This is a genomic window from Variovorax paradoxus (assembly GCF_024734665.1).
In the GTDB taxonomy this organism is placed as follows: domain Bacteria; phylum Pseudomonadota; class Gammaproteobacteria; order Burkholderiales; family Burkholderiaceae_C; genus Variovorax.
Map to the genome: position 1 here is coordinate 5,760,925 of NZ_CP102931.1, position 53,833 is coordinate 5,814,757.

General features: G+C 65.7%; 59 protein-coding genes, 1 other RNA gene and 1 pseudogene (2 of these 61 running past the window's edge). 22 read left to right on the forward strand and 39 right to left on the reverse strand.

Translation table 11 applies throughout. The annotated features are described in order from the left end of the window. The 3 genes in view from NWF24_RS27150 to NWF24_RS27160 are tightly spaced (at most 17 nt apart) and all read right to left on the reverse strand, a layout consistent with a single transcriptional unit that may run on beyond the window. Positions 1 to 694: the 5' portion of an amidohydrolase gene (locus tag NWF24_RS27150; protein WP_258351243.1), read on the reverse strand. 1,202 nt of this gene lie to the left of the window's left edge; the window shows 694 of its 1,896 coding nt (coding positions 1-694); its start codon is at positions 692 to 694; its stop codon lies beyond the left edge, outside the window. After that, positions 687 to 974 carry a XapX domain-containing protein gene (locus NWF24_RS27155; protein WP_258351244.1) on the reverse strand — a complete coding sequence of 96 codons (288 nt, stop codon included), beginning with the start codon at positions 972 to 974 and terminating at the stop codon, positions 687 to 689. The genes NWF24_RS27150 and NWF24_RS27155 overlap by 8 nt, the downstream gene beginning before the upstream one ends. Positions 975 to 991: 17 nt before the next feature. After that, positions 992 to 1,645, reverse strand: coding sequence for a hydrolase (locus NWF24_RS27160; protein WP_093056307.1), 654 nt, complete (start codon positions 1,643 to 1,645; stop codon positions 992 to 994). A 198-nt stretch (positions 1,646 to 1,843) separates the two neighbouring features. Here NWF24_RS27160 and NWF24_RS27165 point away from each other — a divergent pair, with 198 nt between their 5' ends. Beyond that, complete coding sequence (locus NWF24_RS27165) at positions 1,844 to 2,761, forward strand: LysR family transcriptional regulator (protein ID WP_258351245.1); 918 nt, start codon at positions 1,844 to 1,846, stop codon at positions 2,759 to 2,761. A gap of 9 nt (positions 2,762 to 2,770) precedes the next feature. Here NWF24_RS27165 and NWF24_RS27170 read toward each other — a convergent pair whose 3' ends face one another. Next, the gene (locus NWF24_RS27170; RefSeq protein WP_258351246.1) at positions 2,771 to 3,400 is read right to left on the reverse strand and encodes a 2-hydroxychromene-2-carboxylate isomerase; all 630 of its coding nucleotides are present in this window, start codon (positions 3,398 to 3,400) and stop codon (positions 2,771 to 2,773) included. Positions 3,401 to 3,485: 85 nt separating this feature from the next. Between NWF24_RS27170 and NWF24_RS27175 the strand changes: the two genes are divergently transcribed. Next, positions 3,486 to 4,688, forward strand: a complete 1,203-nt coding sequence (locus NWF24_RS27175) for an MFS transporter (RefSeq protein ID WP_258351247.1) — start codon at positions 3,486 to 3,488, stop codon at positions 4,686 to 4,688. 27 nt (positions 4,689 to 4,715) lie between these two features. Next, positions 4,716 to 5,654: a LysR family transcriptional regulator gene (locus NWF24_RS27180; RefSeq protein ID WP_093078584.1), complete on the forward strand. Its 939-nt coding sequence runs from the start codon at positions 4,716 to 4,718 to the stop codon at positions 5,652 to 5,654. On the opposite strand, the gene NWF24_RS27185 is transcribed toward NWF24_RS27180, so the two are convergent. The 5 genes from NWF24_RS27185 to NWF24_RS27205 form a co-directional block, all read right to left on the reverse strand. Continuing rightward, positions 5,617 to 7,755 (reverse strand): alpha/beta hydrolase domain-containing protein, encoded by a 2,139-nt coding sequence (locus NWF24_RS27185; RefSeq protein ID WP_258351248.1) that lies wholly within the window; start codon positions 7,753 to 7,755, stop codon positions 5,617 to 5,619. The genes NWF24_RS27180 and NWF24_RS27185 overlap by 38 nt on opposite strands. A gap of 132 nt (positions 7,756 to 7,887) precedes the next feature. Then, positions 7,888 to 8,604: an anti-sigma factor gene (locus NWF24_RS27190; protein WP_258351249.1), complete on the reverse strand. Its 717-nt coding sequence runs from the start codon at positions 8,602 to 8,604 to the stop codon at positions 7,888 to 7,890. Continuing rightward, a complete protein-coding gene (locus NWF24_RS27195) occupies positions 8,601 to 9,125 on the reverse strand; it encodes a sigma-70 family RNA polymerase sigma factor (protein WP_375338490.1) in 525 nt (174 codons plus the stop codon). The genes NWF24_RS27190 and NWF24_RS27195 overlap by 4 nt, the downstream gene beginning before the upstream one ends. 100 nt (positions 9,126 to 9,225) lie before the next feature. After that, positions 9,226 to 9,795, reverse strand: a complete 570-nt coding sequence (locus tag NWF24_RS27200) for a DUF3455 domain-containing protein (RefSeq protein WP_258351251.1) — start codon at positions 9,793 to 9,795, stop codon at positions 9,226 to 9,228. Positions 9,796 to 10,639: 844 nt separating this feature from the next. Then, positions 10,640 to 11,050 (reverse strand): hypothetical protein, encoded by a 411-nt coding sequence (locus tag NWF24_RS27205; RefSeq protein WP_258351252.1) that lies wholly within the window; start codon positions 11,048 to 11,050, stop codon positions 10,640 to 10,642. Between the two features lie 206 nt (positions 11,051 to 11,256). On the opposite strand from NWF24_RS27205, the gene NWF24_RS27210 reads away from it, so the two are divergent. The 4 genes from NWF24_RS27210 to NWF24_RS27225 are packed head-to-tail and all read left to right on the forward strand — an operon-like array spanning position 11,257 to position 13,533. Beyond that, the gene (locus tag NWF24_RS27210) at positions 11,257 to 12,258 is read left to right on the forward strand and encodes a M35 family metallo-endopeptidase (RefSeq protein ID WP_258351253.1); all 1,002 of its coding nucleotides are present in this window, start codon (positions 11,257 to 11,259) and stop codon (positions 12,256 to 12,258) included. Next, on the forward strand, positions 12,248 to 12,697 hold the full coding sequence (locus NWF24_RS27215) for a hypothetical protein (RefSeq protein WP_258351254.1): 450 nt from the start codon (positions 12,248 to 12,250) through the stop codon (positions 12,695 to 12,697). Before NWF24_RS27210 ends, NWF24_RS27215 begins: the two co-directional genes overlap by 11 nt. Positions 12,698 to 12,716: 19 nt before the next feature. Then, on the forward strand, positions 12,717 to 13,211 hold the full coding sequence (locus tag NWF24_RS27220; RefSeq protein WP_258351255.1) for a hypothetical protein: 495 nt from the start codon (positions 12,717 to 12,719) through the stop codon (positions 13,209 to 13,211). Continuing rightward, positions 13,198 to 13,533: a hypothetical protein gene (locus tag NWF24_RS27225; RefSeq protein WP_258351256.1), complete on the forward strand. Its 336-nt coding sequence runs from the start codon at positions 13,198 to 13,200 to the stop codon at positions 13,531 to 13,533. The genes NWF24_RS27220 and NWF24_RS27225 overlap by 14 nt, the downstream gene beginning before the upstream one ends. Before the next feature lie 19 nt (positions 13,534 to 13,552). Here NWF24_RS27225 and NWF24_RS27230 read toward each other — a convergent pair whose 3' ends face one another. Next, positions 13,553 to 14,989, reverse strand: a complete 1,437-nt coding sequence (locus tag NWF24_RS27230; protein WP_258351257.1) for an MFS transporter — start codon at positions 14,987 to 14,989, stop codon at positions 13,553 to 13,555. A gap of 143 nt (positions 14,990 to 15,132) precedes the next feature. Between NWF24_RS27230 and NWF24_RS27235 the strand changes: the two genes are divergently transcribed. Beyond that, positions 15,133 to 16,056 (forward strand): LysR substrate-binding domain-containing protein, encoded by a 924-nt coding sequence (locus NWF24_RS27235; RefSeq protein WP_258355360.1) that lies wholly within the window; start codon positions 15,133 to 15,135, stop codon positions 16,054 to 16,056. Between the two features lie 28 nt (positions 16,057 to 16,084). Here the strand turns inward: NWF24_RS27235 and NWF24_RS27240 are convergent, their stop codons facing one another. From NWF24_RS27240 to NWF24_RS27265, 7 genes are all read right to left on the reverse strand, one after another. Then, on the reverse strand, positions 16,085 to 16,375 hold the full coding sequence (locus tag NWF24_RS27240; protein WP_258351258.1) for a putative quinol monooxygenase: 291 nt from the start codon (positions 16,373 to 16,375) through the stop codon (positions 16,085 to 16,087). Positions 16,376 to 16,525: 150 nt separating this feature from the next. After that, a complete protein-coding gene (locus NWF24_RS27245; protein ID WP_258351259.1) occupies positions 16,526 to 17,461 on the reverse strand; it encodes an AraC family transcriptional regulator in 936 nt (311 codons plus the stop codon). Between the two features lie 86 nt (positions 17,462 to 17,547). Continuing rightward, the gene (locus NWF24_RS27250) at positions 17,548 to 17,874 is read right to left on the reverse strand and encodes a hypothetical protein (RefSeq protein WP_258351260.1); all 327 of its coding nucleotides are present in this window, start codon (positions 17,872 to 17,874) and stop codon (positions 17,548 to 17,550) included. A gap of 534 nt (positions 17,875 to 18,408) precedes the next feature. Beyond that, on the reverse strand, positions 18,409 to 18,600 hold the full coding sequence (locus tag NWF24_RS34300) for a DUF1508 domain-containing protein (protein WP_375338416.1): 192 nt from the start codon (positions 18,598 to 18,600) through the stop codon (positions 18,409 to 18,411). 56 nt (positions 18,601 to 18,656) lie between these two features. Continuing rightward, positions 18,657 to 19,244, reverse strand: coding sequence for a hypothetical protein (locus NWF24_RS27255; RefSeq protein WP_258351261.1), 588 nt, complete (start codon positions 19,242 to 19,244; stop codon positions 18,657 to 18,659). Then, on the reverse strand, positions 19,219 to 19,707 hold the full coding sequence (locus tag NWF24_RS27260) for a helix-turn-helix domain-containing protein (RefSeq protein ID WP_258351262.1): 489 nt from the start codon (positions 19,705 to 19,707) through the stop codon (positions 19,219 to 19,221). The genes NWF24_RS27255 and NWF24_RS27260 overlap by 26 nt, the downstream gene beginning before the upstream one ends. A gap of 2 nt (positions 19,708 to 19,709) precedes the next feature. Next, positions 19,710 to 20,252 (reverse strand): hypothetical protein, encoded by a 543-nt coding sequence (locus NWF24_RS27265; protein WP_258351263.1) that lies wholly within the window; start codon positions 20,250 to 20,252, stop codon positions 19,710 to 19,712. A 234-nt stretch (positions 20,253 to 20,486) separates the two neighbouring features. Here NWF24_RS27265 and NWF24_RS27270 point away from each other — a divergent pair, with 234 nt between their 5' ends. Next, the gene (locus NWF24_RS27270; RefSeq protein WP_258351264.1) at positions 20,487 to 21,689 is read left to right on the forward strand and encodes an MFS transporter; all 1,203 of its coding nucleotides are present in this window, start codon (positions 20,487 to 20,489) and stop codon (positions 21,687 to 21,689) included. A gap of 44 nt (positions 21,690 to 21,733) precedes the next feature. Next, the gene (gene dkgB / locus NWF24_RS27275) at positions 21,734 to 22,552 is read left to right on the forward strand and encodes a 2,5-didehydrogluconate reductase DkgB (RefSeq protein ID WP_258351265.1); all 819 of its coding nucleotides are present in this window, start codon (positions 21,734 to 21,736) and stop codon (positions 22,550 to 22,552) included. Positions 22,553 to 22,574: 22 nt separating this feature from the next. Here the strand turns inward: dkgB and NWF24_RS27280 are convergent, their stop codons facing one another. From NWF24_RS27280 to NWF24_RS27320, 9 genes are all read right to left on the reverse strand, one after another. Beyond that, positions 22,575 to 23,114 carry a hypothetical protein gene (locus NWF24_RS27280; RefSeq protein ID WP_093173108.1) on the reverse strand — a complete coding sequence of 180 codons (540 nt, stop codon included), beginning with the start codon at positions 23,112 to 23,114 and terminating at the stop codon, positions 22,575 to 22,577. Positions 23,115 to 23,168: 54 nt separating this feature from the next. Next, positions 23,169 to 24,176: a patatin-like phospholipase family protein gene (locus NWF24_RS27285; protein ID WP_258351266.1), complete on the reverse strand. Its 1,008-nt coding sequence runs from the start codon at positions 24,174 to 24,176 to the stop codon at positions 23,169 to 23,171. A 188-nt stretch (positions 24,177 to 24,364) separates the two neighbouring features. Continuing rightward, entirely contained in the window at positions 24,365 to 24,619 is a 255-nt protein-coding gene (locus NWF24_RS27290) for a hypothetical protein (RefSeq protein ID WP_258351267.1), read from the reverse strand. Positions 24,620 to 24,760: 141 nt separating this feature from the next. Beyond that, positions 24,761 to 25,045 (reverse strand): hypothetical protein, encoded by a 285-nt coding sequence (locus NWF24_RS27295; RefSeq protein WP_258351268.1) that lies wholly within the window; start codon positions 25,043 to 25,045, stop codon positions 24,761 to 24,763. 227 nt (positions 25,046 to 25,272) lie between these two features. After that, a complete protein-coding gene (locus NWF24_RS27300; protein ID WP_258351269.1) occupies positions 25,273 to 25,767 on the reverse strand; it encodes a nucleoside deaminase in 495 nt (164 codons plus the stop codon). A gap of 5 nt (positions 25,768 to 25,772) precedes the next feature. Next, complete coding sequence (locus tag NWF24_RS27305; RefSeq protein ID WP_258351270.1) at positions 25,773 to 27,050, reverse strand: cyanate transporter; 1,278 nt, start codon at positions 27,048 to 27,050, stop codon at positions 25,773 to 25,775. Next, positions 27,047 to 28,258, reverse strand: coding sequence for an amidohydrolase family protein (locus NWF24_RS27310; protein ID WP_258351271.1), 1,212 nt, complete (start codon positions 28,256 to 28,258; stop codon positions 27,047 to 27,049). Before NWF24_RS27310 ends, NWF24_RS27305 begins: the two co-directional genes overlap by 4 nt. A 25-nt stretch (positions 28,259 to 28,283) precedes the next feature. Further along, on the reverse strand, positions 28,284 to 29,759 hold the full coding sequence (locus tag NWF24_RS27315) for a sodium:solute symporter family protein (RefSeq protein WP_258351272.1): 1,476 nt from the start codon (positions 29,757 to 29,759) through the stop codon (positions 28,284 to 28,286). Next, the gene (locus NWF24_RS27320) at positions 29,756 to 29,968 is read right to left on the reverse strand and encodes a DUF3311 domain-containing protein (RefSeq protein ID WP_258351273.1); all 213 of its coding nucleotides are present in this window, start codon (positions 29,966 to 29,968) and stop codon (positions 29,756 to 29,758) included. Before NWF24_RS27320 ends, NWF24_RS27315 begins: the two co-directional genes overlap by 4 nt. Positions 29,969 to 30,135: 167 nt before the next feature. Here NWF24_RS27320 and NWF24_RS27325 point away from each other — a divergent pair, with 167 nt between their 5' ends. Both NWF24_RS27325 and NWF24_RS27330 read left to right on the forward strand, forming a co-directional pair. Then, complete coding sequence (locus NWF24_RS27325; RefSeq protein WP_258351274.1) at positions 30,136 to 30,900, forward strand: GntR family transcriptional regulator; 765 nt, start codon at positions 30,136 to 30,138, stop codon at positions 30,898 to 30,900. 63 nt (positions 30,901 to 30,963) lie between these two features. Further along, positions 30,964 to 31,875 carry a DMT family transporter gene (locus NWF24_RS27330; protein ID WP_258351275.1) on the forward strand — a complete coding sequence of 304 codons (912 nt, stop codon included), beginning with the start codon at positions 30,964 to 30,966 and terminating at the stop codon, positions 31,873 to 31,875. A 27-nt stretch (positions 31,876 to 31,902) separates the two neighbouring features. On the opposite strand, the gene NWF24_RS27335 is transcribed toward NWF24_RS27330, so the two are convergent. Continuing rightward, entirely contained in the window at positions 31,903 to 32,904 is a 1,002-nt protein-coding gene (locus tag NWF24_RS27335) for a Bug family tripartite tricarboxylate transporter substrate binding protein (RefSeq protein ID WP_258351276.1), read from the reverse strand. Positions 32,905 to 33,045: 141 nt separating this feature from the next. Between NWF24_RS27335 and NWF24_RS27340 the strand changes: the two genes are divergently transcribed. From NWF24_RS27340 to NWF24_RS27350, 3 genes are all read left to right on the forward strand, one after another. After that, positions 33,046 to 34,710 (forward strand): MBL fold metallo-hydrolase, encoded by a 1,665-nt coding sequence (locus NWF24_RS27340; RefSeq protein ID WP_258351277.1) that lies wholly within the window; start codon positions 33,046 to 33,048, stop codon positions 34,708 to 34,710. Positions 34,711 to 34,712: 2 nt separating this feature from the next. After that, positions 34,713 to 35,429, forward strand: coding sequence for an RNA pseudouridine synthase (locus NWF24_RS27345; protein WP_258351278.1), 717 nt, complete (start codon positions 34,713 to 34,715; stop codon positions 35,427 to 35,429). Between the two features lie 124 nt (positions 35,430 to 35,553). After that, entirely contained in the window at positions 35,554 to 36,096 is a 543-nt protein-coding gene (locus tag NWF24_RS27350) for a hypothetical protein (RefSeq protein ID WP_093078555.1), read from the forward strand. Here NWF24_RS27350 and NWF24_RS27355 read toward each other — a convergent pair. The 7 genes and pseudogenes from NWF24_RS27355 to rnpB all read right to left on the reverse strand — a co-directional run bounded on the left by NWF24_RS27355 (position 36,086) and on the right by rnpB (position 43,024). Continuing rightward, positions 36,086 to 37,309 (reverse strand): annotated as a pseudogene (locus NWF24_RS27355) (multidrug effflux MFS transporter). The gene NWF24_RS27350 and the pseudogene NWF24_RS27355 sit on opposite strands and share 11 nt — an antisense overlap. After that, the gene (locus NWF24_RS27360; protein ID WP_258351279.1) at positions 37,306 to 38,790 is read right to left on the reverse strand and encodes an efflux transporter outer membrane subunit; all 1,485 of its coding nucleotides are present in this window, start codon (positions 38,788 to 38,790) and stop codon (positions 37,306 to 37,308) included. The pseudogene NWF24_RS27355 and the gene NWF24_RS27360 overlap by 4 nt, the downstream one beginning before the upstream one ends. After that, positions 38,787 to 39,728, reverse strand: a complete 942-nt coding sequence (locus tag NWF24_RS27365) for an efflux RND transporter periplasmic adaptor subunit (protein WP_258351280.1) — start codon at positions 39,726 to 39,728, stop codon at positions 38,787 to 38,789. The genes NWF24_RS27360 and NWF24_RS27365 overlap by 4 nt, the downstream gene beginning before the upstream one ends. A 22-nt stretch (positions 39,729 to 39,750) precedes the next feature. Further along, positions 39,751 to 39,957, reverse strand: coding sequence for a DUF1656 domain-containing protein (locus tag NWF24_RS27370; protein WP_093056341.1), 207 nt, complete (start codon positions 39,955 to 39,957; stop codon positions 39,751 to 39,753). Further along, the gene (locus NWF24_RS27375) at positions 39,954 to 42,065 is read right to left on the reverse strand and encodes an FUSC family protein (RefSeq protein ID WP_258351281.1); all 2,112 of its coding nucleotides are present in this window, start codon (positions 42,063 to 42,065) and stop codon (positions 39,954 to 39,956) included. Before NWF24_RS27375 ends, NWF24_RS27370 begins: the two co-directional genes overlap by 4 nt. Before the next feature lie 6 nt (positions 42,066 to 42,071). Next, on the reverse strand, positions 42,072 to 42,524 hold the full coding sequence (locus NWF24_RS27380) for a MarR family winged helix-turn-helix transcriptional regulator (protein ID WP_258355361.1): 453 nt from the start codon (positions 42,522 to 42,524) through the stop codon (positions 42,072 to 42,074). A gap of 171 nt (positions 42,525 to 42,695) precedes the next feature. Beyond that, positions 42,696 to 43,024, reverse strand: an RNA gene (gene rnpB / locus NWF24_RS27385) — RNase P RNA component class A. A gap of 100 nt (positions 43,025 to 43,124) precedes the next feature. Between rnpB and cysK the strand changes: the two genes are divergently transcribed. The 5 genes from cysK (at position 43,125) to NWF24_RS27410 (ending at position 48,027) form a co-directional block, all read left to right on the forward strand. Beyond that, positions 43,125 to 44,045 carry a cysteine synthase A gene (cysK, locus tag NWF24_RS27390; RefSeq protein WP_093078546.1) on the forward strand — a complete coding sequence of 307 codons (921 nt, stop codon included), beginning with the start codon at positions 43,125 to 43,127 and terminating at the stop codon, positions 44,043 to 44,045. 76 nt (positions 44,046 to 44,121) lie between these two features. Beyond that, positions 44,122 to 45,789, forward strand: a complete 1,668-nt coding sequence (locus tag NWF24_RS27395; RefSeq protein ID WP_258351282.1) for an NAD(P)/FAD-dependent oxidoreductase — start codon at positions 44,122 to 44,124, stop codon at positions 45,787 to 45,789. Further along, positions 45,789 to 46,346 (forward strand): VUT family protein, encoded by a 558-nt coding sequence (locus tag NWF24_RS27400; RefSeq protein WP_375338417.1) that lies wholly within the window; start codon positions 45,789 to 45,791, stop codon positions 46,344 to 46,346. The genes NWF24_RS27395 and NWF24_RS27400 overlap by 1 nt, the downstream gene beginning before the upstream one ends. Before the next feature lie 8 nt (positions 46,347 to 46,354). Continuing rightward, on the forward strand, positions 46,355 to 46,978 hold the full coding sequence (locus NWF24_RS27405; protein ID WP_258351283.1) for a flavin reductase family protein: 624 nt from the start codon (positions 46,355 to 46,357) through the stop codon (positions 46,976 to 46,978). Positions 46,979 to 47,043: 65 nt separating this feature from the next. Next, positions 47,044 to 48,027 carry a ProQ/FinO family protein gene (locus NWF24_RS27410; protein ID WP_258351284.1) on the forward strand — a complete coding sequence of 328 codons (984 nt, stop codon included), beginning with the start codon at positions 47,044 to 47,046 and terminating at the stop codon, positions 48,025 to 48,027. An 81-nt stretch (positions 48,028 to 48,108) separates the two neighbouring features. Here the strand turns inward: NWF24_RS27410 and htpX are convergent, their stop codons facing one another. The 5 genes from htpX to NWF24_RS27435 form a co-directional block, all read right to left on the reverse strand. Next, positions 48,109 to 48,984, reverse strand: coding sequence for a protease HtpX (gene htpX / locus NWF24_RS27415; protein ID WP_258351285.1), 876 nt, complete (start codon positions 48,982 to 48,984; stop codon positions 48,109 to 48,111). 151 nt (positions 48,985 to 49,135) lie between these two features. Then, positions 49,136 to 49,894 (reverse strand): DUF3025 domain-containing protein, encoded by a 759-nt coding sequence (locus tag NWF24_RS27420; protein WP_375338418.1) that lies wholly within the window; start codon positions 49,892 to 49,894, stop codon positions 49,136 to 49,138. Between the two features lie 5 nt (positions 49,895 to 49,899). Then, positions 49,900 to 50,721, reverse strand: a complete 822-nt coding sequence (locus NWF24_RS27425; RefSeq protein WP_258351286.1) for an NYN domain-containing protein — start codon at positions 50,719 to 50,721, stop codon at positions 49,900 to 49,902. A gap of 31 nt (positions 50,722 to 50,752) precedes the next feature. Continuing rightward, a complete protein-coding gene (gene pyrC, locus NWF24_RS27430; protein WP_258351287.1) occupies positions 50,753 to 51,787 on the reverse strand; it encodes a dihydroorotase in 1,035 nt (344 codons plus the stop codon). Between the two features lie 45 nt (positions 51,788 to 51,832). Then, positions 51,833 to 52,561: a peptidoglycan-binding protein gene (locus tag NWF24_RS27435; protein WP_258351288.1), complete on the reverse strand. Its 729-nt coding sequence runs from the start codon at positions 52,559 to 52,561 to the stop codon at positions 51,833 to 51,835. 207 nt (positions 52,562 to 52,768) lie between these two features. On the opposite strand from NWF24_RS27435, the gene NWF24_RS27440 reads away from it, so the two are divergent. Further along, positions 52,769 to 53,713, forward strand: a complete 945-nt coding sequence (locus NWF24_RS27440; protein ID WP_258351289.1) for a LysR family transcriptional regulator — start codon at positions 52,769 to 52,771, stop codon at positions 53,711 to 53,713. A 55-nt stretch (positions 53,714 to 53,768) separates the two neighbouring features. Continuing rightward, on the forward strand, positions 53,769 to 53,833 hold the 5' portion of the coding sequence (cnbZ, locus tag NWF24_RS27445) for a 2-amino-5-chloromuconate deaminase CnbZ (protein WP_258351290.1). It continues 712 nt past the right edge of the window; the window shows 65 of its 777 coding nt (coding positions 1-65); its start codon is at positions 53,769 to 53,771; its stop codon lies off the right edge, out of view.

A 53,833-nucleotide genomic window follows, 5' to 3' on the forward strand; every position in this document is an offset into this window, starting at 1 on the left:
TCACGCCCAGCCGGTTGAGCTCGCGCATGAAGTGGCGCGTGGAATTGAGCTGGTAGTCGAAGGGCAGCTTCGGCCCCTTGGCCAGCGTGGCGTAGAGGATGGCCGCGTTGGGCTTGGCCAGCAGCAGGCCCGTGGGGTTGCCGGCGCTGTCGCGCACGATCTCGCCGCCGGGCGGCGCGGGCGTGTCCTTGGTGTAGCCCACCGCACGCAGCGCAGCGCCGTTGAGCAATGCGCGGTCGTACAGGTGCAGGATGAAGACCGGCGTGTCGGGCGCGACGGCGTTCAGCTCCTCGATGGTCGGCAGGCGCTTTTCCACGAACTGGTGTTCGGTGAAGCCGCCCACCACGCGCACCCATTGCGGCGCGGGCGTGTTCGCAACCTGCCGCTTGAGCATGCCCATGGCGTCGGCCAGGCTGCGCACGCCGTCCCAGCGCAGCTCCATGTTGAAGTTCAGGCCGCCGCGAATGATGTGCAGGTGGTTGTCGATCAGCCCCGGCAGCACGCGCTTGCCGTGCAGGTCGATCACGCGGGTGCGGCTGCCGGCCATCGGCAGGATGTCGTGCGAGCGGCCGACGTGGGTGAAGCGGCCGTCCTTGATGGCCACGGCGTCGGCCGTGGGGTTGGCGCGGTCGAGGGTGGTGAACAGCCCGCGATGAAGGATCAGGTCGGGCGGGGTCGTCATGTTCTCAGCCATGGCGGGTTTCCTTGTTGGGGGTTTCGGCGGCGGTTTGGGCGGGCAGGCATTTCGGCAACTCGCCGAACACGTGCGGCTTGACCTGATGGTTCAGCCACGAGGTGGCCACGGCGTCGGGCTTGACCCAGCTCTTGATGAGCGGCGGGATCTGCTCGCCGAGCAGGATCCCGAGAAGCCCCACCAGGGCGATGACCGGCGGCGCCGGCGAGCGCACCTGGAACAGTGCGTAGATCACGCCGACCAGCAGGCCGAGCGCAAGCGACAGGACGTAGGGCTTCATCTTGTTCACCCTGGCGCTCAGCCTTCGTGCGCGCCGAACATGGTCTTGGCGTAAGTCACGCCAAGGCCGTAGGCGCCGCCAACCTTTTTCGCGATGCCGGTGGTCAGCTCGTAGGTGTCGCCGCGGGCCCAGTCGCGCTGCAGCTCGAGCAGGTATTGCAGCGAGGTCATCGGCTGCGCGCCGGCCTGCACCATGCGCTCCATCGCGCGGTTGTGCGCCTCGGCCGATACGTCGCCGCAGGCGTCGGCAATCACGTACACCTCGAAGCCCTGGTCGAGCGCCGACAGCGCCGGGCCGACGATGCAAACGCTGGTCCACAGGCCCGCCAGCACGATGCGCGGCTTGCCGATCTGGTTCACGCGCTCGATCACGGCGGCGTCTTCCCAGGTGTTCATCGAGGTGCGGTCGAGCATCTTCTGGCCCGGAAAGGCGTCGGTGATCTCGCTGAACATCGGGCCCGAGAAGCTCTTCTCGGCCACTGTCGTGAGAATGGTCGACACACCGAAGCCGGCCGCCGCCTGCGCCACCAGCGCGGCGTTGTTGCGCAGGTTCACGGCGTCGATGGAATGCGTGGCAAAGGCCATCTGCGACTGGAAGTCGATCATCACCAGCGTGTGGTCGGTGGGGGTGAGCAGCTTGGCGCCGGCGGTGGGGGTGGCCTTGATGGACATGTGAAGCTCCTTGCGGTTGAGTGGATATTCGATTGAATTCACAATTGCTTTCGGAGGGAATCTCCTTGGCATGGACTGAATCATCGGGTCCGCATCAACTGTCATCGACGAAACTTTTCACAGGCAATGATCGAAGTTTTCGATCATTCTTTTTTCACCCCTTTCTCACTCCTTTTTTCTTCTTCAAGGAACCGCAGCGTGCTCAAACTCAGCCTGGAAGCCATCGAGGTCGTCGACGCCATCGCCCGCCACGGCTCCTTCGCCGCCGCCGCCACTCGCCTGAACAAGGTGCCCTCCACCATCTCGTACGCCGTGGGCAAGCTGGAGGAACAGCTAGGCATGTTGCTGTTCGAGCGCAACGGCCCGCGCGTGACCCTCACCGCCGCCGGCGAGGAAATGCTCAAGGAGGGCCGCTGGCTGCTCAGCGCCGCGAGCGATCTCGAATCGCGCATGCGGCTGATCGCCACCGGCTACGAGTCGGAGCTGCGCCTCGTGCATGACTCGCTCATTCCCACGCAAGCGCTCATCGACGACATCCGCGCCTTCGAAGACCTGCGCTGCGGCACGCGGCTGCGCATCGGCTGCGAGGCGCTCACCGGCAGCTGGGAGGCGCTGCGCGAGGGCCGCGCCGACATCGTCATCGCCGCGGGCGAAGGCCCGGCCGGCGGCGGCTACCAGGCCGTGACCGTGGGCAGCCTCGACTTCGCGTTCTGCGTGGCGCCTTCGCACCCGCTCACCCGGCTCGGCCGGCCGCTGCAGCGCGGCGACCTGCTGGAGTGCAACGCCATCGTGGTGGGCGACAGCGCACGCACGCTGTCGGAGCGCACTGTCGGCCTGCTGGCCGGCCAGCCGCGCATCACCGTGCCCTCGATGCCCGCGAAGATCGCCTGCCAGGTGGCCGGCCTGGGCCACGGCTTTTTGCCGCGCGCCTGCATCCTGGGCGAACTCAAGCGCGGCACGCTGGTCGAGCTGCCCACCGAGGAGCCGCGCCCACCCGAGGCCTTCTGGCTGGCGTGGAAGACCGGCGCGCAGGGGCAAGCGCTGCGCTGGTGGCGCGAGCGGATGAACCGCACGCTGGTGCCGGCGCTGCTGCCGCGCTCGGCCGGGTGGCAGTGAGGGGGAGCGTCAGCCCGCCACGCGCAGCTTGTCCAGCGCCCGGTCCAGAAACGCCAATCGGTCCTGCCCCCAGAACCGCTCACCGTTCAGAATGAAAGTCGGCGCCCCGAACACACCCGCCTCCACCGCCTCCGCGCTGTAGACCCGGTAAGCCGCCAGCGTCTCGGCCGACTGCTCCAGCGCCTGCAGCGAGGCGCCGTCGTAGCCGGTCTCGTCGGCCACCGCGATGCGCACTTCGGCCTGCGAGGTGTCGCGCTCCTCGGCCCACAGCGCGCGCAGCAGCGCATGCGACAGCGGCTGCGCGTCGAGCCCCTGCAGCTGCGCGGCAATCACCATCCAGCCCGGGTACTTGTTCCAGTTTGGATCGCTCGGCGCGCCCTTGGGGTAGTGCGCGGGCGCCAGGTTCAGCGGCATGCCGAGGTAGTCGCTCCAGCGGGCGAGCTCCAGCGCGTGGTACGTGCGGCGCGGCTCGGGCCGTGTCTTCAGCGGAATGCCGCCGGTCTGCGGCACCACCGCCTGGAAGTCGTACGGTTTGAGCGTGAGCCGCACGTGGTGGCGGCGCACGATGTCTTGAAGTTGCGGGCCGCCGAGGTAGGCCCAGGGGGAAGAGAGGCTGTAGTAGCAGTCGAGCGCGATCATGTTTCGATTATCTTCAGCGCATGCCCGCCGCCGCCGCGCTCCCCACCCTTCTCCCCTCGGGGTTTGCGCAGGCCATGCCGGCACGATGAAGTTTCCGGCTTTTCTCTTCTCGCTCTTCGTCTCCAAGCTGGCTGACCAGATCCTGCTGTTCCTGGTGCCGCTCGTGGTGTTCCAGGTGACGCAGGATGTGGCGTGGTCGGGCTACGCCTTCGCGGCCGAGACGCTGCCGCGCTTTCTCTCGTTTCCCGTTTGCGGCGCGCTGTGCGACCGCATCTCGCCGCTGAAGCTGCTGCGCGGCAGCCAGGTGTTTCGCGCGCTGGTGTGCGTGCTCGGCGTGCTGGGCAACGAGGCCATGGGCGGCATCGGCTGGCTCGTGGGGCTGTCGGCCGTGTGCGGCGTGCTCACCACGCAGGGAATGATGGCCCGCGAGGTGATGCTCCCGCAGATCGCCAGCGGAACCCGGGGCCTGGGCTTCGACAAGGTGCTGGCCTACGCACAGACCGCCGACCAGACCGGCATGGTGCTCGGCCCCCTGCTGGCGGCTGCACTGATTGCAGTGTGGCCCTGGCAGGCGGCAGTGGGCGCCGCGGCGGCGCTGTTCCTGCTGGCCGACATAGCCACTGCCTGGTGGCGGCGCGGCAACCCCGTCGAACTGCACGAGCCGCAGGGCGAGCCAGGGCAGCATCTGCTGAAACCCATCGCCACCGCACTCGGCCACCTGCTGCGCCTGCCGGGCCTGCTGCGGCTGACCATGCTCACGTCCGGCGTGAACCTGATGCTCGGCACCACGCTGGCCTCTTCCGCCGCGATGGTCACCGGGCTGCACCAGCGCTCCGCCACCTACTACGCCGGGCTGCAGACGCTCGGGGCCGTGGCCACCATCGTGATCCTGCTGGCGATCATCCGGGGATCGATCGCGCTGAAGCGCATGGGCATCACCGCCTACCTGCTGATACTGGCCGGCGGCCTGCTCACGGCCGCGAGCACCAGCCACTGGGGCTACGCGGCTGGCTTCCTGCTGGTGATCGGGTTCGACAAGATGTTCAGCATCTACATCCGCATCCACCGGCAGCGGATCATTCCGGTGAAGGACTACGGCAAGACCACCGGGGTGATCGTGCTGCTGAACAACCTGACGCAGCCGCTTGCGGGGCTGATCGTCGGTGCGTTTGCGGATGCGACGCAGACGCGTGGCGTGATCTTTTCGCTTTGCCTGCTGGTAGGGGCCATCGGCATCGTTGCCGCCGTTGCGGCCAGCAGGGGAGCCGCTGCTGCTGCAGAGCCTTGATGGCAGCGGTGGTCAAATCCAACCGCCATGCTCAACCTGAACCGTTTCGATCTCATCTCCCTGCGCCTTTTCGTCGCAGTCGTCGATGCAGGGAGCCTGACGGCGGGCGCAGATCGATTCGGCGTTTCGCTCCCGGCAGTGAGCAAGCGCATCACCGACCTCGAACGGCATTGCGGCGTCGCCCTGCTCCAGCGGGGGCAGCGCGGCGTGACCGCCACGCCGGAGGGACAGACCCTGCACCGACACGCCATCGAGGTGATCGCGCGGCTGGAGCAACTCGTGCAGGCCGTTGACGATCTTCAATCGGGTGCCACCGGCCACCTGCGGCTGTGCGCCAATCCTTCCGCTTTCGGAGGCTTCCTGCCGAGCGTGCTGGCGGCGTATGCCCGCCGCTATCCCCATGTCGTGATCGACATGGAAGACGCATTGAGCGAGGACGGTATCCGCGCCGTGCTTAAAGGCACGGCGGAGCTCGCCGTCATCGGCGACAACGTGCCGCGTGAAGGCCTGGAGACCATCGTCTGCAATATCGACCAGCTGGTCCTGCTCGTGCCGGCAGGCCATGCGCTGGAGGGCCGGCAGAACGCCTCCATCGAGGACGTGTTCGACCACGACCTCGTCACGCTGGCACGAAGCGCGTCGCTCACGCGCAAGGTGATGGCGGCGGCCGACGCGGTACAGCGCACGCCCCGCATCCGGGTTCAGGTGCGCAGCTTCGATTCGATGTGCCGCATGGTCGCATCGGGGCTGGGCCTGGCGATCCTGCCGCGCGCCGCTGCCGCGCTCTATGCCCAGGCCCTCGGCCTCGTGCAGGTTGGCCTCGAAGGCATCGAGATGGAGCGCGTGCTGCTGCTGGCCATGCGCAGCCGCTCGGAACTGTCCGTACCGGCAGCCGCCCTCGTGGAAATGATCGAGGGTACTGCCGCGTTCAGCGAAGCACAGCGCTCTCGGACGCCTGCCGGATGAGCCGGTCGCGATCGGCAGGCAGAAGAAAGCCCTCGGCAAACGCCTTCAAGGCTGCAGCGCGAACCGCGGCCTCGTAGCCCTCATGGCTGCCATAGCGCTCCTCGAGCGACAGGCGCGGGTCGCCGCGGGCGATGCGCTCGGCACGCGTTCGCGCGAACGGCACATAACCGCCCACGTAGTTGCACACCTGCCCCTGATGAAAACCCTCGGCGGTGATGTTGAAGCCCAGGTAGGTGCCCAACGGAGCCATCACGAGCACGGTGGGCACACTCCCGATCTCGTTGCCGTCGGCATCGACCTTCGGCACCTTCATCGGAATGACCTTCCTGATGACCGGCGGCACGTTGGTTGGCACGCCAGAAGCTTCCGCGTGATCGAATTGCGGGCCCCAGTCGTAGTCGAACACCGGAAACGCAAAGTTCTCCCGCTGGAAGATCGAGTCCGGAACGCCGGGCACGGCGCCCGGAAAGCCCATTGCCCCCTTGTTCGCGTCAACCAGCGTCTTGCCCGCCAGCGTGGGCCACCGGCTCGGCGGCGGCGGTGTGCCCTTCAACACCCAGTCGCGCATGGCCATGCGCAGCACGTTGGTGATCTCCGTGTGCGGCACCGGGTTCGCCGCCAGAGTGCCGCGGCCAAAGCTGTTGCCGGGGCAGATGGGGCTGGTGGCAGTCTCCGGCGGCATGTGCGCGAAGCCACCAGATCCGCCGCCGTGGCTGCTGCTCGGCACGTAGTAGCGGCGAACGTTGCGGGGCAACGGAATGTCCGCGTCGCCAGCCGTGCCGATCCACTCCGGCGTCAGCTTCAGCGCATACACCTCGGCCGACCCGAAATGCTCGATCACCTTCGGGCAGGTGCTGTTCTTGTCGCAACGCGAGAAGATGCTGCCGGTGGGCTGCTTGCGCACCGGGTCTGGCCAGTCCGCCCACCACTGCGGGCCTTCGCTGCCCTGCTGGTAGAGCTCCAGCACCCCGTCCGGCTGGGCCCAGCGCGAGTTGGCGGCCACCCGGCGGCCCGCGATGATCGGCCAGGCGCCGTCGTAGACCATGCGGTTGCGTTCGTCCTGGTTCAGGCCCATGAAGATGAACTGCCGCACCATGTTTCCGGACTGCGACACACCCCGCACGGCCGTGCCCTTGACGAAGCCTGCAACCGGATTGCGCGTGCCGGAGTCGTCGGCGGCTTCGTAGCGGAAGAAGGTGCCAACGTCGCGGAATGCCGCCATCTCCACGCCCAGGACGTAAGCGTTCTGTGCCGGGTACACCACCTGGTACAACAGCTTGGGATCGAAGCCATTGCGCAAACAGATATGCACCGGCAGGTTGCCAGGTGCGTTGGCGGGGTTGTTGTCGATCGGCGTACCGGGAAACGGGTTGCCGGCGTCGCATTTCGCGAATGCCCAGTCGCCCGGGGCGATGTCAGGCCCCTCGGTGACAACGCCGTCGACAGTCTCCTTCGTGTGCGTCTTCAGCGTCGCCTTGGTCGTGTCCAGCGTGGCCGGGAGATATGGCACAGGGTTCGTCTGCACCATCAGCGGCTTGGAGTCCGGGCCGCTCTGATTGACGATTCGCGCGAGCACATTGCCTGTGACGGCCGCGCCACCCACCTTCGCGATAGGCGCCGCCACCCAATGATTGGTGCCCGAGGCGCGGTTGACTGGAACGCCCGTGTTGCCGGCGTTGTCCGCCTGCCAGCCGCTGCGCAGGCCAATGTCGCCCAGTTCCCGCTCTTCGACGACGATGGTTCCAGCACCGCCGCGATTGGGTACGTCATGCCAGAGAAAGCCGCTCGCGCGGTTCATGTCGACCGGCTTCACCAGATTGAACGAGGTCTCGTAGCGCACCTTGCCATCGGCGTCCGCTCCCAGCTTGATGTCGGTAACGATGCTGTTGTGCGGGTCGTTCGGGTCGAGCTCGCCGAAGGCGCGACCGCGGATCTGCTCGTAGGGAATCGACTGCCCCGTGAGCGCCGAGACATCGTCGATCACGATGCGGGTGACGCGGGCCTCGACCGGTGCGGCAGCCACGATCGCCGCCACGGCCGCCGCGGCCGCCGTGAGCCAATGCAGGCGTGACTGGCGCCCGCTCAGGTTTCTGGGGTGCATGCTGTCTCCTGTTTTTATGCTGCTCCGAACGTGTCGGCGCCTTGCATCCTCACGATTCGGAGGCACGCCGACAATTCGCGTCTTGTTTAGCCGGTCTTAACCGATGGTTAAGGACAGGCGCAGCGAGCGCTGCTACATCACCTTGACGGCGCGGCCGATGAACTGGATCGGCCCCGTCGGCCGGTCGATGGGCGAGCCGTTCTCGGGCTCCAGCGTGAGCTCGAACAGCTGGTTCGGCTCCAGCGGCGGCAGCTTGTCGATGGGAATGCGCAGCGTCTGCCCCTGCTTGACCAGCCCCAGCGACACCGGGCCACGCCACTGATCGGCCTTGGTCCAGAACTGCAGCGCCTTCTGCGGCGGCACCTCGAAGGTGCCCAGCGGCACCAGGCTCAGCTGGCGCGACGAGGTGGTCTGAATCACCCAGCCAGGCGACTTGTCCTGCGGAGCAACCAGCACCACCATGTACTGCGGCTGAGGCAACGGGCGCATGACGAGCACCGCGACCATCAATGCGGCGGCGGCGAACCCGCCAGCGGCCAGGCCGCGCCACAGCTGAAGGTTGTTCCACCAGCTCGAGAAGGCCGACGGACGCGCAGGCTTCGGCTCTGCAACGTTGCCAAGGCTCTGCTCGATGCGCGCCCACAGCGCAGGCGACGGGTCCGCCGGCGGAGCGAGCGCCGTGAGCGGCAACAGCCGCGCCTCCCAGCCCTGCACGGCTTCGCGCAATGCCGACTCGTTATGCATGCGCGCTTCGACCGCCGCACGCGCGCCGGCCGACAGCGTGCCCAGCACGTACTCGCCCGCCAGCGCGTCGATGTCGTCGTCGGTCGGGTTGTTGCTGCCGCTCATGCCATGCACTCCCGCAACGCGCGCATGCCGCGCTGGATCCAGGCCTTCACCGTGCCCAACGGCGTCTGCAGCCGCTCAGCGATCTCGCCATGCGAGCAGCCTTCGACATACGCATAGAGGATGCAATCACGCCGCGCCGGCTCCAGCCCTTTCAGGCAGTTGTCGAGCCTGCCCAGATCGGCGCGCAATTCGAACGGATCGCCGGCCGAGGCGTATGCCGCCAGCGCAGCCTGGTCGTCAATGGCTTCGGCGGCGTCTTCGCTCACGTCCACCTGTCGTGCGCCGCTGCGCACCATGTTCAGCGCGGCGTTGCGCACCACGCTGTAGACCCACCCACGGCCCTCACCGCGCGCCGGGTTGAAAGTTTCCGCGCGCTGCCAGATGCTGATGAAGGCGTCGTGCAGCACGTCTTCGGCCTGCTGGCGCTGGCGCACGATGCGCAGCGCCACGCCCATCAGGTAGCGGCTCTCGCGCTGGTACAGCTGCTGCAAAGCCTGACGATCGCCGCGGGCGCAAGCCATGAGAGCGGCGTCGTAGTCGAAGGGCGCGACGGTAGGCGGCGGGTTTTGCACCGGCCGATGGTAGTGGAGCCAACGGCCCCACTGCTGAATCACCCGCCGATCAGGACGCCTTCCAGAAGATGTAGTCGGCCTGGTACTGCACGACCTGCTTCTGGCCCTTGGTGGCCGGCGTGCACGGCACGGCAGCCGGAGCCACGCCGCCTTGCAGCGCCACGCGCTGGATGTAGGTCACGCCAGTCATCGCGCCCGAGCCCACGGCCGGATTGGCCTTCACGAGCTGGAACGGCAGGCTGGTCGGCCCCGAGGGTGCGACAGCCAGCTGAGTGGCCGTGAGCTTGGAGCCGTCGTTCGACTCCCACGTGGCCGGCGGGCCGTAGTACTTGCCGACCTGCTTGCCGCCGCGGTCCCACAGCTTGGCGTCGGGGCCGACGAACACCCATTCGGTCTGGCCGGGGGTGTTGGCCTTGTCGCGGCATTCGTAGGTGATGTCGCCCTTGCCGACGGTTTCCATGGCGATCTTGTTGCCGGCCGGCACCTGGATGGTCGGCGGCAGGCTGGACTGGTTGAAGGTGGGGCCTGAAGACATCGAGCCGCAGGCGGTGAGTACGGCGGCAGCGGCGGAGACGGTGCCGAGAACGGCAAGCGAGCGGGTGGGACGGGAGGTGTGCATGGAAATACTCCTGGGTTGTAGATGGGCAGCAGCTCCTCGCTGCTGGAGGGTCTACACGCCAGGGGTGGGTTTGGATGCAGGGGGTGCGAAAAATTTTTCTTGCGAGCAACGAGCCTTGAATCGAATGTGCGTCGCACCGTGAAATACGAACGGGCGTTTAACGATAGACAACAGTGCTTACTCGCTCGACCACGTACACCTCCTGGGTCATCAACTCTGGGTGTATTGAATGGATCGAGAAATTCGCGGCCCGCATCGCAGGCGCCACGTGAGAAGGAGCCAACCAACTGTCTGGCGGACTGCCTGGCATTTGGCTGCAGTCCTCGCAATGTTGGTCGCCCCATCCGCTTATGCATGTCGCCCGATCAAAGTCGCGTACGTTTACTTCGAGCGAAACTCCGCCGCGGTGTCCGCAGCGCAGGTCTCGAGCTTGGCGAACTGGATGGCCGATCTTCGGGTGAGGTATCCGAACCACGGGTCCATCACCCTCCATGCGTCTACCGAGCCCGGAGAGCATTCGCCTGATAGCCTGGGGATGGAGCGAGCACACAACGTTGCTCGCGTTCTCCGGGACAACCTTGGACTCGAAGAGGCAAAGCTCCGTCTCCCCGAGCGCGCTCACGTGGTCGCTCCGTCTTCAGTAACGAACTGGAGGGGAGAGAAGAAGCAGGGCGTGATCGGCGTGGATCTCGAATTTCTGCCTGCCTGCCCGCATGAATGCCCTTGCCAAAGGGATGATCCGCTCTACAAGCCACCGGCACCCCGGTGATGGAGACTGCCCTCCTGTTTGGCGTGGGATGCAATCCAAGCCTCCCGGATGGCTTGGAGCGTTGACTTTGCGCTTTCAGCGCTTGAAACCTGGGATCGGGACTGGGCTGCAATCAGGAAGGTCGGCCTGAAAGGGAACGAGATCGATCGCCGCATAGTTCCCGCCTTTGAATGTCGATGAAGGCGAGCTGAGATGAGAGGTGGCGTGAATCGGCACTTCATCAAGAAGCATCCGGAGCGCACGTTCCGTTTCCACGGCCCTGCGATGCGCAAGCGCCTTGGCTCCCTTGGCATTCGCAGGAGCGATCCCATCGACCCTGACGCTCTCCAGTCGCGGGAACTCCTTCCGCCACCTATCAAGCCAGCCAACCAGCCTCACCACTTCCGACTTCTCGAGGGTGGCAGATGCAGGTGCAAAGTCGAGGTCGATGGCAAATGCGCGAGAACACGCCTGGGTGGTACTCGCTGCCAACATGCCGATGAGCAAGAAGAAGATTGACGGTCTAACTCGCATAGCTGACTCCCAAAGCGACGTAGCTTGCAACGCTGTCGGCTTTCTTTGGCGCACACCGTGTCTCTTCAAAAATCGAAAACTACAGTCGGCGTGAAAAATTTCTAGCCGGTTGACACTAGGCCACAGTGTCAACACGCGCTTCCTCCTACAACTCCCGGACACAACAGGGAGCTTTCAGGATGATGCGTAAATTTCTCGTGGTCGGCGATCCGCCGGCTTCTGGTGGGAGGGTGCTGCCCTACGAAGGCCCGATGCTCGATTTGTTCGGCCACCGAGCCGCATTGATCGGCGGCAGGGCCTACTGCGAAGGGTGCAACAGCGTTGGCATCATCGCGAAGGCAGGAGGGCCAAGACGTCCGCAGTTCATATCGGAGGTAGCGTTGGAGGGCGACGTGGTGGTGTGTCACTGTCCGATGCCACAGCCCCTGCTCTCCAGGCTGCAGCAATCGACGGAATATGACGATGAGGACTGGCATGCGGCTGGAATCATGCCGAGCATGGCAGCGCTGGGCGTTCTGGCGACCACAGCTTCCGGCTTGGAAATGGCAGCCTTCAAGCAGGTCGTCGATGATCGTGTCACGCATCCACCTGAGGCCGAACAGACAGAGAACATCTGCCCGAACATGACAAACAAGGTGTTCTCCGATCGGATGATGAAGATTCGCGATAGAGCCGTCGAACTGATCGCGAAGAAGCGCCTTCCGGAACTTCGGCGTTGGAATAGCACAGACCAGGCTCGCGTCGCCCAATGGTTTGGCAACAACGACTCATCCACCAGGGACTACCTACAGAACGGTCTCGCAGCTTGCGAGCGGGTACTGCGTGGTTTGGAGGGGAAGAACTTTGTGCGCTATTCATCGACGGCGCTGCGGCATGTGGGATGCACTATCGACTCACCAAGGGGAGCTGTCGCCGCCGTCTGCAAACCCGATATCCAATCGCGCACTATCGCGATTCATATTGACTTCTGCGACCTGCGGCGTACCTCTGGAGATTCCGATTCGCAGCTATCTACCCTCATACATGAGGTGACACATTTCAACGATACCTTCGACAGCCTGGACACCTTCAAGAACCTTCGCGACTCCTTGAACGCAGTAAAAACTACTCCTGACGGCGTGAAGTCCAACGCCGACAGCATCACTGGCTACGTCGTATGGGATGAACCCTATGAAGGCTAAATACATCGCTCTGCTGTCGCTGGCTCTGACTGTCTGTCAAGCATCAGCATGCAGCTACATCGTGCAGACCCAGCTGAGTTTCGAGGGCGACTCGGCGGCACTGGATCGATCGCAGGTCATCAAGCTTTCCGAATGGCTGAACCGCTCATATGCAACTTTCTCCATGTACACGCGCGCGTCGATCGAGGTCGGGGCATCCAGCGCGGCGCCCCAGGAGGCAAAGGCGTTGGCTGAACAGCGTGCAGCCAATACGGCGAGAGCGCTGCGCATGTTGTTGAAGACCGACCTTCCGATTACGACCGTCGCTCGTGGGTATAGGTCACCCATGAATGGCCTGGGTGACAGCAACGATTTCGCCTCGCTCCAGCTCTATCCCGACGTCGAAGGGCTGAAGCTACCGGACTGCAATCCGGTCCCGATTTCCGGTTTCAAGCGGTAGCACGAGGACATTGCTCATCATGCAAGACCAAAGACTTTCCGTTGTGCTTGGCTCCCTGCTGGCATCTCTCGTCTTGATGGCTACGCCGACCGCGCAGGCCTGCAGTCCGATGAAGGTCATTGGTGTGTACTTCGATCGCGACTCCGCGACCGTATCCGCAGCACAAGTGTCTGGGCTGGCCAATTGGATGGCCGACCTGCGCGCGAGATATCCGAACCATGAATCCATCGACGTCAGCGCCTCCGCAGAACCTGGCGAACAGGCTCCGAACAGCTTGGCAATAGAACGGGCACGCAATGTTGCGCGCGTTCTCCGGGAAAACCTGCAATTCGATGAGACGAAGATTTATCTGCCGGACCAGGGCTATGTCAAAAAGCCCGCTTCTGCATATCTGAAACAGTTGGAGAAGAGCCAAGGCGTCAGAGCCGTGCAACTCGACTTTCTTCCTGCCAGTCCGCATGAGTGTTCATGTCAGATGAGCGCCCATCTCCACAAGCCACGTGTTCCGCAATGACGAAGGAATGAACAACCATCGGCGCACCGCTCTCGGGTGCCTGAGCGTACTGGCATGGTTCCTCACGATGCCAGCAGTATTTGTGGCCGTTGGAGCAGTGGACCAGCACAAGTTCCAGTCGATCACTGACAACATCGCTCCGATTACTGCCACGACTCTCTTAGTCTGGGCAGTCTGGATCTACTGGCGCTTCGTTCCGAGCGCTCCCCGGCTCTGGCACCGAATCGGCTATCTGGCCGCCTTTCTGATGGGGATGTGCCTGCTGGGGGTGGGCGCGCTGTGGGTGACCTTCTGGGTCATGACGGCGATCCACGGTGCGTAGCGCTGGCACCAGAGATACGTCACCCCCTCCTCCGTATCAACTGCGCCAACAACGTCAGCACAGCAAATCCCAATATCACCCCCACCCCCGGATAAAGCATCGCCAGCTCCGTCCCAGGCGCAATCGCCGCAGTCAACACCGCCAGCCCACAAGCCCCACCCACCTGCAGCGAACTGTTCAGCAGCCCAGCCGCCAGCCCTTGCTCATGGTCGGCCACACCGTTCGTTCCGGCCACCATCAGCGCCGAAATGCTCAGCGCAAACCCCACGCCCCACAGCACCGAAGCCGGCAGCAACACGCCCCACAAATCAGGCTCAGGCCCGATGCGCAGCATCAGCAGATAGCACGGCACAAACGCCACCAGCCCGACCATCAACACGCGCGTCACGCCAAAGCGGCTGATCAGCGCGCCGATCTTCGGACCGATAACCACCACCATCAGCCCCGCAGGCAGCAGCACCAGCGTCATCTGCCACGGCTTCCAGCCCTGGATGTTCTGCAGATACAGCGCAATCAAAAACTGAAAGCCCATCGCGCCGCCGTACAGCAGCGCGGCGCCTACATTGGCCGCCACCAGCCCACGGTTGCGGAAGATGCCCAGCCGCACCAGCGGCTCTTTCACCGTGCGCTCGATGGCAACAAAGGCCGCCAGTAGCGCCACGGCCAGCACGAACCCGCCGACCGTGCGCAGCGAGGCCCAGCCCGCCTCTTCCGCCGACACCACGGTGAACACCATCAGCAGCATGCCCGCCACCAGCGTGACGGCGCCGCCGATGTCGAGCCGCTGCTGTCCCTTGATGCGCGGCGGATCGGGCGGCAGGTAGCGCAGCGCGGCCAGCAACAGCAGCACGGCGACCGGGATCGGCAGCACGAAGATGTAGCGCCAGTTCAGCGCCGCCAGCAGCCCGCCGATGAGCAGGCCCGACGAGTACCCCGAGGCCTCGAACAGGTTGAAGATGCCGAAGGCCTTGTTGCGCGCCGGCCCTTCGGCAAAAGTGGTGGTCAGCAGCGACATCGCGGCCGGCCCGGTGAAGCCCGCGGCCATGCCTTTGACGAAGCGCGAGACGATCAGCAGCCCCGCATCAGTGGCAAAGGCGCCGCCCACCGACACCAGTGCGAACACCGCGAGCCCGGCCACCAGCACGCGCCTGCGGCCGAACAAGTCAGCACAGCGCCCACCCAGCAGCAGAAAGCCGCCAAAGGCCAGGATGTACGCGCTGACCAGCCACTGCGCCGTGGCCGCGCCAATGCCGAAGGCGTGCTGGATCTCGGGGATTGCCACCGCAATCATCGAGATGTCGAGCCCATCGAGCAGAATCACGCCGCTGAAGATGAGCAGCGCAATCCACATGCGCGCGGGCCAATGCAGGGGGTCTTTTGTTCTCTCCGTCGCGGCGGCAACAACAGCGCCTTCATCGTCAGGGCGCGCGTCGCACGGGTTCAAGCTGGCAGACATTCTTCAATTGCTCCAATCAATCCATGGGTTCTTTGATTGGTTCGATCGTCACGCGCCGCGCGCGTCTTGAAAAACTAGTAGTTCTCAACGAACCATCAAATGGAGCTTGAAGATCGATGGCACTGACGACGACGACGACGCCGATGAACCGCATGCTGCCGGGCACACGCGCCCTGCGAACCTTCGAGGCAGCCGCGCGGCACCTGAACTTCACGCGCGCGGCCGACGAGGTGGGGCTCACGCCCGTGGCCGTGAGCTACCAGATCAAGGAAATAGAAGACCAGCTGGGCGTGGTGCTCTTCACGCGCACCAGCCGCAGCATTCAGCTCACGCCGGCCGGCGCCGTGCTGTTCGAGGCGACTGCCGACGCGCTAGACACCCTGCACCGCGCCGCAGGCCGCGCCCGCAAGCTCACGCGCAATGCGGCGCACCTGCGCGTGTCATTGAGCGCGCGCTTTGCCACCAACTGGCTGCTGCCGAGGCTGCCGCAGTTCAGGGCCGCCAACCCGGGGCTGGAGCTGACCTTCGACATCACCGACACACTGCGCGACTTCGAGGCCGACGACATCGACATTGCCATCCGCTTCGGCACCGGCAGCTATGAGGGTGCGCGCGCCGACCGGCTGTTCGACACCCTCATCGTGCCCGTGTGCAGCCCCAGGCTCATCGAGACCGGGCCGCCGCTGAACGAGCCGCGCGACCTGTTGCACCACACGCTCTGCTACGTCGACTGGAAGACCGACACCATGACCTGGCCCAACTGGCGCATGTGGATGGCCGCGGCCGGCGTCGACGACAACTTCGACGACAGCCGGTGCGTGGGCTTTGCCGATTCGAGCTTCGTGGTGCAAGCCGTGGTCGAAAGCGGCGCGGTCGGGCTGGCCGACCTGGACATGATTGCGGGCGACCTGGCGCAGGGGCGGCTGGTGCGGCTGTTCGACGTCGGCGTGCGCATGGCGGCGCCGTATGCGTATTACCTGGTGTATCCGCAAGGGAGCGAAGAGGACGCGCGGGTCGTGGCGTTTCGGGATTGGCTGCTGGGGGAGGCAGGCGCACCGACCGCCTGATTGCTCGCCCGAGCCCCAGCGCGCAGCATCAGAGCTCGTTGCAATAGCTGCTGACTGGCGGCCCAGCCAGTTCAGCCGCCATCGTGTCCCAAGCGCCGGACGACACCACGCCCGCAATATGAGCCTGATGGTGGCTGCGTGACTCCCACGACTCGACCAGCGTGAACACGCAGTCGTTGTCGCCGTGCCCGAACAACTGCACGCCACGGCATCCATCCGCCGATGGCAGCGACTGCTTGACCTGCTGCATGAGTTCGGCGAACGCGGATGCGCGCTCGGGCTTGGCTTCGAAAGTGATGATGACGTTGATCGGGCTCATGAGAATTTCTTTGTCGTTGGCTTGAAGAAAAAGGCAGACGGCAGGTTAGCCAGCGCCCTCCCCCGCGCCAAGGCGCGAAGCTGCGAAGAAATTGACCATGGCTGCGAAAGACGCAGCCGCCCCACATCAGTCAGTCAATCAGTCAATCAATCAGCCCGACTGAACGCGCCGCACGTACTCGGCAGGCGTTGCCTCGAAGCGCCTGCGAAACGCGCGATTGAAATGCGCCGCGCTCTCGAAGCCCACCTTCGCGGCCGCATCGCCGGGCCGCAGCCCCGCGCCCAGCATCAGCATGCGCGCCTCTTCCAGGCGCAGGTCGCGAATGCAGCGCATCGGCGTGACCCCGGCCACCTCGCGAAAACTGTGTGCAAAGTGCGAAGGGCTCATGTGCACGTGGCTGGCAATCTCGGCCACCGACAGTGGCAGGCCCAGATGGCGGCGCATGAAGGCGATGGCCGTCTGTATGCGTGCACCGGCCTTGGTAACGGCGCCCGCGCTGCGAATGGCGGCCGCGGCCTCGGAGCGCAGCAGCCGCAGCACGATTTCTTCAACCGCCAGCGGCGCGAGCGTGCGGCGGTCCACCGGGTCGTCGGCCGCCAGCAGCAGGCGGGCAAAAGCCTCGACCACCTCCGGCCCCACCGCGGCCGTGAAGTTCTCGGTCACACGGGCGGGCTCGGCCAGCGTGCCGCTTTCCGCCAGCGCGACAAAAGACTTGACCAGCATGTCGGGCGGCAAGTCGAGATGAATCGCGAGGTACGGATGCTCGGCGCTCGCCCCGACGACCGTGCCGAGGCACGCCACCTCGGCCCCGAGCACCAGGCACTGCGTGGCGCCGTAGTCGAGCGACCGGCGGTCGCCGAGGTGCGCGGTCTTGCGACCCTGCAAGACCACCACCACGCCCGGCGTGAGGCGCTGGGTCTTCTCGTAACGCACCGGGCGCGAGAACCGGTAGCAGCGCAGCCCCGGATACAGCGCATCGGTGCGGCCGTCCGCAGGGGTTCGCGCCGCGACCATGTCGCGCAGACGGGCCCAGACGGCGGTGGGAATGGCCTCGGGCTTGTTGTCGGCGACGGGCGAAGCTGGCATCGGTTTTGTTGTGGGGAGCAGAAGAAAAGCGCGATGCGCAGCGTAGCCGGTTGGCGCGTGCCCGTTGTCGGGGCGCACGGCCGGGGCTATTGGGTGCTGCCGATGTTCTGTCGCAGCGCTTCGCGCACTGCGCTGGTGGCGCCATTGACGGTATCGATGCGGAGCAGCAGCGCGTCGTTGAGCACGCCCAGCAAGGCGCTCAGTTCGGTGCGACTGGGGGTGAGCACCTCGCTGTCGTTCAGGGCGCTGGTGTCGACGAGCTTTTTGAGTGCGCTGTAGGCGCGCATCACGTCGTTGAGGGTGTCGGCGTCGTCGCAGGCTTGGAGAGCGAGGTCGTCGAGGTTGGGCGACGCGGGATCTGGGGAAGTGGAACGGGCGCTAGATTGCGCTGGTGCGGATGCAGTTTCAGCCATAGAGGCCTCCAATCGGGTTCGGATTGCTACAGCCGACGCACCCGCTTCCAAACGGGGGCGGCAGCTCGAACGGGTTGGAAGACCGGGAACCCTCTTGCGAAAGCCGGCAGGGCTCGCGCCCTCCCGTCCGAGCCGCCAAAAATGGCGCACGAACGAAAAAGCCGCAGACCATGTGCGGTATCTGCGGCTTTTGTCGCAGAGAGTTCAGACGGGCTTCCAAACCCGGTCGCGTTTTTTGCGCGAGAGAGAAGTATATCTAGTCGCGGCCTGTGCTAAGAATCCGAAGTCGACGGACCGAGATCGGTTTTTCGGCCTCGCACTAGCACCTTGAGAACACGCGGAACGTATTTATCACGTCTTGCGCTTGAAGACAGTTCTCTCAAGTCAAGATAAACCGCGAAAGGTTAAAAGCAACTTCGTGAATTTGCCATTCCAACAGCAAAGTCCGGAATCCTCTACCAAAGAAACACGCGCAGTAGATAAATAGCTGCGCGACGCAACAGAAGTTGCGCCGCGCAGGCTATTGCTTAACAATCATTCGGAAACAAAGACTGCGTGAGTGCTCGATGCCTTCAAAAGGCTAATCGAATGCGAGCAATCTTCACGCCGCTTGTAGCTTTCGCTACTCACTGCGATAGGCTCCGCATTTCTCGCATAATACGTCCAACGCCACTCACCACGCACATCTTTTCTCATCCAATAGCACGGATAGGTAACTTCAGCCATAAATTTTCTCCATCAATAGACAAATATTCGCCAATCGATAGAAAAATATTGCTCCATCATTCACTCTCTTTCTTTTTGGATCGCCTTTTCTTGGCAGCAGGCTTCAATTCAACTCCAGGCGGAGTCATCTCGGATTCGATATTTTTCGACTTAAGATATTCGAGCCGTTGCACCTCATCTTCAGCGGCCCGAGTTTTGGCAACACCTTGAAAGTGCCTTGCAGGCAATTGCCACATCCCATGCCGAGCCCGAGCCGTAAGATTACAGACCATCTCTCTTATCGAGCCATACAAAATCTGATATCCGCTAAAACGAACAGCACGAAAACGATCTTCCCCCAAAAACTCATCACCCCCCGTGTATCGAAAATAACCGATTACCTCAACCTCAATGAAGTAAGGAGTTTTTGCTTCTTCTTGCTCGCCCTTATCAACCTTTATTCCATATTGAAGGGCAAAGTGCCGAGGATCTTCAGCCTCCTCTTGAGGATATGAAAGCTTCGACCTCGTCAGAAATACGGTCTTCTCAAAATCAAAGTCAAGCTGCGGGAAATCAGCGCCCATCTCAAATTTTTCATTCTTTGCAACTTCAATCTTGATTGTTGAGAACTCAAGTCGATCAAGCAGTAGCAATTGCGCGCTCATCGAATCCTCCAGTCGAAACAATATTATGAGTACTTAGGGCAGGCCTAAATTTCGCTCTAGAGTTGATGCCAGTCAATTCCTTATATCCGCGATATATGGACATGCTTACCACATTTTCATGAGATTCATTAACAGAACCTTCATCCTCCCAAATGCAGTCTCTTTTCTTTTCGTTGGCGCCCCGCGCGACCGCCGATCGGTCGCCAATAAAAATACTCAGCTTTTCTTCAATCGCATCAGCAAGCATATACAAAGCGTCAATACTGACGTTTTGATTTCCGCGCAGCCAACGCGAAATATTGGCCTCTGAAACACCCAGGCGCTCCGCAAGATCAACATTTCGAATGCCCTTCTCAACCATTTGATTTCGAATTTGAAGGGCAATATCAGCACGACGAATAGCAGTAAAAAGCTTCTTATTCTTCTCGATTTTTTTGTGAATTTCAGTGTTGGTGAGCTTCATGGTCATTCCTTCAATATCTCAGTCTTGGCGGTGGGATCTAGATAGGACTTCATCAACGTTTCACAATACTTCGAGACTTCTTTCGGAGTGGTCTGATCCTTTTTGTGGTGGGCAAGCAACATTGAAATGACAGGTTGTGTTCCGGTTTGAATGGCGACTGGATGTGTGAAAAAGTAAACACGATCTTTGTTATTGGGCTTGAGCTCCCACAACTTGTGGTTACTACCGCCGTATTTGAATTCATGAGCAACTTTGACTTGGACGTAAGAGCCTTTCAGAACCGCTTGATAGTTCTGTTGCGCGGCGGCAGCGGTAATTCCCATCATCGAGGTAGCGAAAGCTATGCGCTTATCTTCGTCGTCCACATACTCGCTGATCGAGCGATAGAACTTCGTGCCGCTCAGGGTTTCTTTCGCATCTCCAATCGGGGTCGTCAAAGTCCAGTGAGGGGCGTTGGGAGATGTTGACGCTCCCAACACCGCGTGAATATCCACACCCGCATGCTGAAGCACGTCTTTGATGTTTATGGGTTTGAGGATAGGCACGAGGCAATCTTAACTTATAAGTTAAGTTTTTGCAACAACCGCTCCGGAGAGCACGAGACGAGATAGATCGACTGGAGGCCGGCTCGACGCAGCTCGGGAAGGGAGTCCTCTTAGGCTAGAAGGCAGAGTTCTCCAAGGATTTTTGCTTTGAAAGCAACTATCTTCTGCCCCATACCCCATTTATCCGCAAAGGTAACCGCAAGACACTCCCTACATCCAAGAAGGAGTGCTCTCATGCCAATCGCCTTGCTCGCGCTGACCCTCAGCGCCTTCGCCATCGGGACGACCGAGTTCGTCATCGTTGGCCTCATTCCCACTGTGGCCGCCGACCTCGGCATCGGCCTTCCCTCGGCCGGCCTGCTGGTCAGCCTCTATGCGCTGGGCGTCGCCATTGGCGCGCCGGTGCTCACGGCCCTCACGGGCAAGCTGCCGCGCAAGGCGCTGCTGCTTGGGCTGATGGCGCTGTTCACGGTCGGCAATCTGCTGGCGTGGAAGGCGCCGAGCTATGAATCGCTGATTGCCGCCCGCGTGCTCACGGGGCTGGCGCACGGGGTGTTCTTCTCCATTGGCTCGACGATTGCCACCGGCCTGGTGCCGAAGGAAAAGGCGGCGAGCGCCATCGCGATCATGTTCACGGGCCTCACGGTGGCGCTGGTCACGGGCGTGCCGCTGGGCACGTTCATCGGGCAGCACTTCGGCTGGCGCGAGACTTTCCTGGCGGTGTCGGCGCTGGGCGTTATCGCCTTCATCGGCAGCTGGATCTTTGTGCCCAGCAACATCCGCCACACGCCGCCGGCCTCGCTGGCGCAGCAAGCCAAAGTGCTGGCCGAGCCGCGCCTGTTGCTGGTGTATGCGAAGACGGCCATCGGCTATGGCGGCTCGTTCATTCCGTTCACGTTTCTCGCGCCGATCCTCACCGACGTGTCTGGCTTCAGCGCCGGCGCGGTGGGTTGGGTGATGCTGGTGTACGGCATCTCGGTGGCGGTGGGCAACATCTGGGGCGGCAAGCTGGCCGACCGCATGGGCCCGATTCCGGCGCTGAAGATCATCTTCGCGCTGCTGGCCGCGGTGCTGCTGGTGTTCAACTTCGCGGCGCCGCACAAGTGGCTGGCTCTGCTGGCGGTGCTGCTGTGGGGCGCGGTGGCTTTCGGCAACGTGCCAGGGCTGCAGGTGTACGTGGTGAAGCAGGCCGAACGCTTCACGCCGCAGGCGGTCGACGTGGCCTCGGGCCTGAACATCGCGGCCTTCAACCTGGGCATTGCCGGCGCAGCATGGGTCGGTGGGCTGATCGTGACGCACCTCGGGCTGATGCACACGCCGTGGATTGGCGCACTCGTCGTGCTGGTGTCGCTGGCCCTCACGCAGTGGAGCGGCTCGCTTGATCGGCGTGCCGGCATTCCGGTTCGCGCTTCGGGGCCGGTGCCGGTCGGTCACTGAACTTCGCCTTCTTCTCTTTTCAACGCACAAGGACAACACACATCATGAACACGAACAACAACACCATTCCCGCCTTCGGCCTCGGCACCTTCCGCCTGAAGGGCCAGGTGGTCATCGACTCGGTGAAGAACGGCCTCGACGTGGGCTACCGCACCATCGACACAGCGCAGATCTACGGCAACGAAGCCGAGGTGGGCCAGGCCATTGCCGAAAGCGGTGTGGCCCGCAGCAGCCTCTTCATCACCACCAAGATCTGGACCGACAACTACGCCAAAGACAAGCTGGTGCCCAGCCTGAAAGACAGCCTCGCCAAGCTGCGCACAGACCATGTCGACCTCACGCTGATCCACTGGCCCTCGCCCGGCAACGCGGTGCCGGTGGCCGAGTTCATGGGCGCGTTGGCCGAGGCCAAGGCGCAGGGGCTCACGAAGCACATTGGCGTGTCGAACTTCAACATCGCGCTGATGAAGGAAGCCATTGCGGCCGTGGGCGCGGAGCAGATCGCCACCAACCAGATCGAGCTGCACCCCTACCTGCAGAACCGCAAGGTGGCTGAATTCGCGAAGAGCCAGGGCATTCACATCACTTCTTACATGACGCTGGCTTACGGCAAGGTGCTGGGCGACCCGGTTGTCGAGGCAATTGCCAAGGCGCACGGCGCGACCACGGCGCAGGTGGTGCTGGCGTGGGCGATGCAGCTGGGCTACGCGGTGATTCCGTCGTCCACCAAGCGCGCGAACCTTGAAGGCAATCTGCGCGCACAGCAGCTGAAGCTGACGGATGCGGAAATGGCGCAGATTGCGGCACTCGACCGCAATGAGCGCCTTACCGATCCGGCCGGTCTGTCGCCGGCCTGGGACTGATTGGCCGCCGGTTTCATACCTCCTACCAATACACAGGCTTGAACCCCCAGGCCTGTGCTTCGAACCCGGTGAAGCTGATGGGGTTGGCCACGGCACTCGCTCCGGAGGTGTTGCTGGTGAGCCCGATGACCACCGGCGCCTGCGCATTGCTCGCCCCGAATTTGCTCTGGATGTACCAGTAGCCTGGCACTTCGGTGGACAGCAGGCTCCAGAGCTGCGTGTCGGAGTCGCCCAGCGCCTTGGGCTGCATCACCACCGGCCCCGAGCCGGTGGTGGCATGGGGTTGCAGGGTCATGACGTACTCGGAGCCCATCAGCGTCTGCAGGTACCACCATCCCGGCGCCAGCGGCCCCGCGGGGACGAACAGCCACTGCTGGTTGACGGTCTCGGGCTGGTTGACGGTGAACCCGATGACCTGGGTGTCCTTTGCGGCGCTGTTCCCGTACACGTCCAGCACATAGTGGTTGCCGGGCAGGTATTGGATGTAGTACGGCCCGAGGTTCAGTTCGCCCGTGGAAGTGCCGGGTGCTTTTGCTGCCCCCTTTGTTGCGATAGTCGACATCGTCGTTTCTCCTTTCCAGGAATGCGTTTGCTTGCTGCTGTTTGTGGATGCCGCTCAGGGCAGCACGGGGCCGTGGTCGTGTTTGACCCAGTACTTCTCCACGAGGACTTCCGCATGCGCGATGTCGGCATGCTTGCCCTTGTCCTGCAGCAGGTCGATGGCCTGCTGGTAGGTCGTGTTCTCCGGAATGAAGAACGGCAGCGTCGGGTTGATGTTCGTGTAGCGGTCGCCCAGCAGCATCTTCGCGATCATCGGCATGAGCTCTGTCGATGTGCCGTTGAGGCACATGTCGAGCATCGGCGAAGGCCTCGCCTGGTTCATGAGGAACGGCGGCGTGTTGTTGAACGGATTTGCAACGCCGTTCATCCACTGGTCGGCGCCCCAGTTGTGGGTGTCGCTGGCAACCCAGTCGGGCATGTAGCCGGTGCCGAAGGTGATGGCCGTGATGTCCTCGAGCTTGTGCCCGGCCTTCACGGCTAGCGCAATCGCCGCGACTGTAGGGTCGTGATTGAAGAAGGCGCCGTCTACGTTGCCTTCATACGAGCCCAGCTGTCCGGGCATCGCGCCGCTCGAAGTGGCCGCCTTCGCGATGGTCACGTCGCCGAGTTCGGGGTTCATGTTCGTGTACATCAACGGCTTCCACGGTGTCGGCGTCTGCAAGGAGTCCTTCACCTCGAGCCCGCCGACGTTGAAGGACACGAACAGCACCTTCTGCCAATCGACATCAGAGACTTTCATTTCCTTGTGCAGTTCGAACTGCGAGTCGTAGACATCCGTGATCTTGTACGCGGGCTCCTTCGGGTTCGTGTTCATGTTGTCGTAGAACTCGATCTCGCCCCTGCCCTCGCGCGTGGTGAAGAAGGTGATGAGTTCCGGCGGCGTCGTTCCCGCGAGCAGCTCGCTCGTGATGATCGAGCCCGTCGAACACCCGGCGATGAGGTCGGTGTTTTCGAGGATGTTCGGGAACTTTGTGTACAGCTCGTTCAGGATCGTGACCGACATCAGCCCTCGTATGCCGCCGCCAACGAACGAGAGGATGGTGAATTTCGTGTTTTCCGCCATTGCCAACTCCTTTCAAGAGAAATGACTTCCATGAAATAAATTCCCGGCCGGGGAAGCGGAGTCTGGGCGCTGGTCGCGTTTGTCGCTACGAGTGAAATCCCGTTCAATCCATCAGCGTAATTCCGAAGGCCGCGCAACGATTCGGAACGCACCACAGTGGGACAAAAGCTGCGCGAAGGTACTCGTCTTCATGCAGCTGAGTTGCGAAATTCGTCGAGCGCGTACCTAAGCTCGCGCTCCTCTTCAAGGGTCAGCGCAAGTGCCAGTTCGCGAAAGCTGGATTGGTAGCAGGGCAACATCAGCGCTGCGGTGAGTGCGTTGGCGTTATTGCTGCTGTTGTTTGCGATGTGCGCGTGGCACGCGGCGATGCTTCGATAGATATCGATCGCCTGTGCAACCAGTGCAGAGGGTTGCGTTGTCGCGGTGTTCCTGACGCTGCTCATGCCGACTCCTCATAGCGCGCTTCGTATCGCGCCGTGAGGCAACTCTATTCACGCTGGCTTGCGGTGGGGAGTAACAACATCGTCGTGAATTCCGCGCTAGCGGCGCTCAAGTAGCCAGCGCAGGTGAACTCTTGAAGAACGCTAGAGCCCGAAGATCGCGACCGAGGCCCAGAACGCTACCCAGACTGCACCAAAGCTCACCAGAACCATCACGACCACGAAGACCGCGAGATAGATCAGGCGCGTCACGATGCTGGGTGTGCTCGGAACGCAGCGCCAGTAGATCAGCGCCGCCCAGAGAAGCAGTGTGACCGCGACAACTGCCGCGACGGCCCCCGACAGCGGCATGATTCGATGCCGCTCCAATGCCGTCAGGCAGACATTCAGGACCGGGATAGACACGGCCCAGGCGAGCACGTTCAGCACGAGGCGCGCGGCGACTCTCACCGGATTGCCTCGACTTGAAGATGTGTCCGGACACCTGCGGCGATGCGCCCATAGAGGGTAACGGTGGGCTCCGAGTGCTGCGCCCGTGCGACGGAATTCGCGCCTGTAGTAGTCATAGATCCTCCCCTTTTGAAATCTCGAAACTGATTTTTTCGAGAAGCATACGGGGTGGATATTTCAGCCACTCAGGCAGCTGCGCGGGCGCTTCAGGAACCCCTACGCGCCGCAGCCCAGTCCGAAAGAATCTGCACAGCCTCACGGTCGAGCTTCTGCTCGGCAGGCAGGCTGCGCTGCGCAAGCGAGGCGCCGGCCTCGGCGCGAAGCACATCGACATCGATGGGGTGCCGCGCCGCCACCGTCACGCCCTTGAAGGCCTCGCCCGACTGCGCGAGCGACGCCGCGTAGTACAGCTTGGCGATGCCCGCGATGTGCATCGCCGCCACGCACATGGCGCAGGGTTCGCACGAGGTGTAGAGCTCGCAGCCCGACAGGTTCACGGTGCCGAGCTTGCGGCAGGCGTCGCGGATGGCTTCGACTTCGCCGTGCGAGGTGGGGTCGGAGTGGGCGACGGAATGGTTGAATCCTTCGCCGACGATCACGCCGTCTTTGACGACGACGGCGCCGAAGGGCTCGGTGCCGGGCTCCTGGAGCGCTTGTGCCGAGAGGGCCAGTGCGCGCTGCATGAATTGCTGTTGGTACATGGTGTTCAGGCCTTTCTGGCGCTGCTGTCCAGCGCCGTGAGCGTGTTCGTGGCGCGGTGCGCTTTCGGCGAGAAGAGCCCCGCCGTTGCCGCGGCATAGCGACGCGGACCGAAGCACAGCATGAGCGGCAGCAGCACCACCACGACTACGGCAAGGTAAGCCCATGCAAGCGTGAAGCCACCGGTGTGCTCGCGCACCCAGCCGGTGACGAAGGGCGCGAGCGCAGCGATCATGAAGCCCACGCCCTGCATGAAGCCCGCGAGCGCGCCGGCCTGTGCCGGGTCTGGGAGGTGGTCGAGCGCCAGCACCATGCACAGCGAGAACGCACCGCCAAGGCCGAAGCCCAGCACGACGGCGATGGCAACGGCTGGCACGGGCGCATCGAAGGTAAGCGCGCAAAAGCCTGCGAGCTGTGCAACCAGCGTGAGCACCAGCCAGGGCCGCAGGTCGCGCCCCCGACTGCGCGCGATGGCGGGCATGGCGAGCGCGGCGATCACCTGCGCGGCGGTCATCAGCGCGAGCACCGAGCCGCCCTGCTGCGCGGTCCAGCCCTGCTGGGCGTAGAAGTGCGGCAGCCATGCGACGAGGCTGGTGTAGCCGCCGTTGATGAGGCCGAAGCACGCGGCCAGCAGCCATGCGCGGCGGCTTGCGAAGCAGCGCAGCCACGAGAGGTGCTGGCGCGGCGCATCGGCGACAGTGAATTCCATACGCCGCATGTTGAGCCAGTACAGCAGCGCGAAGGTTGCGAGCAGCGCCCATATCGCGAGGCCCGCATGCCAGTCGGGCTGCGCGCCGCCGAATGCGTGCGCCACCCACGGGCTGGCCATGGCGCCGAGCCCGCCGCCGCCCATGATCGCGGCGGAGTACAGCCCCGTCATCACGCCGATGCGCGCCGGGTAAGCCTGCTTCACCACGCCGGGCATCAGCGCCTGCACGAGCCCGACACCCGCGCCCGCGAGCGCCGCACTCCACAGCAGAGCAGCCGCGCCGCCCGCCACATAGCGGCTGGCACATGCGAAAGCAATGGCCCCGAGCCCGAGCGCGACACCGCCGCGCGCGCCGATGCGCTGGCCCACCGCTGCGCCGCACAGCGACGTGGCTCCCATCGCGAACATCGGCAGCACCGTGAGCAGCGCCACCGCATGAAAGCCGATGCCGGTCGCAATGCGTATGGATTCGAGCAGCGGGCTGCTCGACGTGAGAAAGGCGCGCAGGTTGAGCGCCACCAGCACGATCACTACCGCGAAGGCGACGCCTCCGTCACGACTGCGGCCAGTCTTCACAAAGACGCCACGTCGGCCTGCAGCACGCCGTTGCGCGCCACGATGCGGCCGCCCGCCACCACCAGCTTGCGAACGGGCCGCGAGACCACGGCCTGCGCGACGGTCTGCGCATCGACCAGCACCAGGTCGGCGCGGTTGCCTGGCACGAGGCCGTAGGCTTCGAAGCCGCAGCCGCGCGCGCCGGAGTGCGTGACGGTGCCGAGCGCCACTTCGATCTCGTCGTCGCGACGCAGGTTGTAGCGCAGGCCGATGATCATGGCGCGCTCGAGCATGTCGGGGTTGCCGTAGGGCGACCAGGTGTCGCGGATGCCGTCGTTGCCGCCGAGCACGGTCACGCCGGCCTGCCGGCAGGCCATGAGCGGCGGCACGGTGCGCGAGGGCGGCGCGCTGGTAATGAGCACGACGCCGAGCCTGGCCATGCGCGCGAGCAGTGCGTCGCGCTCGCGTTCGCTCACGTCGCCCAAACAGAAGCCGTGGCTGATGGCCACTTTGCCCTGCATGCCCAGCGCCTCGGTGCGCTGCAGGATCAGGTCGAGCGAAAACGCGCCCATGGCGCCGGGCTCGTGCAGGTGGATGTCGATGGGGCGCTGGTGTTTGTGGGCAATGCCGAACAGCACGTCGAGCGACTTCACCGGGTCGCCGTCGATGGCACAGGGGTCGAGGCCGCCGAGCACGTCGGCGCCCAGCGCCAGCGACTGGTCGAGCAGCTCGGCCGTGCCGGGGCGCCCGAGCAGGCCCGACTGCGGGAAGGCGACGATCTGGATCTGCTGCACCTCGCGCAGCGCCTCGCGCGTGCGCAGGGTGCCTTCGAGGTGGCGCAGGCCGGCCTGCGTGTCGACATCGACGTGCGTGCGCAGCCGCGTGGTGCCGAGCGCGAGAAAGGCCTTGGCCAGCACCAGCGACTGCGTGGCCGCGTCGTGCCCGCTGGAGTGGCGGAAGACGCGCTCGTTCTCGATCTTGTCGGTGAGGTTGGTGCCGACCTCGTTGCGATACCAGTCCATGCCCCACATCGTCTTGTCGAGGTGGGTGTGGCCTTCGACGAGGCCTGGCAGCAGCAAGGCGCCGTTGCCGTCTTCGATGGTGGCGCCGGCCGGCGCGGCGAGCGCGGCGCCCAGCTCGGCGATCTCGGTGATGTGCCCGTCCTGCACCCGCACGTCGACCGGGGACGCGCCCATGGGGCGCACGTTGCGGATCAGGAGCGATGGCATGTTGAAAGTCCGTTCGTTGAAAGCATCAGGCAGGTTGCGCTGCAACGGTACGCGGCACGATGCGCGCCGTGAAGAGCGCCACGATCACGAACACCAGCGCATTCGTCGCCAGCGCCACGAGCCCGATGTTGAGCGACTTGAAGACGACCGGTGCAGCCGGGAACAGCGTACCCAGGTTCGAGCTCGTGGTCATCATGAAGGCCAGCACCGCGCCGCCCGCCAGGATGCCCGCAAAGGCCGCGTGCTTGTTGCCGAAGGGCTTCTTCATGAGGCTGAACAGCAGCGAGGGCAGCAGCTGCGTGAGCAGGCTCGACGCGAAGATGGCTACCGATACGATGGTGGTGCCGCCGCGCAGCACGAAGTACACCGCCACCAGCGCAAACACCGGCAGCACGCCGCGCGCCACGCGCGACACCTGCTTGTCGGTGGCGTTGTGCGCAAAGCCTTCCTTGTAGACGTTCTTGCCGATCACGGTGGAGGCCGTGAGCAGAATCATCGAGCCCGGCACCAGCGCAGTGAGCACGCCCGTGCCGCCGATCACGCCAACGAACCACGGATCGAACGTGTGCTTCACGAGGCCGAACAGGGCAAGGTCAACGTCCGAGCCCTTGAGCCCCGGCACCTGCAGGATGGCCGCGAAGCCGACTAGGAACAGGAAGGCGATGACCACCTGGTACAGCGGCATCAGGATGGTGTTGCGGCGCACCGCGCTCGCGCTCCTGGCGGCATACACCGAGGTGAGGTTGAACGGGTACAGGTAGTAGCCCAGCGCCGTCAGCAGGATGGTCGAGTTGTACCAGGTGAGGTTCAGGCCTTCTTTCGGGAACTCGAAGAAGCCCGGGTTGGCCGCGTGGATGGCGGTGAACATGGGCGTGACGCCGCCGTAGTAGTGCCACGGCAGGTAGATGCCGAGGAACACGGCGAGCGCGAGGATGAGCACGTCTTTCACGATGGCGATGCTGGCCGAACCGTGGATGCCCGAGAAGAGGATGTAGCTCACCATGACCACAGTGCCGATCCAGATGGCAACCTGCGGCGCGATGGAGCCGTACGAGGCCTCCGACACGATGATGCCGAGCCCTCGCAGCTGGATGGTCAGCAGCGCGACCATGCCCATGAGCGCCACGATGGACACCAGCACGCCGAGCGGGCGGCTGTCGTACTTGTGCGCGAAGAAGTCGGAGAACGACACCAGCTTGTGCGCGGTGGCGTAGCGCCAGATGGCAGGCAGCATCCAGAAGGCCATGAGGTAGGCCAGCCCGCCGTAGGCCAGGATGTAGAAGGCCGGCGAGCCCTTGCTGTACGACCAGCCGCTCGCGCCCAAAAAGGTGAAGGTGGAAAACGATTCGCCCGCCATCAGCAGGAACACCATGATCGCGCCCAGCCCGCGCCCGCCGAGCGCCCATTGCTCCAGGCTCATGGTGCGGCCGCGCCGCGCGAGCACCGCGAGGCCCAGCGCGCCGACGACGAACAGGGCGATCACGCCGAGTGCGGCGTTCATCGGGCGTCTCCCTTGGCATCGGCCGCGTCGAGGTCGCCTTCGGCGCGGTCGATGACCACCATGATCAGCGAGGTCAGCACCAGCCAGCTGACATTCCACACCATCAGAAAGGGCATGCCGAGCACGAAGGTGGGCGCGACGGAGGACAGCCATCCCCCGCTGAAGAAAGCGGCTACCGGCAGCGCGGCCAGCCATTTGGCGGATTTCATGGATTGCCTCGATTCCTGTTCTGGTTGAGATTCGAATTCAATTTTGGTCAACCATATACAATTATTTTGGTTAACCAAACGAGACGAATGGTACGGAGCGAGAGGGGCCGCGTCAATCCGGGGGATTTCCCGGAGGCGACACGGCGCGGGCAATAATCCCCACGCCTATGCCTTCCACCGCACGCAAAACCCCCACTTCCGCCGCCCCTGCAGAGCCCACCGACGCCGACGAAGCCAACGTGGACGAACGCGTCTACGCCGCCGTGTCGAAGGCACTGCTCAGCGGCAAGCTGCGCCCGGGCACACCGCTACGCGAACGCGCGCTGGCCGAGGCGCTGGGCTGCACGCGCGGCGCGGTGCGCAAGGTGCTGGCGCGGCTGGGGTCGGAAAAACGGCTGGTGCTGGAGCACAACCGCGGCGCCTTCGTGCCCAACCCGTCGATCGACGACATGCGCGGCATCTACCGCGCGCGCCGCATCGTCGAAGCCGGGCTGGTGACCACGCTGTTCGGCAACCTCGAACGCGAGCAGGTGGCCGCGCTGCGCAAGCACGTGCAGGCGGAGCAGAAGGCGTTCAAGGAAGGCAGGCGCGAAGACTCGATCCGGCTGGCGGGCGACTTCCACCTGCTGCTGGCGGAGATGGCGGGCAGCGACGAGCTGCTCTCGTACATTCGCCGGCTGATTTCGAACACCGAGCTCTACAAGGCGCTGTATGACTCCGCCGAAGCCGCAAGCTGCGCGCCGCGCGAGCATGAGCAGATCATCGAAGCGCTGACGACCGGCAAGTCGCTCGACAAGGCGCTGGCCGTGGCGCTGGAGCATCTCGACGAGCTGGAGCAGCGCGTCATCGCGGGTGCAGCGGCCGAGCAGGAAGTGGACCTGGCGACGCTGCTGAACGGCGGCGGCAACACCGCGCACGGGCACAGCCACTGAGGCATCCACGCTTCGCTCGCGGGCGAAGTGTCGGTTGGCAGGGCTCGCGATGATCGGGGCACCATGCACACGCTCTCCCCCACCAGCAAGCCCCACACCAACGTCGCCTTCGAATGGGCGCTGCTCGCGCTGCTTGCCACCTGCTGGGGCGCTTCGTACACCTTCATCAAGATCGGCGTCGCGACGATCCCGCCGGTCACGCTGATTGCGGCGCGCACGTTGATTGCCGGCTTGCTGCTGCTCGCGGTGCTGCACATGCGCGGCGTGAAGCTGCCGACGGAGCCGGCGATGTGGTGGCGCTTCGCGCTGCAGGCATGCCTGAACAGCGTGCTGCCCTTCACGCTCATTGCGTGGGCTGAACGCAGCGTCGATGCGGGCTTGGCGACCATCCTCAACTCGACCTCGCCGATCTTCATCTTCCTGCTGGGGCTGGGCCTCGGCGGCTCCGAGAGGCCCACGCTGCGCCGCCTGTTCGGCGTGGGCGCGGGGCTGGCGGGCATCTGCCTGATCGTCGGCTTCGAGGCGCTGAACGGGCTCGGGCATTCGCTGCTTGCGCAGCTCGGGCTGGTGGCCGCCGCCGTCTGCTACGGCTGCGCCGCGATGTTCGGCCGCGTGTTCAGGGGGCTGGACCCGATGGTGCCGGCCGCCGGTTCGCTGCTGAGCGGCACGGCGATGCTGCTGCCCGCAAGCCTTGTGATCGACCGGCCGTGGACGCTCGCGCCGTCAGCGGCTTCAATGATGGCGGTGCTGGCGCTCGCGGTGCTCTCTACTGCACTGGCCTTCACGATCTACTTCCGGCTCATCAAGACGCTGGGGCCGATGTCGACGGCCGCGCAGGCTTATCTGCGCGTGCCCATCGGCGTGATGATCGGCGTGGTGTTTCTTGGCGAGGCACCGGCGCCCACGGCGTGGGCCGGCCTTGCCTGCATCATGGCCGGCGTGATCGCGATGACGATGCCGGCGCGCCGGGCGTGAACTGAACCACGGCCCGTAGCTGGCAGCTCAGTCGATGCTGATGTTCGCAGCCTTCGCGACTTCGGCCCACTTCACGCGGTTGTCGTGCACGGTCTTCTTGAACTGTGCCGGCGATTCGATGCGCACGGTGTTGCCCTGGCTCTCGAAGCGCTCGCGGATCTCGGGCTGCTCGAGCACCGCCTTCACGGCGGCGTTGAGCTTGTCGACGATCTGCGGGTCGGTGCCCTTGGGCGCGAAAATGCCGAACCAGATCGAGCTGTCGAAGCCCTTGGTGCCCGGCAGGCCGCTCGATGCGATGGTGGGCACTTCTTTCACCGCCGGCACGGCCGCGGCGGTGGTCACGCCCAGCAGGCGCACCTTGCCGGCCTTGTAGTGCGGAAGGATGGTCTGCACCTGGTTCATGATGCAGCAGGTCTCGCCGCGCACCACCGAAGTGATGGCCTCGGGGCCGCCCTTGTAGGGCACGTGCACCATGTTCAGGCCCAGGCGCGAGTTGAATTCGGCAAAGGCCATGTGCGTGCCCGCGCCGTTGCCTGTAGACGCATAGTTGTACTTGCCGGGGTTGGCCTTGACCAGCTCGACGAATTCCTTCAAGGTCTTGACGTTGATCACGTCGGGATTGATGGTGAGCACGTTCGACACGTCGAGCACCGGCGCCACCGGAATGAAGTCGGCTTCCACATCGAAGGGCAGCTTCTTGTAGAGCGCGGCGTTGCTGCCGTGCGTGGCGGCTGTGCCGAAGGCAAGCGTGTAGCCGTCGGGCTTCGAGTGGGCCACGTAGTCGCTGGCGATGTTGCCTGCGGCGCCAGACTTGTAGTCGATGACGACGGGCCGCCCGAGCTGCTTTGCCAGCGGCTCCTGGATGACGCGGGCCACCACGTCGACGCCCGAGCCGGCCGGAAAGCCCATGATCAGCGTGACGGGTTGCTGCGGCCAGTCCTGTTGAGCGAAGGCCGCAGGCACAGCTAGCGAGGCCGCGGCCAGCAGCAATACGCGGCGGGCAAGACGAGTGAGTGGAGAATGGGCCATGACAGTCTTTCGGTCGTTCAGTCTTTTGTCTTCAATGCACGCAGTGCAAGCGCGGATTGTGGCGCGCCGCTGATGCCCGATTCCATATGAGCTTATGCGCGGCGACATGCATGTATCGCGCCTGCTCCCCATAATTGCCCCATGGTCCGTTCCTCCCAACAACTACACACCCCACGCGAGCCCGCGCCCCTGCGCGCGGCCGCCACGGTGCTGCTGCTGCGCGACAGCGCCGCCGGCATCGAAGTGCTGATGACCCGCCGCTCGGCCACTGCCAGTTTTGCGCCCGGCGCCTATGTTTTTCCCGGCGGCCACATCGACGACGCCGACGAAGCGGCCAAGCGCATCGCCACGCGCCGCCCCACACAAAGCCGCGTGCAGCGCACGCAGGCCATCGCGGCCATTCGCGAGGCTTTCGAAGAGCTGGGCATCCTGCTCGCACACCATGCCGACGGAAGCCCTGTCAGAGCCGAAGAAGTCGCGGCAATGGACCGCGGCGACACCGCCGGCACCGCCTTTGCCGACCAGTGCGCGGCACGCGGACTGGTGCTCGACTCAGACCGCGTGTTCACCTTCGCGCACTGGATGACCGACCGCGACCTGCCCAAGCGCTTCGACGTGCCCTTTCTGGTGGCGCGCATGCCCGAAGGCCAGACGCCCACTGCCGACGAGAGCGAGCAGTTCGAGCCCAGCTGGGTGCATCCGGCCGATGCACTCGCGCGCCATGAGGCCGGCACCTTCTTCATGATTTTCCCGACCGTGCGCACGCTGCAGCGCATGGCCGCGTACCCCACCGTCGATGCCCTGCTCGCGGCCTGTGCCAGCGAGGCCCCGCTGTGGACCAGCTGCCCGCGCGCCGGCCTGCTCAAGGGCGAGGACGCGCGCTACATGGAACACGAGTCGCCCTATGGCGAACTCGCTCTGGTGTGCCCCGATGGCCAGCTCCTGCACGCGCTCGACTGGCAGAGCGAGCACCCGGTGTCGCTGCTGAAGAACGTGATGCGCCTCACCGCGCCCAACCCGAGCGCGATGACTGGCCCGGGCACCAACAGCTACATCGTGGGCGACGCGGCGACGGGCTACATCGTGATCGACCCGGGCCCGAACGACTTCGACCACATCGGCCGGCTGTGGCGCGCTACGAAGGGCGACATCCGCATGATCGTCTGCACGCACTCGCATGCCGATCACTCGCCGGGTGCGGCGCCGCTGCAGGCGCTGTGCAAGAACGGCAAGCCGCCGATCCTGGGCCTGGCCTCGAAGCCGACCGCGCGTGCCACCGCGCGCTTCACGCCCGAGCGCGAACTGGCCGATGGCGAGCGCCTCGTGCTGTCGGATACCACGGCCGACGGCGAAGCCATTGCCCACACGCTGCGCGTGATCCACACGCCCGGCCATGCAGCCAACCACCTGTGCCTGGTGCTGGAAGAAGACGGCCTGCTGTTCTCCGGCGACCACATCCTCAACGGCAGCACCACGGTGGTCGATCCACCCGATGGCGACATGAACGCGTATCTCGATTCGCTCGACACGCTCGACGCAGCTTGCGAGGCCGGCGGCATCGAGTTCATCCTGCCCGCGCACGGCTACGCGATCGGCTTTGCACGCACCGCCATCGGCATGCTGAAGGCGCACCGCCTGAAGCGCGAAGCCAAGATCGCCGCCGCGATGCAGAAGCTGCCCGAAGGCACGCCCGAAGAATGGCTGCCGCTGGCCTACGACGACGTGCCCGAACGCATGTGGCCGGTGGCGGCCCGCTCGCTGGCCGCGCACGTGGCGCGCATCCGCCAACTGGCGGCGCCCCAATGAACATGAAAACTGCTCCCGTCGAAGACGAAGGTATCCGCCTTGCCAAGCGCGTGGCCGCAATGGCCGGCGTGTCGCGGCGCGAAGCCGAACTGCTGATAGAGAACGGCGCAGTGCGAGTCGATGGCGTGCCGCAGATGCTGCCCCAGTCGCGCGTGCTGCCGCACCAGCAGGTCGAGATCGAGGCTGGCGCCAAGCCCGAGCCCGTAGTGCCTGTCACATTGCTTCTGTACAAGCCTGCCGGCATGGCAACCGACACCGCGCACCGCCTGCTGGTAGCTGCGAACCATCACGAGCCCGAGCGCGCCGGACAGCGCTTTCTGCCGGCGCATGCAAAGGCACAGCGCTGCATGACGCCGCTCGAAACCGGCGCCAGCGGGCTGGTCGCGTACACGCAGGAGTTCCGCATCGAACGCAAGCTGCAGGAAGACGCGGGCATCCTCGAACACGAAGTAATGGTGGACGTGGCCGGCCCGGTGAGCCCCGAGGTGCTGGCGCGGCTGGAGCGCTCGCCGGCGCGCGTGAGCATCGGCCGCCAGAGCGACGAGCAGACGGGCCTGCGCTTTGCGCTCAAGGGCGCGCGGCCGGGGCAGATTGCCAACATCTGCGACGGCGTAAACCTGCGCATTCTGGCGATGCGGCGCATCCGCATCGGCCGCGTGCCGCTGGCGGGGCTGCAGCCCGGGCAGTGGCGCTACCTTGCACCCCACGAACGCTTCTGAAAAACAACAACGAAGAAATAAAGAAGAGAAGAGAAAGAGGACGACAACGACGATGCACCGCATGTTCGCGGCCTGCAATTTTCAGCCAGCGGCCCCGATGGGCCGCCGTCAGGGAGACTGAGCCATGAAGTTCGGACCACCGAGCACCGCCCTGGCCTGCACCGTGCCTCTGGCACTGGTAGCGGGCTGTACGCTTTTCGCGCCGCCGCCGCCGCCCGCGCCACCGGCACCACCGCCTGCCGTGGTCTCGAAGGACGGCCTGGCGCCCATCACCGAGGAGCAGGTCGAGCGCATCCGCGAGGCCATCGGCGGCAAGCCGCCCAGCCCGGCCGTCGGCAAGGTGGTGCGCAGCGCCTCGCCGACCATCGAGTCATTCGTGCGGACCGAGGGCTGCATCACCGCGCGCAACGGCGCGGTGCTCAACCCCTTTGCAGCGTCCGGCCGCCTGTTCGACGGCACGGGCTTCCAGGGCGGTCCGATGTCGGAAATGCAGTACCACGACAAGACCGCCTGCGTGACGGTGAAGCGCATCCAGAACTGGAAGATGGTCACGCCGAAGCTGCTGCGCTTCGAGGTGGTCTATGTGGGCGACGACGGCGAGGAGCGCGCCGTGAAGCGGCATGAGCTGATGCGCCAGCCCAAGGGGGGCTGGCTCTTCACGCGCTGAGGGCTGCGGCTGCGCGCTTCTGCGCGCGTTGCGCCACTGCAAACGACAGCTGCGCCACGATGCCCGCCCCCGCCAGCACGATGGCCGATGCCAGTGCAGGGTTGCGGTGGCCCATGCCCGCGAGCGCCGTGCACAGCGCGCCCACGGCCATCTGCGTGAAGCCGTAAAGGCCCGAGGCCGAGCCGATGACCTGCGGGTTCACGCTGATCGCCTGCGTGAGCGCGGCAGGCGAGGCCATGCCGGCGCCGACGGTGAACAGGAACATGCAGGCGACGATGAGCGGCACCGAAAGGTGATCGGCAAGCGCCGCGCCCAGCAGCACGAAGGCCGCAGCCACGCTCAGCGCATTCGAGCGAACCATGAGGCGGTCGACCCGCACGCGCGAGATCAGGTGGCTGGTGAGAAAGCTGCCGAGTCACACGCCCGACACCAGGATTGCGAGGTAGATGCCCGCCTCGTGCGCCGGCCGGTGCAGCTGGTCCACGAAGATGAAGGGCGCCGAGGCGATGAAGGCATACATCGACGTAGTGGCGCAGCCACCGCCGACCGAGAAGCCGAGAAAGGCCGGCGAGGCCAGCAGCTTCCTGTAGTTGCGGGCGAGCTCACGCGCATTGACAGCCGCACCGGGCGCGCCGGTTTCGGGCAGCAGGCGCCAGGTGAACAGGAAGCCGATGACACCGAGGGCAAAGAGCGCGTAGAAGATCGAGCGCCAGCCCAGCGCAGTGGCGAGCGCACCGCCGAGCAGCGGCGCGAGGCTCGGGCCGATGGTGACCATCAGGTTCATCAGCGCGAGGCGACGCGTGGCCTCTTGCGGCTCGGCCGTGTCGCGCACGATGCTGCGGCCGAGCACGAGGCCGGCGCAGCCACCGACCGCCTGGAACAGGCGCGCCGCGATGAGCGAATGCACTTCGGGCGCGACCGCGGCCGCAAGACCCGCCACGCAATAAAGCCCCAGCCCGAACAGCAGCACCGGCCGCCGCCCGTAGCGGTCGGCCAGCGGGCCGTACACCAGCTGGCCCACTGCCAGGCCGAAGATGTAGAGGCTCACCGTCATCTGCATGGCGCCGATGCCAGCCCCGAGGCTCTTTGCGGCGATGGGCAGCGCGGGCACGAAGATGTGCATGGCGAGCGTGCCGCTGAAGGTGACCAGCGCCAGCAGCCACAGCGGCGCGTGCGGGCGGCGCTGTGGCGCGGAGGCGATGGCTGCGGTCATTGCTTGGTGGTGGTTGCGCCGCCGGTCAGGTTGCCTTGCGCAAGGTTCGTATCTTCAGGCTCCCAGCCGCCGCCCAGTGCCATGAAAAGCATGACCTGGTCGTCGGACAGCTGCGCTTCGCTGGCGGCCAGTGCGGACTCGCTCGCGGCCAGCGCGCGCTCGGCGTCGAGCGAATCGAGGTAGCCGGTGCGGCCGTTCTGGTACAGCTGGCGCGCCTGCCGCGCGACGATGGCGCTCTGGTCGCGCGAGGCTTCCAGCGCGGCCCGGCGGTCGAGTTCGCGGGCGTAGTTGCCGAGCGCGGTCTCGGTCTCGCGCAGCGCGGTGAGCACGGTGCCATCGAACTTGGCGAGCGCGCCGCGCGTGCCGGCTTCGGCCTGCGCGATGCGCGACTGGACCACGCCGGTGTTCGGAATCGTCCACGAGATCAGCGGGCCGAGGCTGTAGCTCCTGCTGTCCTTGCGGCCGAAATCGGCGGCGGTGCTGGCCGACATTGCCGACAGGCCGATCGACACGTGCGGGTACAGGTCGGCCGTGGCGACGCCGATGCGCGCGGTGGACGCGGCCAACGTGCGCTCGGCCTGGCGGATGTCGGGCCGGCGGCGCAGCAGCTGCGCGCCGTCGCCCACGGGCAGCACGCCGGCCACGCGCGGCGGCGTGGTGCAGCCGGCCACCTCGCGCGGAAAATCTTGCGGCAGCGCGCCGGTGAGCGTGGCCAGGCGGTACAGCGCGGCCTGGCGGCTGGCCTGCAGCGGCGGCAGCGCGGCGTTGAGCGATTGCAGCTGCGCACGCGCGCGGCCCGCATCGATGGCGCCGGCGCGCCCGGCCTTCTGCAGGCGCTCGGTGACGTTCACCGCGTCTTTCTGCAGGTCGACGGACTTCTGCGCGATCTCCAGGCGCAAGCCGGTGGAACAGGCTTCGGCGTAGGCACGCGCGGTGCCCGCGGCGACGTTGACGCGCACCAGGTCGAGCGCGGCTTCGGCCGCTTCGGTGTTGGCGGCCGAGGCTTCGATGGCGCGGCGCAGCTGGCCGAACAGGTCGACCTGGTACGACAGCGAGGCGCCCAGGCCGTAGTTGAAGGTGCTCGGCGGCTCGTAGCCGCGCTGCAGCAACTGGATGCCCGACTGGTGGCCGAACGACGGACCGCCGTTCACGCCGATGGTGGGGTACTTGCCGCCGGCCACTTCGTCGTCGATGGCGCGTTCGCGCTCGAGGTTGGCCACCGCCTGGCGCAGGTCGGTGTTGTGCGCGAGGGCCTGCTCGACGAGGCGATCAAGCAGCGGGTCGTGATACAGGCGCCACCAGTGCGCGGGCAGCGGCGCGGCGTTGGCGGGTGCCTCGGCGAAGGGCTTGCCGGCAGCGCTCTGGCTGGCGAGCGCCTCGGGCGGCTGCTTGTAGTCGGGGCCGACCGCCGCGCAGGCCGCGAGCCCGGCGGCGACGGCCAGCGATGCAAGGCGAAATGCGAAGCGGGTCATGCTGTTCATCCCTTCTGCGGCGCTGGGGTCGTTGCCGCCGTCTTCTGCGCCGCCTTGTTCTCCAGCACCTGCACCGTCACCGTCTGGCCCGCGACGAGGCGCGCGCCCTGCGGCAGCGGATCGAGCTTGATGCGCACCGGAATGCGCTGCGCGAGCCGCACCCAATTGAAGGTCGGGTTCACGCTGGGCAGCAGGTTGGCGCTGGTGGAGCGGTCGTGGTCGGCGATGCCGGCAGCCACGCTGTCGACCGCGCCTTCGAACACCGCGCCGCCGCCCATCGGCGTGACGCGCACGCGGTCGCCGAGGTGGATGCGCGGCAGCTTGGTTTCCTCGAAATAGCCTTCGACGTAGAACGATTGCGCATCGACCAGCGCGAGCACCGGGCGGCCCACCGCGGCGTAGCTGCCCTGGCGCAGGTCGAGGTTGGTAACGAGGCCGTCGGTGGGCGCGCGCACCTCGGCGCGCTGCAGGTTGAGGCGAGCCGAATCGAGCGCCACCTCGGCCTGCGCAACCGCGGCCTGCATCTGCTCGACGCGCGAGCGGGTCTGTTCGCGCGACTCCTTCGAGATCAGGTCGTCGAGCCCCGTGTTGCGCGTGTTCTCGCGCTGCGCCTGGGCGCTCTGGGCGCGCTGCGCGGCGAGCACGGCCTGGGCCTGGCGCACGGCGAGGTCGTAGCGCGCACGGTCCACCTCGAACAGCAGCGTGCCGGCGGCGACCGGCTGGTTGTCCTTGATCGGCACTGCCGTGACGAGGCCCGACACGTCGGGCGCAATCTGCACGACGTTGGCGCGCACGCGGCCGTCGCGCGTCCACGGCGCGAGTTCGTAGTGGTCCCACAGTCGCAGGCCGGCCCACACGGCGGCGGCCACCACGACCACGGTGAAAAGAACGCGCCCGAGGCGCTGGGCCCACGGGTTTTCTGCGGAAGGACTGGTGGTGGCTTTCATGGAGATCTCTTTGTCTATTTGTTTATTGGAGGTAGGAGGTGACGCGGCTCAGCGCGTAGAGCAGCAGCAGGTAGAGCGCCATGTCGAACAGCGCCGGATGCCACACCCAGCGGTACACGCCGGTGGCCGCGAGCAGGCGACGCACGCCCCACAGCGCGAGCAGCGCGCCGAGGGCCAGCACCATGATCCAGGGCAGGTAGAGGCCGTAGAAACTGGCTTCGCCGATCATGCGGAAGCTCCTTGCTTGGACGCGCCCAACATCGGCGGCGCATCGGGAAAAAGATTGCGGCGCAGGCCGACCAGTGCGGTGACGGCGGCGCGCGAAGTCGATGAAGCAGCGGTGTCGCGCGCTTCGAGCATTGCGTTCAGCGCCTCGTCGATCTGCGGCAGCAGGCCCGGCGGACGCGGATTCATGCGGCCTTCCGAACGCTGGCGGAAGAAGCGCGAGACGCCGCCCAGCAGCGCGGCCGATGTGGCCAGCGGCAGTTGGGCGCGCACGCGCTGCAGCACGGCGATGTCGGCACCCATGCGCAGGTCGCGCAGCGCATCGTTGGCCGCCACGCCTTCGACGGTGCCGCCGGCCTGCGCGATGCGCGGCGCGAGCAGGCCGATGCGGTCGAGCATGCGCACGGCATAGGCGTCGCTCTGCGCATACTGCGGTTGAGAAGACGCGGCCATGTCGCCGAGCTCGCGCCAGGTGGCGCGCTGGATGCGGCGCGCGCTCCAGTCGGCGCCCACCGAACGCACCAGGCGGGTGACGCGCGCCGCAACGACCACGCCGACGATCTGGCCGATCATGCTGTTGAGGAAGCTCACGAGGTCGGAGCTGGCCGTGTCGTGCAGCGCGAGCGTGCCGGCCACGCCGAAGATCAGCGCCATAGCAGGCATGAAGTGCGTCGGGCGCGGCAGGTAGAGGCCCAGCAGCAGGAAGAGCGGCGCGCAGATCACCACGAGCATGCCGAAGTCCTGCACCGTGGGCATCAGCACCAGCACATAGAGTGCCGAGATCGGAATGGACAACAGCGTCCACTTCAGGAAGCCGTGAATCGCCGGCACGGGGTCGTCCATGGTGGCGAAGAAGCAGCAGAAGACGGCGGCCATCATGGTCGCGGCCGAGCCCATGGGCCAGCCAGTGACGATCCAGAACGCGCCGCACAGGCAGATGGCGATGACGGCGGCGAGCGCGGAAAGCAGCGCCATGCCGTAGTCGCGATGCAGCACGCGACTGCCGAGCGCTGCCGTGCGGCGCAACGGGGCGGCGCCCTTCAGGCCTTCGTCGATGTCGAGACGCAGCTGGGCGCAGGCGGTCCAGCCGTCGACGAGTTCTTCGAGGCGACCTGCGAGGCCGATGCGCAGGGCGCGGCCCCATGGAGTCTGTTGCTGCGCGTTCGCGGGCGTGACGCTCAGTGCGTCGATGGCGCGGCGCAGGGCTTGCAGGCGTTCGGCGCGGGTTGCTGCATCGCCGGTGGGTTCGGCTTCTTCGCGCAGCCACTGTGCGGCCTGCGAGAGCACGGCGGCCACATCGGGAGCCAGCCGGCCTTCGGCCTGCTCCAGCGCCTGCAGGCGGTCTTCGACGGCCGACAGGGCCGGAGTGAGCGCGGCAACGCGGTCCTGCATGGCGCGGATGGCGCCCGCGGTCCAGCGCAGGTGCGTGGTGTCGAAGGGCACGTGGGTGGAGAGCAGGCGCAGCTGCGTGATGTCGCCGGCGAGGCGGCGGCGGTCGTCGTCGAGGCGCTTCGGGTCAGCGTTGCTGCTGCGGCCGGCGGGCTGCAGCAGGTCGCCGAGCCACTTGCGCGCGTCCTGCAGCGTGCGGTCGAGCAGGCCCAGCACGGTCGGCGCAAGCCCCGCGGGCAGCACGAGGCTGTGGACCAGCGTGGCGCAGAAGATGCCGAGGCCGATTTCTTCCACGCGCGCCACCGCGGTGTCGAACAGCGCGAGCGGCGTCTGCACAGAAGGAAAGCCGATCAGCGCCGCCGTGTAGCCCGCGAGCATGAACACGTACGAGCGCGGCGTGCGGTCGAGCAGCGAAATACACAGGCACAGCCCGACCCACAGCGCGAGCACCAGCGTCAGCAGCTCGGGCGCGTTGGACAGCGCGGGCACCAGCAGCACGGTCGCAGTACTGCCGATGAGCGTGCCGAAGAAGCGGTACACCGCTTTCGAACGCACGGCGCCGGCCAGCGGATGGGCGACGATGTAGGTGGTCATGAGCGCCCAGAACGGGCGCGGCAGGCCGGCGCGGCTGGCAAGGTACATCGCCAGCATGGCCGCGGCGAAGCTCTTGCCGGAAAAGAGAAGCTCCGCGCGGCTGAAGCGCGGCAGGCTGAGCGCGGCCATCTGCTGCTACCTGCGCCCTTCCTGCGGCGGCGGGCTCTGCACGGAACGAACGCCCATGCGCTCCTCAAGCACGCCGAACACGCGCAGGCAGGCGGCGACGTCCTCGTCGGACACGCCGTCGAACAGCGACACCCGCATCAGCGTCAGCGCCGCCTCGATGGGCTCGCAGGCGGCCTTGCCGGCTTCGGTGAGATGAAGCGTCTTGGCGCGGCGGTCGGCCGGGTCTTCGCGGCGCTCTACAAGGCCGGCTTCCACCAGTTGGTCGACCGAGCGCACCAGCGACGGCCCCTCGATGCCCAGCGCCTCGGCCAGCACGCCCTGGCGCACCTCGCCGTTCATGCGCCCGAGCATCACGATCGGGTAGGCCAGCGTCTGCGACACGCCGACGTGCGCCACCGCCTTGTCCGCCGCGGCGCGGTAACCGCGCTGCAGCACCGCCAGCGACGTGCCGAGCCGCATCAGCGCCTGTTCGCGCGTCGGTTGAGGGTTGGGTTGGTCGCTCACGATAGCCGCCTATTAATTAGCATGCTATCGATTGTACGGGTAACTACCAATCCTTGCCAGCGGCAAGGCTGCCGCCCGCCTTCAGGGCCGAAGGCGCGAAAAAATGGAACGGGAGAAAGAAGAAAAGTGTGAAGCCCGCCGATAAGCCGGATTCTGTGCATCGAAGGCCTCTTGCGAAGCCTTCGACGTGACCGCCATTACTCTGGGCCGTCTGTCACCAGACGGCTCGATGCCACCTACCCGCCAGCTCAGCGGAACCACCTCAATACTGGCCTACTTGGTGTTGCTGCGCGCAGAGATTGCCCGTTTCACCCGAACTTAATCGGCTCGTCTCTGTTGCTCTGATCCTCACCTCACGGTGGAGAGTCGTTAACTCCTGCGCTGTCCTATGCAGTCCGGACGTTCCTCCAGTGCGCTCTTTCGAGACTTGCACCAGCGGCGGTCTGGCGTGCTTCACGGGGCGGATTATCGCCTCTACCCGAGCGCGCCTTCGGGCTGGTCTCACAATGCGCGCTGTTCGTCCGACAAACGCATTGATCCAAGGAGACTCCATCCATGAAGGCCCAGAACATCCTCGAGACCATCGGCAACACACCGCACATCCGCATCAACCGACTGTTCGGCAATGCGAAGCAGCAGGTGTGGATCAAGTCGGAGCGCGCCAACCCCGGCGGCTCGATCAAGGACCGCATCGCGCTGTCGATGGTGGAAGACGCCGAGAAGAGCGGCGCGCTCAAGCCCGGCGGCACCATCGTCGAGCCCACCTCGGGCAATACCGGCATCGGCCTTGCCATGGTGGCGGCCGTCAAGGGCTACAAGCTGATCCTGGTGATGCCCGACAGCATGTCCATCGAGCGCCGCCGCCTGATGCTGGCCTACGGCGCCTCATTCGACCTGACGCCGCGCGCCAACGGCATGAAGGGCTCCATCGCCCGCGCCGAGGAAATCGTGGCCGGTACGCCCGGCGCGTGGATGCCGCAGCAGTTCAACAACCCCGCGAATGTCGAAGTGCACGTGCGCACCACGGCCGAGGAAATCGCGGCTGACTTCCCTGACGGCATCGACGTGCTGATCACCGGCGTGGGCACGGGCGGCCACATCACGGGCGTGGCGCAGGTGCTGAAGAAGAAGTGGCCGAAGCTGCAGGTGTTCGCGGTCGAGCCGGTGGCTTCGCCCGTCATTTCCGGCGGCGCGCCGGCGCCGCACCCCATCCAGGGCATCGGCGCGGGCTTCATTCCGAAGAACCTCGACACCTCGCTGCTCGACGGCGTGCTGCAGGTCGACGCCGAACCAGCGCGCGAAATGGCCCGCCGCTGCGCGCGCGAGGAAGGCATTCTGGTCGGCATTTCGTCGGGGGCCACGCTCGCTGCCATCGCGCAGAAGCTGCCCTCGCTGGCGCCCGATGCGGTGGTGCTGGGCTTCAACTACGACACGGGCGAGCGATACCTTTCGGTCGAAGGCTTCCTGCCCGCCTGATCCAGCTATAGCTTTCATAGCGCCCTCGGCGCGTAAAATGCGCGGCCTGCTTGATAAACACAAGCCCTACGCCGCCATGCTGAGAATCTCCGAACTCAAACTCCCGCTCGACCACGCGCCCGACGCGCTGGTCACCCTGATCGCCAGGACGCTCGACGTTCCGCTCGACGCGATCGCCTCCCACACCGTCTACAAACGCAGCTTCGACGCGCGCAAGGTCGAACTGCTCACGGTCTACATCTGCGACGTGCAGTTGGCCGACGCGAAGCTCGAAGCCGCGCTGCTCGCGAAGCACGCGGGCCACCCGCACATCCAGAGCGCTCCAGACATGCGCTACACGCCGCCGGCCAATGCAGCCGAAGGCACGGCGCGGCCGGTGGTGATCGGCTTCGGCCCCTGCGGCATCTTCGCGGCGCTGATGCTCGCGAAGATGGGCTTCAAGCCCATCGTGCTCGAACGCGGCAAGACCGTGCGCCAGCGCACCCGCGACACCTGGGGCCTGTGGCGCAAGAGCGTGCTCAACCCCGAGTCGAACGTGCAGTTCGGCGAAGGCGGCGCCGGCACCTTTTCGGACGGCAAGCTCTACAGCCAGATCAAGGACCCGCGCTTCCTCGGCCGCAAGGTGATGGAAGAGTTCGTGAAGGCTGGCGCGCCGCCCGAAATTCTTTATGTCGCGCATCCGCACATCGGCACTTTCAAGCTGGTGAAGGTGGTCGAGAACATCCGCGAGCAGATCGTGGCGCTTGGCGGCGAGATCCGCTTCGAGCAGCGCGTGACCGACGTGCACATCGAAGACGGACACCTTCGCGGCCTCACCGTGCTCGACCAGACGACCGGCCAAAGCAGCGAGCTGCGCGCCGACCACGTCGTGATGGCGCTCGGCCACAGCTCGCGCGACACCTTCGAGATGCTGCACAAGCGCGGCGTGCACATCGAGGCCAAGCCCTTCTCCATTGGCTTTCGCGTGGAGCATCCGCAAGGCCTGATCGACCGCGCACGCTGGGGCCGCCATGCGGGCCACCCGCTGCTCGGTGCGGCCGACTACAAGCTGGTGCACCACGCGAGCAACGGCCGCTCGGTCTACAGCTTCTGCATGTGCCCAGGCGGCACCGTGGTCGCGGCCACCAGCGAGCCGGGCCGCGTAGTCACCAACGGCATGAGCCAGTACTCGCGCAACGAGCGCAACGCCAATGCGGGCATCGTGGTGGGCATCGACCCACGTGACTTCCCAGGATGGGAATCCAATTCCTCTGGCGATGCGCTCGCGGGCATCGCGCTGCAGCGCGAACTCGAAAGCAATGCCTTCGTGCTCGGCGGCGGCGACTACCGCGCGCCGGGCCAGCTGGTGGGCGACTTCATCGCCGGCAAGCCCTCTACGGCGCTCGGCAGCGTGATGCCGTCGTACAAGCCGGGCGTGACGCCGACCGACCTGCACAAGGCCCTGCCCGCCTACGCCATCGAAGCCATGCGCGAGGCCTTTCCCGCCTTCGGCCGCAAGATCAAGGGCTTCGACACGCACGACGCGGTGCTCACCGGCGTCGAGACGCGCACCTCGTCGCCCATCCGCATCACGCGCGGCGACGACTTCCAGAGCCTCAACGTGCGCGGCCTCTACCCTGCCGGCGAAGGCGCGAGCTACGCGGGCGGCATCCTGTCGGCTGGTGTCGATGGCATCAAGGTGGCCGAGGCCGTGGCGCACGGCGTGCTGGCCGAGGCCGAACGCGAACGCACCGCGAGCGTCTGATGCAAGTCATGCACTTCGAGCGCCCCACCCTCGGCCAGCTGACCGCCGCCACGCTCGCGATGGCAGCCGTGGTGCTGGCTTCCAACATCCTCGTGCAGTTCGCCATCAACGACTGGCTGACCTGGGGCGCCTTCACCTACCCGGTGGCATACCTCGTGAGCGACCTCGTCAACCGGCGCTTCGGCCCCGGCATGGCGCGGCGCGTGGCATGGGTCGGCTTTGCCGTCGCCGTGGGCATCTCGCTGCTGCTCGCGCCGGTGCGCATCGCGGCGGCCTCGGGGCTGGCCTTCATTGCCTCCCAGCTGCTCGACATCTGCGTGTTCGACCGGCTGCGGCGCGGCCTCTGGTGGCGCGCGCCACTGGTGGCCACGGTGATCGCGGCGGTGCTCGACAGTATCGTGTTCTGGGGCATCGCCTTCGCGGGCACCGAAGGCCCGTGGTTCACGTGGGCGCTGGGTGACCTCGCCGTGAAGCTCGCCGTCGGCGTGCTGATGCTGCTGCCGTTCCGGCTGCTGATCGGCCGGCAGGCGGCGCGGGCTTCAGCCCTGGGCCATTGAGGACATCGATGGCGAACGACGACTTTCACTTCTACGAACCCGCCAAGGGCCACGGCCTGCCGCACGACCCATTCAACGCGATGGTCGGGCCGCGCCCCATCGGCTGGATCTCGTCGCAGGACGCGAACGGCGTGCTCAACCTCGCGCCCTACAGCTTCTTCAACGCCTTCAACTACACGCCGCCCATCGTCGGTTTCGCCAGCATCGGCGCCAAGGACAGCCTGCACAACATCCGCCAGACGCGCGAGTTCGGCTGGAACCTGGCGACCCGGCCGCTGGCCGAGCAGATGAACCGCTCGTGCGCCGCCGTGCCGCCCGAGGTGAACGAGTTCGAACTCGCCGGGCTCACCACCGCCGCCTCGAAAACCATCGCAGTGCCGCGGGTGGCCGAGAGCCCTGTGTCCTTCGAGTGCAGGCTCACGCAGATCCTGCAGCTCGAGGGCGTGGACGGCACGCCCGTGCAAACCTGGCTGGTCCTCGGCGAAGTGGTGGGCGTGCACATTGCGCGCCACCTGCTGAAGGACGGCATCTACGACACCACCGCGGCGCAGCCCATCCTGCGCGGCGGCGGGCCGGCGGACTATTTCGAAGTCAGCCCCGACAATCTCTTCAGGATGTTCCGGCCGCGCTGAAGGCGCCAAACCGGACTTCATTTCTTTCCCTTTCATTCCATCGCGACCCTCGCCGCGCCCCCCGCATGACCGACGCTTCCACCGCCACCCCGAAGACGAACGCGCGCCCGCCCCGGCGTCAGCAACTGGACATGGCCGATCAGCTGAAGCAGCTGCAGGCCGGCCCCGATGCGGATTCGGGCACGAGCACCAGCGCGGAAACTCCCGCGCAGCAACCGCGCGAACCCCGCGAACCTCGCCAGTCCCGCCCGCCCCGCCAGAACAACCAGGGCGGGGGCAACCAGCGCCCGCAGCGGCAGCAACAGCAGCCGCGCAAGCAGGGTGCGCAAGGCCAGGCACAGGGCCAGGCACAGGCTCAACCGCAGCGCGCGCCGCGCAAGGTCAACCCGGTGCTCGAGCGCCTGTTCGAGCTGTACCCGCAGCTCTTCGGCGCGCGCTTCGTGCCGCTGAAGCTCGGCGTGTACGAGGAACTGCTCGCGCGCCACCCCGAAGACTTCAAGGCCGAAGACCTGAAGATCGCCATGGGCCAGCACGCGCGCTCCACGCGCTATCTGGAGGCCGTGGCCGCCGGTCTGGCGCGCCACGACCTCGACGGCAACGCGCTCGACCCGGTCGCGCCGGAGCACGTGCACCACGCCATCCTCGAGCTGCACCGCCGCCGCCTGCAGCGTGCCAACGGCGAAGACCTGCGCCCGCAGCTGGTCGCGCGCATCGCCAAGGCCGTCGAGGCCTCGGGCCTGGATCGCGAAGCCTATGCAGTGCTGGTGCGCTCGCGTGACGAGAACAACAACGCCGTGGTGGACGAGGCCCTGGCCGAACTCGCCCAGCAGGCCGCCAAGCGCGAGGCGCTGCTGCGCGCCTTCGAGGCCAGCGGACGCAGCGAGCAGGAGTTCGCCGACATGTACGGCATGAAGCATGGCGATGTGACGCGCACGCTGCAACGCGCACGCGCCGATCGCGAGGCACCTGCGGCGCCGGCTGCAACGCCTGCAACGACGCAGGCCGTCGACGAGGCGCCCGAAGCGCCTGAAGCACCCGAAGCAGACTGAACACGCCGCACAAACGAAAAAGCCGCCACAGCAATGTGGCGGCTTTTTTCATGGCGCCGCGGACTTGCCGCGACCGACTGATCAGCGCTGCGCGTTCTGCAGCGCAGCAATGCGCTCTTCGATCGGCGGGTGCGTGGCAAACAGCTTGCCGATGCTGCCGGTGATGCCCATGGCTTCCACGGCCTTCGGCAGTTCGCCGGCAGGCAGGCCACCGAGGCGCGCGAGCGCGTTGATCATTGGCTGCTTCTGGCCCATCAGCGCGGCCGCACCGGCGTCGGCGCGGAACTCGCGATGGCGCGAGAACCAGGCCACCACCATCGCGGCGGCGAAGCCGAGCACGATGTCCAGCACGATGGTGCTCACGTAGTAGCCGATGCCGGGGCCCGACGAACGGTCGTCGCCGCGGCGCAGGAAGCTGTCGACCGCGTAGCCGATCACGCGCGACAGGAACACGACGAAGGTGTTCATCACGCCCTGAATGAGCGTCATCGTGACCATGTCGCCGTTGGCGATGTGGGCCACTTCGTGGCCGATGACGGCCTCGACCTCTTCGCGCGTCATGCCCTGCAACAGGCCGGTGGACACTGCCACCAGCGACGAGTTCTTGAACGCGCCAGTCGCGAAGGCATTGGGCTCGCCTTCGAAGATGCCGACCTCGGGCATGCCGATGCCGGCCTTGTCTGCGAACTTGCGCACCGTGCCGACGATCCAGGCCTCGTCGGGCGACTGGGGGTTGTCGATCATGCGCAGGCCGGCGGTCCACTTGGCCATGGGCTTGCTGATGAGCAGCGAGATGATCGCGCCGCCGAAACCCATCACCAGCGCGAAGCCGAGCAGCGCCGTGAGGTTGAGCCCGTTGGCCGTGAGGAAGCGATTGACGCCCAGCAGACTGGCGACCACGCCGAGCACCGCGACGACCATCACATTGGTCAAAACGAACAGAAGGATACGTTTCAAGTTGAATTCTCCGTGGGGAAATCTGCCACCTAGATGAGGCCCCTGGGGCTCTCTTCAAGCCGTGCATGGCGTGGAGGCGCTGGGTGTTGTTGTGCGTTCTGGGGCGCTCCGGTCGGCGGAAGCCGGTAGAGCCATGATAGGAGCAAAAGTTCTACGCCCCCGGTATTCCCCGGCCCGGCAAGGGCCTGAAAACCTGCGGATCGGCATAGAACGCCGCCGCCTCGTTGTCGCTACACCAGCCGGGCACGCCGAGCACCGGCAGCGGCACGAAGGGCTTGCTTTCGAGCTGCCGCGCGTCGAGCGCCTGCGCCATGCGCTCGTCATCGAACGCAGCCGGGCCGGCCGCGTCGTGCGTCAGCAGCACATGCGCGGTGATCGGCTTGCGCGGCGTGATCAGTTTTTCGAGCAGCGCATGGCCAAAGAGCAGCAGGCGGGCTTCGCTCCACAGTGCGCGTTGCGTGACGAACAGCGTGTGCCAGTCGCGCGCGATCAGCGCCTGCCACAGCGCGGGCGGCGCATCGAGCACCGCGCCGTTCTCGTCGAACAGCGTGAGCGCATCGCGCAGCGGGCCTCGCACGGCGGCAACGCCGCTGCGTGCGATCTCAGCCGCCTGCAGTTCGTTGAGGCGGCGCTTGGTCTGCGGAAAGGCGAGCCAGACGAGGCCGTTGAAAAGATCGTGCAGGTTGTCGCGCGTGGGGACCGTGCGGGTGCGAAAGATGAAGGCCTCATACGCCTCGTCAGGCAGGAGACGTTCCTGTGGCACGAATTGCACGGGGCACGGTCCGATGCCATTTAATGCTTCGTGTAGTGAAAGCCCCGAGCGCCACGCTGTTTCGACCCGCTGTTTGTCAGCGAATGGCCAGAGCCAAGGCGCAATAGGATTGCCGTCTGTCGATGCAGCCGCTTGCATTCCGTTCAAGGAGAGGGGATGTACCGTATCTGGTTCGGTTGTTTCGGCGGCAGCAATTCGAAATGGAACGGAAACTTCTTGAACAGCTTGGTCGAGGTCGCGTTCTTGCCGAGCAGCTTGGCGTCATGCAATAACTTGACGACTTCGCCGAGCGACTGCGGCTGTCCCGCCCTTAATGAAGAGGCTGCGTTCAGGATCTGAGCGACAGTCACTTTGCCGGCCGCGTCGCCCACACTTTTCTTCGCGGCGGGCTTGGCCTTCTTTGCTGCGACCTTCTTGGCAGGCGCTTTCTTCGCAACGGCTTTCTTTGCGGGGACTTTCTTCGCGACGGTTCGGGCCGCTGGCGGTTTGGCGGGAGGTGGCTCCAACTTCTGCAACTCGGCAGCAGGCGATTGCGGCGCCTCGACGGCGTGCTCTTGTCCCACGAGGATCACGTGATCGTAGGCATGAACGGCTTCCGGGGCCATCTTGCCCTGCTCGGACACGCAGACCATGCGAAAGCCGCGTTCACGCAGCCGAAGTACCAATGGCACGAAATCCGCGTCACCTGAACCAACTGCGATGACGGTTGGGCGCGGGGTCTGGTACGACAAATCCATGGCATCAACAGCCAAGGCCACATCGGTCGTGTTCTTGGACAGCGCCAGGTTCACGAATGGACGGATGTGTCTGCTGCGAAGCACATCGGCCAGTCCCTTGAGTTTCTCAGCACTCCCGTAAGCCCGCCGCACTGCGACGCGGCCCTCGCCAACCTCAAGTTTGTGAAAGGCTTCCTCGACCCAGGAAGGCGCACAAAGGTTGTCGGCGTCTATGAAGAAAGCAATCATCGCGCGCCCTTGTTAAGTGACCGATCGACTATCAGTTCTGTAGCTGCCAAGCCACCGTCTCGCCACCGCGCAGCGGCTTGAGCGTGGCATCGCCATAAGGCACCGTCTCCGGCACGGTCCAGCTTTCGCGCTTGAGCGTGATGGTGTCGGTGTGGCGCGGCAGTTCGTAGAAGTCAGGGCCGTGGAAGCTCGCGAAGCCTTCGAGCTTGTCGAGCGCGTTCACGCTGTCGAAGGCCTCGGCGTACAGCTCGATGGCCGTGAGCGCGGTGTAGCAGCCAGCGCAGCCCAGCGCATGCTCCTTCAGGTGCGCCGGGTGCGGCGCGCTGTCGGTGCCCAGGAAGAAGCGGTCGCTGCCGCTGGTGGCCGCCTCGACCAGCGCCACGCGGTGCGTCTCGCGCTTGAGCACGGGCAGGCAGTAGTAGTGCGGGCGGATGCCGCCGGTGAAGATGGCGTTGCGGTTGTACAGCAGGTGATGCGCCGTGATGGTGGCTGCCGTGAAGCGGCCGGCGTCGCGCACGTAGTGGGCGCCTTCCTTCGTGGTCAGGTGCTCGAACACCACCTTCAGCTCGGGGAAGTCGCGGCGCAGCGGAATCATCACGCGGTCGACGAACACGGCTTCGCGGTCGAACAGGTCGATGGCGGGGTCGGTCACCTCACCGTGCACCAGCAGCAGCAGGCCGTGCTTCTGCATGGCCTCGAGCGTCTTGTAGGTCTTGCGGATGTCGGTCACGCCGGCATCGCTGTTGGTGGTGGCGCCGGCCGGGTAGAGCTTGAGCGCGCGCACGCCGGCTTCGGCTGCCAGCGCGATCTCTTCGGGCGGCAGCTTGTCGGTGAGGTAGAGCGACATCACGGGCTCGAAGGCCGTGCCTTCGGGCACGGCGGCGCGGATGCGGTCGCGGTAGGCCACGGCCTGTGCGGCGGTGGTCACGGGCGGGCGCAGATTCGGCATGATCAGCGCGCGGCCGAACTGGCGCGCGCTGTGGGGAACGACGGCTTCGAGGGCGGCGCCATCGCGCACGTGCAGGTGCCAGTCGTCGGGGCGGGTGATCGTGAGGGTGTCTGTCATGGCGCTGGGATTGTCGCATCGCCCCTCTGGCGCCCTCCCGCCGGGCTACGGATGCGAGAACACACGACAGGCGTTCCGGGGCACCTGCTGGCTCCACTTGACATGGTTGACCGAACTGCGCGCGCCCTTGCCCGGCGGCCAGGGGTCGAAGATTCGCAGCGTGGTGCCGCGCCCGCCGGGATCGTCGTCGCCGCGAATGCCCACGACGAGCACCATGTGGCCCGGGAGGCCGACACCGGCGGCATATCCCCTCGCACCCCATGGCAGATCGAACATCAGCGGCCCGTGCTGCAGCGCGGCACGCAACTGGCCGACCGACCAGGGCGCCGGCGGGCGCACCGTCAGGCCGTGCGCGGACGCAAAGAGCGCATCGGCCGTCATGGCGTCGTCGGCATTCGCGAAGGTGCGCAGGCCGCCGTCGTCGGCGATCAGCTCGGTGGGCGTGCGCGCCACCACCGCCTGCACGTTGGAGCGCGTGATCATGGCCGTGCAGGCGGCCCAGCACTGGCCGGGCGTGGGCTGCGGAATCAGCGCGACGGGATGCAGGATCGGCGCGTGGCACTCATTGCCGAACACCAGGTTCTGCGTGCAGGGGCCGGCCTCGCCGTCTTCGGCGAGCCAGTTCGCGGCCTGCAGGCGGCGCACCGCAATCCGGGTAATCGGGCCGTAGTCGCCGTCGAGCACGAGCCCGGGGTTCGGCTGGAGCTTCCGGTTCAATGCCTCCTGCAATCTGCGAACGTCGGCGCCACGTGCACCCTGCGTCAGTGTTGTCATCGGTTCTGTTCCCTTCGCCCCACAGACTGTCGGTGCAAACGGTTGCATTGTCAAAAACGGGCTCCGCCGCGTCCATCGGTCGGACGGCATATCCGGGATGGCGACCCCACCTGTCCCGGGGCACGCCCGTTGCTTGACGTGCTGCGCCATTCGGCCGAAGGTTCGGCCGGCGCAGGCCTTGCGAGAACGAAAAAACAGGAAACCGCCATGCTGTCCACGGCAATGCTTTACTTTCGCGAGACCGCCAAGGCCGGCTCGCTGCGCCGCGCCGCGGAGCAACTGGGCGTGGCGCCGAGCGCCATCAGCCGCCAGATCGCCAAGCTCGAAGGCGAACTGCAGACCGCCCTGCTCGACCGCCGTGCCAACCGCACCACCCTCACGCCGGCCGGAGAGCTGGTGCTCGCACATGCCGACCAGGCGCTGCAGAACAGCGAGGCACTGCGCGGCGCGTTGCAGGAGCTGATCGGCCAGCCCGTTGGCACAGTGCGCGTCGGCAGCATCGAGGGCATGGTCAGCCACTTCCTTGCGAACAACCTGGCGCGCTTCCAGAAGCGGCATCCGCAGGTGAAGCTGCAGGCCTCGGTGGTGGGCTCGCGCGCGGTGCTCGAAGCGCTGCAGGAGGGCCGCATCGACATCGCGCTGGCCTTCAACCTGCCCGAGCGCCACGCCTTCCGCGAGCATGCGCGGCTGGAGCAGCCGCTGTGCGCCATCGTCGCGCCCACGCATGCGCTGGCGCGGCGGCGCAGCGTGTCGTTCCGCGAACTCGAAGGCCACCGCGTGGCACTGCCCGACCGCTCGTTCCAGATCCGCCACCTGGTCGACCGCATCGCATCGAAGACGCAGGTGTCGCTCGACCTGGTGATCGAGACGAGCACGCTCGACATGGCCAAGGGCGTGGTGCGCAACAGCGATCTCATCACCTTCCTGCCGCGCTATGCGGCGCTGCACGAGGTGTCGAACGGCGACCTGTGCGCCGTGCCGCTGCAGGAGCGCGACTTTGCCGCCACCGCGACCAGCCTGCTCACGATGCCAGGGCAGCGCCAGTCGCCGGCATCGCGCGCGCTGCTCGAAATGCTGGCCACCAGCATGGGGCGCTACGGCTCCAACGCAGTGCCGCGTTCTGATTCCGGCAACACGCGCGTGCAGAAATGAGCCTTCCCGTCGGCCTCGTCGCTCCCTACATTGGGCGCTGACGAGGAAAGACGGCATGACAACCACAAGCACCGAAACCACTGCGTTCCCCGAGGGCGGCTACCGCTACGCGAAGGGCGT

Excerpts from the sequence above, each read along its gene's own strand:
- NWF24_RS27155 (WP_258351244.1), bottom strand. The coding sequence starts at position 974 with ATGAAGCCCTACGTCCTGTCGCTTGCGCTCGGCCTGCTGGTCGGCGTG.
- NWF24_RS27160 (WP_093056307.1), bottom strand. The coding sequence starts at position 1,645 with ATGTCCATCAAGGCCACCCCCACCGCCGGCGCCAAGCTGCTCACCCCC.
- NWF24_RS27170 (WP_258351246.1), bottom strand. The coding sequence starts at position 3,400 with ATGATCGCGCTCGACTGCTACTACAGCCTCTCTTCCCCCTGGGCCTAC.
- NWF24_RS27175 (WP_258351247.1), top strand. The coding sequence starts at position 3,486 with ATGAAGTTTCCGGCTTTTCTCTTCTCGCTCTTCGTCTCCAAGCTGGCT.
- NWF24_RS27180 (WP_093078584.1), top strand. The coding sequence starts at position 4,716 with ATGCTCAACCTGAACCGTTTCGATCTCATCTCCCTGCGCCTTTTCGTC.
- NWF24_RS27185 (WP_258351248.1), bottom strand. The coding sequence starts at position 7,755 with ATGCACCCCAGAAACCTGAGCGGGCGCCAGTCACGCCTGCATTGGCTC.
- NWF24_RS27190 (WP_258351249.1), bottom strand. The coding sequence starts at position 8,604 with ATGAGCGGCAGCAACAACCCGACCGACGACGACATCGACGCGCTGGCG.
- NWF24_RS27195 (WP_375338490.1), bottom strand. The coding sequence starts at position 9,125 with ATGGCTTGCGCCCGCGGCGATCGTCAGGCTTTGCAGCAGCTGTACCAG.
- NWF24_RS27200 (WP_258351251.1), bottom strand. The coding sequence starts at position 9,795 with ATGCACACCTCCCGTCCCACCCGCTCGCTTGCCGTTCTCGGCACCGTC.
- NWF24_RS27210 (WP_258351253.1), top strand. The coding sequence starts at position 11,257 with ATGATGCGTAAATTTCTCGTGGTCGGCGATCCGCCGGCTTCTGGTGGG.
- NWF24_RS27215 (WP_258351254.1), top strand. The coding sequence starts at position 12,248 with ATGAAGGCTAAATACATCGCTCTGCTGTCGCTGGCTCTGACTGTCTGT.
- NWF24_RS27220 (WP_258351255.1), top strand. The coding sequence starts at position 12,717 with ATGCAAGACCAAAGACTTTCCGTTGTGCTTGGCTCCCTGCTGGCATCT.
- NWF24_RS27230 (WP_258351257.1), bottom strand. The coding sequence starts at position 14,989 with ATGTCTGCCAGCTTGAACCCGTGCGACGCGCGCCCTGACGATGAAGGC.
- NWF24_RS27235 (WP_258355360.1), top strand. The coding sequence starts at position 15,133 with ATGAACCGCATGCTGCCGGGCACACGCGCCCTGCGAACCTTCGAGGCA.
- NWF24_RS27240 (WP_258351258.1), bottom strand. The coding sequence starts at position 16,375 with ATGAGCCCGATCAACGTCATCATCACTTTCGAAGCCAAGCCCGAGCGC.
- NWF24_RS27245 (WP_258351259.1), bottom strand. The coding sequence starts at position 17,461 with ATGCCAGCTTCGCCCGTCGCCGACAACAAGCCCGAGGCCATTCCCACC.
- NWF24_RS27250 (WP_258351260.1), bottom strand. The coding sequence starts at position 17,874 with ATGGCTGAAACTGCATCCGCACCAGCGCAATCTAGCGCCCGTTCCACT.
- NWF24_RS34300 (WP_375338416.1), bottom strand. The coding sequence starts at position 18,600 with ATGGCTGAAGTTACCTATCCGTGCTATTGGATGAGAAAAGATGTGCGT.
- NWF24_RS27255 (WP_258351261.1), bottom strand. The coding sequence starts at position 19,244 with ATGAGCGCGCAATTGCTACTGCTTGATCGACTTGAGTTCTCAACAATC.
- NWF24_RS27260 (WP_258351262.1), bottom strand. The coding sequence starts at position 19,707 with ATGAAGCTCACCAACACTGAAATTCACAAAAAAATCGAGAAGAATAAG.
- NWF24_RS27270 (WP_258351264.1), top strand. The coding sequence starts at position 20,487 with ATGCCAATCGCCTTGCTCGCGCTGACCCTCAGCGCCTTCGCCATCGGG.
- dkgB (WP_258351265.1), top strand. The coding sequence starts at position 21,734 with ATGAACACGAACAACAACACCATTCCCGCCTTCGGCCTCGGCACCTTC.
- NWF24_RS27280 (WP_093173108.1), bottom strand. The coding sequence starts at position 23,114 with ATGTCGACTATCGCAACAAAGGGGGCAGCAAAAGCACCCGGCACTTCC.
- NWF24_RS27285 (WP_258351266.1), bottom strand. The coding sequence starts at position 24,176 with ATGGCGGAAAACACGAAATTCACCATCCTCTCGTTCGTTGGCGGCGGC.
- NWF24_RS27290 (WP_258351267.1), bottom strand. The coding sequence starts at position 24,619 with ATGAGCAGCGTCAGGAACACCGCGACAACGCAACCCTCTGCACTGGTT.
- NWF24_RS27300 (WP_258351269.1), bottom strand. The coding sequence starts at position 25,767 with ATGTACCAACAGCAATTCATGCAGCGCGCACTGGCCCTCTCGGCACAA.
- NWF24_RS27310 (WP_258351271.1), bottom strand. The coding sequence starts at position 28,258 with ATGCCATCGCTCCTGATCCGCAACGTGCGCCCCATGGGCGCGTCCCCG.
- NWF24_RS27315 (WP_258351272.1), bottom strand. The coding sequence starts at position 29,759 with ATGAACGCCGCACTCGGCGTGATCGCCCTGTTCGTCGTCGGCGCGCTG.
- NWF24_RS27320 (WP_258351273.1), bottom strand. The coding sequence starts at position 29,968 with ATGAAATCCGCCAAATGGCTGGCCGCGCTGCCGGTAGCCGCTTTCTTC.
- NWF24_RS27325 (WP_258351274.1), top strand. The coding sequence starts at position 30,136 with ATGCCTTCCACCGCACGCAAAACCCCCACTTCCGCCGCCCCTGCAGAG.
- NWF24_RS27330 (WP_258351275.1), top strand. The coding sequence starts at position 30,964 with ATGCACACGCTCTCCCCCACCAGCAAGCCCCACACCAACGTCGCCTTC.
- NWF24_RS27335 (WP_258351276.1), bottom strand. The coding sequence starts at position 32,904 with ATGGCCCATTCTCCACTCACTCGTCTTGCCCGCCGCGTATTGCTGCTG.
- NWF24_RS27340 (WP_258351277.1), top strand. The coding sequence starts at position 33,046 with ATGGTCCGTTCCTCCCAACAACTACACACCCCACGCGAGCCCGCGCCC.
- NWF24_RS27345 (WP_258351278.1), top strand. The coding sequence starts at position 34,713 with ATGAAAACTGCTCCCGTCGAAGACGAAGGTATCCGCCTTGCCAAGCGC.
- NWF24_RS27350 (WP_093078555.1), top strand. The coding sequence starts at position 35,554 with ATGAAGTTCGGACCACCGAGCACCGCCCTGGCCTGCACCGTGCCTCTG.
- NWF24_RS27360 (WP_258351279.1), bottom strand. The coding sequence starts at position 38,790 with ATGAACAGCATGACCCGCTTCGCATTTCGCCTTGCATCGCTGGCCGTC.
- NWF24_RS27365 (WP_258351280.1), bottom strand. The coding sequence starts at position 39,728 with ATGAAAGCCACCACCAGTCCTTCCGCAGAAAACCCGTGGGCCCAGCGC.
- NWF24_RS27370 (WP_093056341.1), bottom strand. The coding sequence starts at position 39,957 with ATGATCGGCGAAGCCAGTTTCTACGGCCTCTACCTGCCCTGGATCATG.
- NWF24_RS27375 (WP_258351281.1), bottom strand. The coding sequence starts at position 42,065 with ATGGCCGCGCTCAGCCTGCCGCGCTTCAGCCGCGCGGAGCTTCTCTTT.
- NWF24_RS27380 (WP_258355361.1), bottom strand. The coding sequence starts at position 42,524 with ATGCGGCTCGGCACGTCGCTGGCGGTGCTGCAGCGCGGTTACCGCGCC.
- cysK (WP_093078546.1), top strand. The coding sequence starts at position 43,125 with ATGAAGGCCCAGAACATCCTCGAGACCATCGGCAACACACCGCACATC.
- NWF24_RS27395 (WP_258351282.1), top strand. The coding sequence starts at position 44,122 with ATGCTGAGAATCTCCGAACTCAAACTCCCGCTCGACCACGCGCCCGAC.
- NWF24_RS27400 (WP_375338417.1), top strand. The coding sequence starts at position 45,789 with ATGCAAGTCATGCACTTCGAGCGCCCCACCCTCGGCCAGCTGACCGCC.
- NWF24_RS27405 (WP_258351283.1), top strand. The coding sequence starts at position 46,355 with ATGGCGAACGACGACTTTCACTTCTACGAACCCGCCAAGGGCCACGGC.
- NWF24_RS27410 (WP_258351284.1), top strand. The coding sequence starts at position 47,044 with ATGACCGACGCTTCCACCGCCACCCCGAAGACGAACGCGCGCCCGCCC.
- NWF24_RS27420 (WP_375338418.1), bottom strand. The coding sequence starts at position 49,894 with ATGCAAGCGGCTGCATCGACAGACGGCAATCCTATTGCGCCTTGGCTC.
- NWF24_RS27425 (WP_258351286.1), bottom strand. The coding sequence starts at position 50,721 with ATGATTGCTTTCTTCATAGACGCCGACAACCTTTGTGCGCCTTCCTGG.
- pyrC (WP_258351287.1), bottom strand. The coding sequence starts at position 51,787 with ATGACAGACACCCTCACGATCACCCGCCCCGACGACTGGCACCTGCAC.
- NWF24_RS27435 (WP_258351288.1), bottom strand. The coding sequence starts at position 52,561 with ATGACAACACTGACGCAGGGTGCACGTGGCGCCGACGTTCGCAGATTG.
- NWF24_RS27440 (WP_258351289.1), top strand. The coding sequence starts at position 52,769 with ATGCTGTCCACGGCAATGCTTTACTTTCGCGAGACCGCCAAGGCCGGC.